General features: G+C 60.8%; 50 protein-coding genes and 1 tRNA gene. 23 read left to right on the top strand and 28 right to left on the bottom strand.

Annotated elements, in window-relative coordinates:
* Positions 1-65 precede the first annotated feature (65 nt).
* The 7 genes from ACR0KM_RS16185 to ACR0KM_RS16155 all read right to left on the bottom strand — a co-directional run bounded on the left by ACR0KM_RS16185 (position 66) and on the right by ACR0KM_RS16155 (position 6,884).
* Positions 66-755 carry a M48 family metallopeptidase gene (locus ACR0KM_RS16185; RefSeq protein ID WP_480819720.1) on the bottom strand — a complete coding sequence of 230 codons (690 nt, stop codon included), beginning with the start codon at positions 753-755 and terminating at the stop codon, positions 66-68.
* Between the two features lie 85 nt (positions 756-840).
* Complete coding sequence (locus tag ACR0KM_RS16180; protein WP_480857357.1) at positions 841-2,595, bottom strand: hypothetical protein; 1,755 nt, start codon at positions 2,593-2,595, stop codon at positions 841-843.
* A 159-nt stretch (positions 2,596-2,754) separates the two neighbouring features.
* Positions 2,755-3,939, bottom strand: coding sequence for a vWA domain-containing protein (locus tag ACR0KM_RS16175; protein WP_480857358.1), 1,185 nt, complete (start codon positions 3,937-3,939; stop codon positions 2,755-2,757).
* A 4-nt stretch (positions 3,940-3,943) separates the two neighbouring features.
* Positions 3,944-4,111 (bottom strand): hypothetical protein, encoded by a 168-nt coding sequence (locus tag ACR0KM_RS16170; protein ID WP_480819723.1) that lies wholly within the window; start codon positions 4,109-4,111, stop codon positions 3,944-3,946.
* 6 nt (positions 4,112-4,117) lie between these two features.
* A complete protein-coding gene (locus ACR0KM_RS16165) occupies positions 4,118-5,482 on the bottom strand; it encodes a DUF2927 domain-containing protein (RefSeq protein ID WP_480857360.1) in 1,365 nt (454 codons plus the stop codon).
* Positions 5,479-5,928 (bottom strand): N-acetyltransferase family protein, encoded by a 450-nt coding sequence (locus tag ACR0KM_RS16160; RefSeq protein ID WP_480857362.1) that lies wholly within the window; start codon positions 5,926-5,928, stop codon positions 5,479-5,481. The genes ACR0KM_RS16165 and ACR0KM_RS16160 overlap by 4 nt, the downstream gene beginning before the upstream one ends.
* A 110-nt stretch (positions 5,929-6,038) precedes the next feature.
* The gene (locus tag ACR0KM_RS16155; RefSeq protein ID WP_480857364.1) at positions 6,039-6,884 is read right to left on the bottom strand and encodes an AAA family ATPase; all 846 of its coding nucleotides are present in this window, start codon (positions 6,882-6,884) and stop codon (positions 6,039-6,041) included.
* A 371-nt stretch (positions 6,885-7,255) separates the two neighbouring features.
* On the opposite strand from ACR0KM_RS16155, the gene dksA reads away from it, so the two are divergent.
* Together dksA and ACR0KM_RS16145 are read left to right on the top strand one after the other, a co-directional pair.
* On the top strand, positions 7,256-7,678 hold the full coding sequence (gene dksA, locus ACR0KM_RS16150; RefSeq protein ID WP_170432517.1) for an RNA polymerase-binding protein DksA: 423 nt from the start codon (positions 7,256-7,258) through the stop codon (positions 7,676-7,678).
* A gap of 71 nt (positions 7,679-7,749) precedes the next feature.
* A complete protein-coding gene (locus tag ACR0KM_RS16145; protein ID WP_480857365.1) occupies positions 7,750-8,901 on the top strand; it encodes an FAD-dependent oxidoreductase in 1,152 nt (383 codons plus the stop codon).
* 4 nt (positions 8,902-8,905) lie between these two features.
* Here the strand turns inward: ACR0KM_RS16145 and xth are convergent, their stop codons facing one another.
* Positions 8,906-9,685 carry an exodeoxyribonuclease III gene (xth, locus tag ACR0KM_RS16140; RefSeq protein WP_480857367.1) on the bottom strand — a complete coding sequence of 260 codons (780 nt, stop codon included), beginning with the start codon at positions 9,683-9,685 and terminating at the stop codon, positions 8,906-8,908.
* Positions 9,686-9,971: 286 nt separating this feature from the next.
* Positions 9,972-10,295: a HesB/IscA family protein gene (locus ACR0KM_RS16135; RefSeq protein ID WP_480857368.1), complete on the bottom strand. Its 324-nt coding sequence runs from the start codon at positions 10,293-10,295 to the stop codon at positions 9,972-9,974.
* Positions 10,296-10,370: 75 nt separating this feature from the next.
* Here ACR0KM_RS16135 and ACR0KM_RS16130 point away from each other — a divergent pair, with 75 nt between their 5' ends.
* Positions 10,371-11,528: a deoxyguanosinetriphosphate triphosphohydrolase gene (locus ACR0KM_RS16130; RefSeq protein ID WP_480857370.1), complete on the top strand. Its 1,158-nt coding sequence runs from the start codon at positions 10,371-10,373 to the stop codon at positions 11,526-11,528.
* On the opposite strand, the gene ACR0KM_RS16125 is transcribed toward ACR0KM_RS16130, so the two are convergent.
* Positions 11,510-12,061, bottom strand: a complete 552-nt coding sequence (locus ACR0KM_RS16125; protein WP_480857373.1) for a putative pterin-binding protein — start codon at positions 12,059-12,061, stop codon at positions 11,510-11,512. The genes ACR0KM_RS16130 and ACR0KM_RS16125 overlap by 19 nt on opposite strands.
* Positions 12,062-12,193: 132 nt before the next feature.
* On the opposite strand from ACR0KM_RS16125, the gene argS reads away from it, so the two are divergent.
* The 6 genes from argS to ACR0KM_RS16095 all read left to right on the top strand — a co-directional run bounded on the left by argS (position 12,194) and on the right by ACR0KM_RS16095 (position 17,738).
* Positions 12,194-13,939, top strand: coding sequence for an arginine--tRNA ligase (argS, locus tag ACR0KM_RS16120; protein ID WP_480857377.1), 1,746 nt, complete (start codon positions 12,194-12,196; stop codon positions 13,937-13,939).
* 88 nt (positions 13,940-14,027) lie between these two features.
* On the top strand, positions 14,028-15,065 hold the full coding sequence (locus ACR0KM_RS16115; RefSeq protein ID WP_480857379.1) for an SPOR domain-containing protein: 1,038 nt from the start codon (positions 14,028-14,030) through the stop codon (positions 15,063-15,065).
* Entirely contained in the window at positions 15,062-16,069 is a 1,008-nt protein-coding gene (gene nagZ / locus ACR0KM_RS16110; protein WP_480857381.1) for a beta-N-acetylhexosaminidase, read from the top strand. Before ACR0KM_RS16115 ends, nagZ begins: the two co-directional genes overlap by 4 nt.
* Positions 16,059-16,853 (top strand): segregation and condensation protein A, encoded by a 795-nt coding sequence (locus tag ACR0KM_RS16105; protein ID WP_480529576.1) that lies wholly within the window; start codon positions 16,059-16,061, stop codon positions 16,851-16,853. Before nagZ ends, ACR0KM_RS16105 begins: the two co-directional genes overlap by 11 nt.
* Entirely contained in the window at positions 16,846-17,496 is a 651-nt protein-coding gene (scpB, locus tag ACR0KM_RS16100) for an SMC-Scp complex subunit ScpB (RefSeq protein ID WP_480857382.1), read from the top strand. Before ACR0KM_RS16105 ends, scpB begins: the two co-directional genes overlap by 8 nt.
* A 65-nt stretch (positions 17,497-17,561) precedes the next feature.
* Positions 17,562-17,738, top strand: coding sequence for a hypothetical protein (locus tag ACR0KM_RS16095; RefSeq protein ID WP_480857384.1), 177 nt, complete (start codon positions 17,562-17,564; stop codon positions 17,736-17,738).
* Between the two features lie 22 nt (positions 17,739-17,760).
* Here the strand turns inward: ACR0KM_RS16095 and ACR0KM_RS16090 are convergent, their stop codons facing one another.
* From ACR0KM_RS16090 to ACR0KM_RS16055, 8 genes are all read right to left on the bottom strand, one after another.
* Positions 17,761-18,840, bottom strand: a complete 1,080-nt coding sequence (locus tag ACR0KM_RS16090; protein WP_480857386.1) for a 2'-deoxycytidine 5'-triphosphate deaminase — start codon at positions 18,838-18,840, stop codon at positions 17,761-17,763.
* Positions 18,841-18,901: 61 nt separating this feature from the next.
* Positions 18,902-18,978 (bottom strand) — tRNA-Pro (locus ACR0KM_RS16085).
* Positions 18,979-19,039: 61 nt separating this feature from the next.
* On the bottom strand, positions 19,040-19,612 hold the full coding sequence (locus ACR0KM_RS16080; protein ID WP_480857388.1) for a MerR family transcriptional regulator: 573 nt from the start codon (positions 19,610-19,612) through the stop codon (positions 19,040-19,042).
* A gap of 18 nt (positions 19,613-19,630) precedes the next feature.
* On the bottom strand, positions 19,631-19,933 hold the full coding sequence (ihfA, locus tag ACR0KM_RS16075; protein WP_008755922.1) for an integration host factor subunit alpha: 303 nt from the start codon (positions 19,931-19,933) through the stop codon (positions 19,631-19,633).
* A 96-nt stretch (positions 19,934-20,029) separates the two neighbouring features.
* Positions 20,030-21,001 (bottom strand): beta-ketoacyl-ACP synthase III, encoded by a 972-nt coding sequence (locus ACR0KM_RS16070; protein ID WP_480857390.1) that lies wholly within the window; start codon positions 20,999-21,001, stop codon positions 20,030-20,032.
* A 24-nt stretch (positions 21,002-21,025) separates the two neighbouring features.
* Positions 21,026-22,111: a phosphate acyltransferase PlsX gene (gene plsX / locus ACR0KM_RS16065; RefSeq protein WP_480819739.1), complete on the bottom strand. Its 1,086-nt coding sequence runs from the start codon at positions 22,109-22,111 to the stop codon at positions 21,026-21,028.
* A 24-nt stretch (positions 22,112-22,135) separates the two neighbouring features.
* Positions 22,136-22,342: a 50S ribosomal protein L32 gene (rpmF, locus tag ACR0KM_RS16060; RefSeq protein WP_037316137.1), complete on the bottom strand. Its 207-nt coding sequence runs from the start codon at positions 22,340-22,342 to the stop codon at positions 22,136-22,138.
* 205 nt (positions 22,343-22,547) lie between these two features.
* Complete coding sequence (locus tag ACR0KM_RS16055) at positions 22,548-23,084, bottom strand: YceD family protein (protein WP_480819740.1); 537 nt, start codon at positions 23,082-23,084, stop codon at positions 22,548-22,550.
* Positions 23,085-23,169: 85 nt separating this feature from the next.
* Here ACR0KM_RS16055 and ACR0KM_RS16050 point away from each other — a divergent pair, with 85 nt between their 5' ends.
* From ACR0KM_RS16050 to ACR0KM_RS16040, 3 genes are all read left to right on the top strand, one after another.
* Positions 23,170-23,646, top strand: coding sequence for an outer membrane protein assembly factor BamE (locus tag ACR0KM_RS16050; RefSeq protein WP_480819741.1), 477 nt, complete (start codon positions 23,170-23,172; stop codon positions 23,644-23,646).
* Positions 23,647-23,741: 95 nt separating this feature from the next.
* The gene (locus ACR0KM_RS16045; RefSeq protein ID WP_480819742.1) at positions 23,742-24,476 is read left to right on the top strand and encodes a GNAT family N-acetyltransferase; all 735 of its coding nucleotides are present in this window, start codon (positions 23,742-23,744) and stop codon (positions 24,474-24,476) included.
* Positions 24,477-24,544: 68 nt separating this feature from the next.
* Positions 24,545-26,353, top strand: a complete 1,809-nt coding sequence (locus tag ACR0KM_RS16040; RefSeq protein ID WP_480857392.1) for an ABC-F family ATP-binding cassette domain-containing protein — start codon at positions 24,545-24,547, stop codon at positions 26,351-26,353.
* 44 nt (positions 26,354-26,397) lie between these two features.
* On the opposite strand, the gene ACR0KM_RS16035 is transcribed toward ACR0KM_RS16040, so the two are convergent.
* Entirely contained in the window at positions 26,398-26,949 is a 552-nt protein-coding gene (locus tag ACR0KM_RS16035; RefSeq protein ID WP_480819744.1) for a sugar O-acetyltransferase, read from the bottom strand.
* 10 nt (positions 26,950-26,959) lie between these two features.
* A complete protein-coding gene (locus ACR0KM_RS16030; RefSeq protein WP_480857394.1) occupies positions 26,960-27,715 on the bottom strand; it encodes a 3-hydroxyacyl-CoA dehydrogenase in 756 nt (251 codons plus the stop codon).
* A 171-nt stretch (positions 27,716-27,886) separates the two neighbouring features.
* On the opposite strand from ACR0KM_RS16030, the gene ACR0KM_RS16025 reads away from it, so the two are divergent.
* Positions 27,887-28,633 carry a hypothetical protein gene (locus ACR0KM_RS16025; RefSeq protein WP_480857396.1) on the top strand — a complete coding sequence of 249 codons (747 nt, stop codon included), beginning with the start codon at positions 27,887-27,889 and terminating at the stop codon, positions 28,631-28,633.
* An 84-nt stretch (positions 28,634-28,717) separates the two neighbouring features.
* Here the strand turns inward: ACR0KM_RS16025 and tyrS are convergent, their stop codons facing one another.
* Both tyrS and ACR0KM_RS16015 read right to left on the bottom strand, forming a co-directional pair.
* Entirely contained in the window at positions 28,718-29,962 is a 1,245-nt protein-coding gene (gene tyrS, locus ACR0KM_RS16020) for a tyrosine--tRNA ligase (protein WP_480857397.1), read from the bottom strand.
* Between the two features lie 81 nt (positions 29,963-30,043).
* Complete coding sequence (locus ACR0KM_RS16015; RefSeq protein ID WP_480857399.1) at positions 30,044-31,312, bottom strand: MFS transporter; 1,269 nt, start codon at positions 31,310-31,312, stop codon at positions 30,044-30,046.
* Positions 31,313-31,567: 255 nt separating this feature from the next.
* Between ACR0KM_RS16015 and ACR0KM_RS16010 the strand changes: the two genes are divergently transcribed.
* Positions 31,568-32,695 (top strand): anhydro-N-acetylmuramic acid kinase, encoded by a 1,128-nt coding sequence (locus ACR0KM_RS16010; RefSeq protein WP_480857400.1) that lies wholly within the window; start codon positions 31,568-31,570, stop codon positions 32,693-32,695.
* Positions 32,696-32,758: 63 nt separating this feature from the next.
* On the opposite strand, the gene ACR0KM_RS16005 is transcribed toward ACR0KM_RS16010, so the two are convergent.
* Both ACR0KM_RS16005 and ACR0KM_RS16000 read right to left on the bottom strand, forming a co-directional pair.
* Complete coding sequence (locus tag ACR0KM_RS16005) at positions 32,759-33,649, bottom strand: fatty acid desaturase (RefSeq protein WP_480857402.1); 891 nt, start codon at positions 33,647-33,649, stop codon at positions 32,759-32,761.
* A gap of 4 nt (positions 33,650-33,653) precedes the next feature.
* Positions 33,654-34,073, bottom strand: a complete 420-nt coding sequence (locus ACR0KM_RS16000) for a cupin domain-containing protein (RefSeq protein ID WP_480819751.1) — start codon at positions 34,071-34,073, stop codon at positions 33,654-33,656.
* A gap of 87 nt (positions 34,074-34,160) precedes the next feature.
* Between ACR0KM_RS16000 and ACR0KM_RS15995 the strand changes: the two genes are divergently transcribed.
* Positions 34,161-35,579, top strand: coding sequence for a protein adenylyltransferase SelO (locus ACR0KM_RS15995; protein ID WP_480857404.1), 1,419 nt, complete (start codon positions 34,161-34,163; stop codon positions 35,577-35,579).
* 77 nt (positions 35,580-35,656) lie between these two features.
* Here the strand turns inward: ACR0KM_RS15995 and ACR0KM_RS15990 are convergent, their stop codons facing one another.
* Entirely contained in the window at positions 35,657-36,100 is a 444-nt protein-coding gene (locus tag ACR0KM_RS15990) for a hypothetical protein (RefSeq protein ID WP_480857406.1), read from the bottom strand.
* Positions 36,101-36,284: 184 nt separating this feature from the next.
* On the opposite strand from ACR0KM_RS15990, the gene ACR0KM_RS15985 reads away from it, so the two are divergent.
* The 6 genes from ACR0KM_RS15985 to ACR0KM_RS15960 all read left to right on the top strand — a co-directional run bounded on the left by ACR0KM_RS15985 (position 36,285) and on the right by ACR0KM_RS15960 (position 40,623).
* A complete protein-coding gene (locus ACR0KM_RS15985) occupies positions 36,285-36,989 on the top strand; it encodes an endonuclease/exonuclease/phosphatase family protein (RefSeq protein ID WP_480819754.1) in 705 nt (234 codons plus the stop codon).
* 71 nt (positions 36,990-37,060) lie between these two features.
* Positions 37,061-37,474: a Fur family transcriptional regulator gene (locus ACR0KM_RS15980; RefSeq protein WP_480819755.1), complete on the top strand. Its 414-nt coding sequence runs from the start codon at positions 37,061-37,063 to the stop codon at positions 37,472-37,474.
* A 135-nt stretch (positions 37,475-37,609) separates the two neighbouring features.
* Entirely contained in the window at positions 37,610-38,488 is an 879-nt protein-coding gene (locus ACR0KM_RS15975) for a DMT family transporter (protein WP_480857407.1), read from the top strand.
* 137 nt (positions 38,489-38,625) lie between these two features.
* Positions 38,626-39,903 (top strand): phosphopyruvate hydratase, encoded by a 1,278-nt coding sequence (gene eno, locus ACR0KM_RS15970; RefSeq protein ID WP_480857409.1) that lies wholly within the window; start codon positions 38,626-38,628, stop codon positions 39,901-39,903.
* Positions 39,904-40,035: 132 nt separating this feature from the next.
* Entirely contained in the window at positions 40,036-40,353 is a 318-nt protein-coding gene (locus ACR0KM_RS15965; protein WP_480819758.1) for a hypothetical protein, read from the top strand.
* Between the two features lie 102 nt (positions 40,354-40,455).
* Positions 40,456-40,623: a hypothetical protein gene (locus ACR0KM_RS15960; RefSeq protein ID WP_480819759.1), complete on the top strand. Its 168-nt coding sequence runs from the start codon at positions 40,456-40,458 to the stop codon at positions 40,621-40,623.
* Here the strand turns inward: ACR0KM_RS15960 and ACR0KM_RS15955 are convergent.
* The 3 genes from ACR0KM_RS15955 to mazG all read right to left on the bottom strand — a co-directional run bounded on the left by ACR0KM_RS15955 (position 40,620) and on the right by mazG (position 42,929).
* Positions 40,620-41,069 carry a GNAT family N-acetyltransferase gene (locus tag ACR0KM_RS15955; RefSeq protein ID WP_480819760.1) on the bottom strand — a complete coding sequence of 150 codons (450 nt, stop codon included), beginning with the start codon at positions 41,067-41,069 and terminating at the stop codon, positions 40,620-40,622. The genes ACR0KM_RS15960 and ACR0KM_RS15955 overlap by 4 nt on opposite strands.
* Positions 41,066-42,004, bottom strand: a complete 939-nt coding sequence (locus ACR0KM_RS15950) for a nucleoside hydrolase (RefSeq protein WP_480857412.1) — start codon at positions 42,002-42,004, stop codon at positions 41,066-41,068. The genes ACR0KM_RS15955 and ACR0KM_RS15950 overlap by 4 nt, the downstream gene beginning before the upstream one ends.
* A gap of 67 nt (positions 42,005-42,071) precedes the next feature.
* Entirely contained in the window at positions 42,072-42,929 is an 858-nt protein-coding gene (gene mazG, locus ACR0KM_RS15945; RefSeq protein ID WP_480857639.1) for a nucleoside triphosphate pyrophosphohydrolase, read from the bottom strand.
* A 66-nt stretch (positions 42,930-42,995) separates the two neighbouring features.
* Here mazG and ACR0KM_RS15940 point away from each other — a divergent pair, with 66 nt between their 5' ends.
* Positions 42,996-44,159: a M20 aminoacylase family protein gene (locus ACR0KM_RS15940; protein ID WP_480857414.1), complete on the top strand. Its 1,164-nt coding sequence runs from the start codon at positions 42,996-42,998 to the stop codon at positions 44,157-44,159.
* 12 nt (positions 44,160-44,171) lie between these two features.
* On the top strand, positions 44,172-45,140 hold the full coding sequence (speB, locus tag ACR0KM_RS15935; protein WP_480857415.1) for an agmatinase: 969 nt from the start codon (positions 44,172-44,174) through the stop codon (positions 45,138-45,140).
* Positions 45,141-45,160: the final 20 nt, after the last annotated feature.

Here is a 45,160-nt window from a genome sequence, read left to right as displayed (position 1 = left end):
TCCCCCCTTCAAGTGCCAAAAAATATCCCGGGGAGCGCGAGGGGCACCCCCCCTTGCACCCAAACCTATCCGCCCGCCCCCCAGCGCTGCTCCAATGCCTCCAACGCCGCGATCCGCTCATCCGTCTTGGGATGGCTCATCAACCAAGCCGGAACCACCCCGGCGCGCTGCTCCGTCAATTCTTCCAGCTTATGAAACAGCGATTTCTGAGGCCCGATCCCGATCCCGGCCTTGGTCAGCAACGCGGCGGCATATTCATCCGCCTCATATTCATCCCCCCGCGACAGGCGCGAGGCCAGAAGATGGGTCAGCATGTTTGCGATCCACGCGCCGATGAAGGGAATGAACCGGTTCAGCAACATCATCAGCGCGGCCCGCATCGCGTTCTGGCCGGAAAAATCGATCATCCGTCGCCGTGCATGCCCCAAAGCGACATGACCCAATTCATGCGCAATCACGCTGGCCATTTCCTCGGCCGAGACCTCTCCGTTGCGGAATTTGCGATAGAACCCGCGGGTTATGAAAATCCGCCCATCCGGAGCGGCCAGCCCGTTCACCGGATCGATCTCGTAGATGTAGACCGGCACCCGATCAATCTCCAACGCGGCTGCCAATCGGTCTGTCATGCGCTTGAGCGCGGGATCGGCCAGTTCCGTCGATTTGGCATCCAGTTCACGATGGGTGCGCCAGACGGAAATCCGGTACATCACGACAGCATAGGCGATGGCCAACAGGATCGGGGTCAGACGAAGCATGCTTTAGATATGGGCGGCCTGCCCTACAGAGGCAAGCCGCTATCGCCGACTTATACCCGATCAGAGGGTGTTGGGAAGGCCAACACTAACGGCCAGGCGACGGCAGTTGAAGGTTCGAGTGAAACTCTGAGAGAGACTGCTTGGTCAAAACCGCTCCCTTTGAAGCCTCAAAAAACGCATGTTCGGCTTCTTTCTCTGCAACTAAGGTGTCTGTTCTCAAATCCCGCACATCCGCCCGCAGATCGTCACGCGCCTCCTCATAAGTCTCCGCATCGCGCAGTTCGCGCTCAAGCGCGCTGAGGTCGTCATCGTAATTCGGGTCTGTGGGATCGAGCGCGGCAATATCATCGGTGATGTCTACGCTGCTACGGCCATCATAGCTCTCATTCAGATCACGCAGGTCCCGGCGTGCCTCATATAGGTCTCCGCGCAGGTCATAATAGGTTTCCGCCGCAGCCCGATAGGTCGCGATCTTGCCGACATTGCTGTTAGGTGAGGCGTTGCGGAACGCCGGGGCCGCGGCCTTGGACGCATTCAGATTGCGCAGCTTGTCCGAGCCATAGGGGTCGGTGATCGCCGCTACAAGCGGATCGCGGTAATAGCGGTAGCGGTCCTGCTTTCGGTCGGAATACCGATCGCCATAGCGCAGCCGGTAATCGGTTTCTTTGTAGTTCTTCTTGTCGTCCGAATAGTCGTAGGCACCGGGCTCGTACGGCACAGGCTGGATGGTCGCCCCGTCCTTGTGCCGATAGCCCGGCTGCGGCAGATCGAGATATCCATGGAGCTCTCCCAGAGTGCCCTTGGTCAACGTCCGTCCCTTCGACGCGTCAAAGAATGCGGTCTCTGCATCCTGCAAAGCATCACGGGTTTCGTATCTCAAATCCCGCACATCCGCCCGCAGATCGTCACGCGCCTCCTCATAAGTCTCTGCATCGCGCAGTTCGCGCTCAAGCGCACTGAGGTCGTCATCGTAATTCGGGTCTGTGGGATCGAGCGCGGCAATATCATCGGTGATGTCTACGCTGCTGCGGCCATCATAGCTCTCATTCAGATCACGCAGCTCCCGGCGTGCCTCATATAGGTCTCCGCGCAGGTCATAATAGGTTTCCGCCGCAGCCTGATAGGTCGCGATCTTGCCGACATTGCTGTTGGGTGAGGCGTTGCGGAACGCCGGTGCCGCCGCCTTGGACGCATTCAGATTGCGCAACTTGTCCGAGCCATAGGGGGCGGTGATCGCCGCAACAAGCGGATCGCGGTACCGACGTTTGTCAGATTTCTTACCATTATGGGGTTTATACTCATAATCCTTGCGGGCAACCGGACGTGGAGAGTACTCGACCGGAGCAACGGACGCCTTGCGGTGCGTTTTCTTTGTATACTTCGCACCTGATGTGGATTTTGCTCGCACGCGTTTGCCAAAGAGTTGCTCGACATCGCGTTTGAATTCACGCCCAAACCCGGCGAGTGTGGTTCTTTGAACCTTGCCGTTCTGGCCTTTGTTTTTGGCCGATCGCTGAGGCTTGGCTTTCTGCTTCTTATGCTTCTTGCTAAAGCCAAGTGCTTTGTTCGAGCCTGCGGTTCCTGATTTGGCCTTACCAGTATCTTTCCCCGCGCTTTTGTCGCCCTGACCTTTGCCGGATTTTCCCTTGTCGCCGCCTTTATTGCCTTTTCCCGAGTTACCCTTGCCGCCGCGTCCCTTGCCGTTCCCGTTGCTTTTGTCGCTCTTCGCATAGGCAGCGTCTGGTGCCAGTGCGATAGTTGCGACAGCGCCAGATGCAAGAACCAACACGGTAATGGTCAATACGGATGTCAGAATCTTCAGCAGTTTAGAATTGGTCATTTCAGCCCCCCAGCCTCAACCATTTTCGTTTATATCACGAATTCGCGAGGGGCAGAGAGTTTTCAATGATTGTCTCTGATGCGAGCAATGTAGGGGGTGAATCGCCGACATATTGATCGATTGTTTCCAGTATCGGACCAATTCGGTGTCCAGAACGGCTTAACGCGTCAGTTCTCGCATGCCTTGTTCCAGTCCGGCCAGCGTCATGGGCACCATGCGATCCTCAAAAATCTCGCGGATCATGCCTATGGAATGCGTATATTCCCAATACTTCTCGGGGACCGGATTGATCCACAGGTTCGAGGTCCACTGTTCGCGCGCCCGCTGCAGCCAGACCTGACCGGCCTCCTGGTTCCAGTGCTCGTTCGCACCGCCGGGATAGGCGATCTCGTAGGGGCTCATAGAAGCGTCGCCAACGAAGATGCACTTGTAGTCCGGGCCGTAGGTGCGCAGAACCTCGTGGGTCGGCGTCTGCTGGTCCCAGCGACGGCGGTTGTCGCGCCAGACACCTTCATAGAGGCAATTGTGGAAGTAGTAATATTCCAGATGCTTGAACTCGCTTCGTGCGGCCGAGAACAACTCCTCGACCACTTTGATATGCGGGTCCATTGATCCGCCCACGTCCAGAAACAGCAGAACCTTGACCGCGTTGTGACGCTCGGGGCGTGTTTTGACGTCCAGATAGCCATGCTCGGCGGTGGCGCGGATGGTGCCGTCCAGATCCAGTTCTTCGGCAGCACCCTCGCGGGCCCAGCGGCGCAGGCGTTTCAGGGCGACCTTGATGTTGCGGGTGCCCAGTTCCACGGTGTCATCCAGATTGCGAAACTCGCGCTTGTCCCAGACCTTCACAGCGCGCTGGTGGCGGCTTTCCTTCTGGCCAATGCGCACGCCTTCGGGGTTATAGCCGTAGGCCCCGAACGGGCTGGTCCCGGCGGTGCCGATCCACTTGTTGCCACCCTGATGGCGACCCTGTTGATCCTTGAGGCGTTCGCGCAGCGTCTCCATCAGCTTGTCAAAGCCACCCAACGCCTCGATCTCGGCCTTTTCTTCGGCGCTGAGGTGCTTTTCGGCCATCTTCTCAAGCCAGTCTGCCGGGATATCCACCGCCTCCAGCACCTGATCAAAGCTGATCTCGTTCAGCCCCTCGAAGCTGGCGGCAAAGGCGCGGTCGAACTTGTCGATATTGCGTTCGTCCTTCACCATCGAGACGCGGGCGAGGTAGTAGAACGCCTCGACATCGTAGGTCGCCAGACCCTTTTTCATACCCTCCAGAAAGGTCAGGTATTCGCGCAGGGATACGGGAATGCCAGCTTTGCGGAGGTTTTCGAAGAAGGGCAAGAACATGGGATCAGATCATTCGAACAAGGACCAGCGAGATGATCAGGCCCAGAAGGGCGAAGGCAATGCCGTAACCGGCGGCGTACTGCGCCATATCCGCGCCGCTGCCATTGCGTTTGCGCGCGGTACGAACGCCCAGAAGAGCACCCAGAATCGCCATGCCCAGAACCACTACCATCCGCTGTTACCCGCCCGTGTTTGAAGTGGGCGCCTGTGCAAGACCCTCAGACACCGAGCGCACCACCAATTCCGAGCCGAAGCCGTAGCGCGCCCACCCGATGCTGTCCAGCCTGACGGTGCGTGCCTGATCAATCTGCCCGGATTGCCGCAATGCTTCGGATTTCAGCAGCAGAAGGGTGGCCAGAAGGGCGGCGTTCTCGGCCTGTGTCATGACCTTGATGGCCTCATTCAATTCGGGCAGCGCATCTGCGCCGCGTCCCCGCGCCAGCGCAAACGCCGAGGTCTGCGCCGTGACATGAGCGCGTTGCACCTCTGTCCCCGGTGTCGCGTCGAGGTATCTCAGCGCCAGCGCATATTGCTGTTGTGCCGCTTCTGGATCGTCGAATTGTCCCATCCGACCCAGCAGATAGTGCGGATAGGCGCGGCGGTGGTCGGTCCAGCCCTGCTGCGCGCCAATGCGCGCGGCCTCTTGCGCGGCCCGCACCCGCTTGACCGACCCCGAGCCGGACCCCAAAGCCCGCTGCACCGCATTGATCCATGCGCGGGGTGTTTCGGACACCGGTTGCGGGGCGATCCGGTCACCGCGTGGATTCAGACGGCTAAGTACGCTCGGCAGCACGGCGGCCACCTGTTCGCGCGTCATCCCGCTTTGCAGTTCTGGCGCATAGGCGGTGCGCAGGATCAGCATGTCAAAGCCGGTTAGCACCGTGTGGAAATTGTCGTCGTTGAACACGGAATCCGGCAGACGATAAAGATCGTTCAAGGGGCCAAGCGCCTGTGCCAGTTCTTCATGCAGACAGTCGCGTACCTCTTGCGGGCTGGCGTCGTAGGGGATGAAAATGCCGATCCGCTCGCGGCTGCGCAGCTGCGTCCAGTTGCTTTTGGCCTTGCGGCGGTCCTGGCGGTATTCCTCAAGACTGGAAGAGTTGGGGACAACGAAACAAGCCGCCTGTGGCAGGATGCGGTGGATCTGTCGCTGGCTGACGGCTTCGATGGTGATATTCGCCTCACCCTCAGAGATCTGACGGATGTCGATCCGGGCCTCGCGCTGCAAACGGCTGAGCAGACGGCTAAGGTCGGTTTGCATCGACGGTGCAGGGGTGCCGGTCAGGCGCACTGTGACCGGGCCTTCGAACCGGGTGAACACAGGCAACTCGGCACCGCTTTCCAGCGCGAAATGCAGCGACAGGAAATCCGCCGCGATGTTGGCGTTGGAACGGGCCGGGGCACTGGGCCGGGCGGTGCCGAAACTTTTCGACGGTGGCAGCGCGTCTTCGATCACCTTGATGCGCGTCGGCAGCTCGGTTCGGTCGACCGATGTGCAGGCAGACAGTGTCGCCAGCAAGAGGGCTGCACCCAGACGCATCATGGGCGCTGATACTTCAGAAACGGCGTTAACTTGCCGATGCGGTCATAAAGCTGGCGCGCGGTGTGATTGAACTCCTGCGTTAGCCAGTAGACGGCGGGGGCGTCTTGCCGGTCCGCCTCGTCATAAACGGCCTGAATCAGCGCGCGTCCCACACCGGTGCCGCGCGCCTGCGGGCGGGCGTAGAGGTCTTGCAGATAGCAGACGCGTTCCACCTTCCACGCATGGCGGTGAAACAGGTAGTGGGTCAGTCCAACAAGGGCACCATCCTGTTCGGCCACAAAGCAGGAAAAGTCTTGCGGATCATCACCTAAGAGGCGCGCGAATGTGCTGTCATAGACCTCGTTCGCGACTTCGGATTCATAGAATGCCAAATAGTCGCGCCACATCTCGGCCCACGCCGCCCGGTCATCGGGGCGCAAAGGGCGGATGGTGAGGTCGGTCGGCATGTTCGGGTTTCCTGCTCTGCGGGGCCCGTTTCAGCGTCGGGCTTTTGTGGCTGCAATGCTGACATCCGGCCCCGCAGAAGGCAAGCCGTGATCGCCGGATGTTCAGGGGATCAGCGTTTGCTGCGTGCCATAAAGGCAAGCCGTTCGAACAGATGCACGTCCTGTTCGTTCTTCAGCAGCGCACCGTGCAGCTTGGGCAGGGCATTGGCCCCGTCGCGTTTGAGGTCCTCGGACGTCAGGTCCTCGGCCAGCAGCAGCTTGAGCCAGTCCAGCACTTCCGAGGTGGATGGCTTTTTCTTCAGCCCCTGCGTCTCGCGGATTTCATAGAACTGGGTCAGCGCGGTGGTCAGCAGCGCATCCTTGATGCCGGGATGGTGCACTTCGACGATGCGGCGCATGGTGGCTTCGTCCGGAAAGCGGATGTAGTGGAAGAAACAGCGGCGCAGGAAAGCGTCGGGCAGTTCCTTTTCATTGTTTGAGGTGATGATGACGATAGGGCGGTGCTTGGCCCTGATCGTCTCGCCGGTCTCGTAAACGTGGAACTCCATCTTATCGAGTTCCTGCAGCAGATCGTTGGGAAACTCGATATCGGCCTTGTCGATCTCGTCAATCAGCAGAACAACCTTTTCGTCGGCTTCAAACGCCTGCCACAGCTTGCCCTTGCGGATGTAGTTGGACACGTCATGGACACGCTCGTCCCCCAGCTGGCTGTCGCGCAGGCGGCTGACCGCATCATATTCGTACAGACCCTGTTGCGCGCGGGTCGTGGATTTCACGTTCCACTCGATCATTGTCAGCCCCAGCGCGCCTGCCACCTGCTTGGCCAGTTCGGTCTTGCCGGTGCCGGGCTCGCCCTTGACCAGCAGCGGGCGTTCCAGCGTCACAGCAGCGTTCACGGCAATGGTCAGATCGTCGGTGGCGACATATTCAGCGGTGCCTTGGAAGCGTGCGGTCATGGAACCCTCATGTGCGTTGGTCGGTTGCAACCCGGGGTTACAGAGAGGCAGCATTTTTGACAAGCCGGATCGCTGCGTCGTGACGCCCGCGCTTTGCTGTGACCGAGGGCCTTGTGGCGTGATTCGTTGACGTCAGACTATGCCATGGGTTGCAGTGTGCCCGAAAATTGCCCGCTTAATTCCACAAAGAAAAAAGGTTTTGCTGTTATTGGTCTCATGTTTAGACATAGCCAGAGCAGCAGCGCCGGGGCGGGACAAGTTTGCATAGTGACATTCCCCGCGCGGTCGGATACACGCTCGACAGAAGGGGGTGCCGAATGTCTGGTGACACACATGCAACCGACGTTTCAGCCCATACTGAGGGAGCAGAAATGAAGCAGGAAGTTTTTCTGCCGGAGGATTACCGCCCGGCCGAAGATGAGCCGTTCATGAATGATCGTCAGCTTGAGTATTTTCGTCGCAAGCTGCTGGATTGGAAAAACGAACTTTTGGCAGGCAGCCGCGATACGATCGAAGGGCTGCAGGATAATACCCGCAACATTCCGGACGTTGCCGACCGCGCAAGCGAGGAAACGGACCGCGCGCTGGAACTGCGCACCCGCGATCGTCAGCGCAAGCTGGTGGCCAAGATCGACTCGGCCCTGCGCCGGATCGACGAAGGGGAATATGGGTATTGCGAAAAGACCGGCGATCCGATCTCGTTGAAACGTCTGGATGCGCGTCCGATCGCAACCATGACGCTGGAAGCGCAAGAGCGTCATGAGCGGCGCGAAAAGGTCCACCGCGACGATTGATCGCTGGACATCGACAGAAACATCAAACGCCGGGGTCTTCCACTCCGGCGTTTTTGCGTTATGGCGGTGGCATGAACATCAAGGGTTTGAAATTCTGCATCATCGGTGGTGGCATCGGCGGGTTGTCTGCCGCGCTTGCGCTGCGCCAGCGCGGAGCGCAGGTGACTGTGCTGGAACAGGCCCCCGAACTGTCCGAGGTCGGGGCCGGCCTTCAGATCAGCGCCAACGGCATGGTGGTTCTGCGCGCGCTGGGCGTGGTCGGTGAGGTGCCTGAGGGCGGTCAGCGCTCGGCCGGGACCGTATTGCGGGACTATCGCAAAGGGCGTGTGATCAGCCGGGTTGCCGGGCCTGAGGCGGGGACTACCTATTATTATCACCGGGCCGATTTGCTGGATCTGCTGCATCGCGCTGCTGAGCAGGCAGGGGTGAACATCCGCTTGGGTGCGCGCGTTGCAGAGGTCCGCAAACATCCCGGAGAGGCTGAGGTTGTTCTGGACTCAGGCGAACGGTTACGCGCCGAATGCGCAATCGCCGCTGATGGCGGTCGCAGCGCAATCCGCCCGCTGCTGAACGGTCCTGAAGCTCCGGAATTCACCCATCAGATCGCATGGCGCGCGACGGTTCCATGGTCAGATCGCTCGGACACACCGCGTGCCTCGCTGACGATGGGGCCGGGGCGCCACGTGGTCAGCTATCCGCTGCGCGAGCGAAGCCTGATGAACATCGTCGCCGTCGAGGAACGCTCGGACTGGCGCGAGGAGGGCTGGCGACGTCAAGGCGACCCCGACGATCTGCGCGCCCGCTTTGCAGATTTCGGAGGCCCGGTTGGCGATCTTCTCGGCCGCGTTGAGCGGGTCCATATTTGGGCGCTGTTCCTGCGTCCGGTGGCCGAATGCTGGCAGAACGGCCGTCTCGCCCTGTTGGGTGACGCGGCGCACCCAACGCTGCCGTTCATGGCGCAAGGCGCGTGTCTGGCGCTGGAAGACGCATGGGGTCTGATCCGCGCTTTCGAGGATCAGTCAGGTGTGAAACAAGCCCTTTCGGCATATGAGGCCAAGCGTCGTCCACGGGCCGAACAGGTGGTGGCTGCCGCAAATTCGAATGCACGGAATTTCCATCTGCGCGGCCCAATGCGTCTGGCGGCCCAAGCGGCCCTGACCGTGATCGGGCCGCGATTGTCGCGCAAATACGACTGGATTTACAGCTACGACGCGACCACGTGACCGATCAGAGATCCAGGTCCACCCAGACCGGCACATGATCCGAGGGTTTCTCCTGCCCGCGCACCTCTGCATCAATCCGACAATCCCTCATCAGATCTGCGGCTTGCGGCGTCAGCAGGAAGTGGTCGATCCGAATGCCGTCATTACGGTTCCAGGCTCCGGCCTGATAGTCCCAGAAAGAATAGTGACCTGGGCCTTGTGTGCGGGCGCGAAATGCCTCGGTGAAGCCAAGATTCAGGATTTTCCGAAATGCTGCGCGACTTTCTGGGCGAAACAAAGCATCCTCGCGCCACGCCTCGGGCCGTTTGGCATCCTCGGCCTGCGGGATAATGTTGTAGTCACCCGCCATCAGCGCAGGTTCTTCCGAAGCCAAGAGCTCGCGCGCGCGGTCATACAGGCGCTCCATCCAAGAAAGCTTATAGTCGTATTTCGGTCCCGGTACCGGGTTTCCGTTCGGCAGATAAAGGCCACATATCCTGAGCGCCTGCTTGCCGACCACAGTCGCCTCGATCCAGCGCGCCTGCTCGTCCTCATCATCGCCGGGCAGCCCGCGCGTCACATCTTCCAGAGGCAGTTTTGACAGGATCGCCACACCATTGAAGCTCTTCTGCCCGTGTGTTTCGACGTTGTAACCGCGTTCTTCGAATATCTCGTGCGGGAAGTTGTCGTCCACCGATTTGATTTCCTGCAGCAGCACGACATCGGGATGCGCATCATCGAGCCAACGTGGCAGAGCCTCGGCCCGCGCTTTGATGCCGTTTATGTTGAACGTGGCGATTTTCATGCGCGATCCTCCGAGAGCCTTATGGCAACCTATCGCGCAGAACCGTGCCGACGGCAAGTCGAGAGGCTGGAAGCGAGGGGCCAGCCCCTCGCGCTCCCCGGGATATTTTTGGCCAGATGAAGCAACGGATTCTTAATAAATTTCCCCGATTGTGTTCGAGCGGTACAGGCGGGGACGCCGATGACCGCGCCAGGTGAAGTTCTCTGGCCTTCGGGTCAGAGAGCGGATCCCTCTTCATCTGGCTGAAAATATCCTGGGGGTGTGGGGGCAAAGCCCCCACGTGCATTCACATCGAAAACGATGTGCCACAGCCGCAGGATGAGGTGGCGTTCGGGTTTTCGATCACAAACCGAGCTCCGATCAGTTCCTGCGTGAAATCGATTACCGCATTTTCCAGAAACGGCAACGAGATTGCGTCGACGATCACCTTTTCGCCTTTGCCCTCAAGGATCAGGTCGTCCTCTTTTGGCGTATCCAATGCGATTTCGTATTGAAAACCAGAGCATCCGCCACCTTCCACGGCAACACGCAGGGCCTGACCTTGATCCGAAGCGCCGATTTCAGCCAAACGGTCGAAGGCGCGATCTGTGACGGTTGGGGGCAGATTCATGCCGGTCTCCAAAGGTTTATTTCCTCAGCGCAGTGCAATATATGCAACCTTAAGACAGGCGACAAGGACAAGACATTGGAGCGAGCGGGTTTTGCCTCGGATCCGGGCCGCGCAAGGGGGCGGCTGGTGCCCGAGGAAGAGAGCAGTTTCCGGTCATGCTTTCAGCGCGACCGCGACAGGATCATCCATGCAAGCGCGTTTCGGCGGCTCAAGCACAAAACGCAGGTGTTTGTTGAGCATGAGGGTGACAGCTATCGCACGCGACTGACCCATTCCATCGAAGTGGCGCAGGTGGCACGGACGATCGCGGGTGCGCTGGGTCTGAACGCAGAGCTGACCGAGGCGGTGGCGTTGGCGCATGATCTGGGGCACACACCCTTCGGGCATACCGGCGAAGATGCGCTGCATGCCCTGATGGAGCCTTATGGCGGTTTCGACCATAATGCGCAGGCCATACGCATCGTGACCAAGCTGGAACGTCATTATGCCGAGTTCGATGGCTGCAACCTGACCTGGGAATGTCTGGAAGGCATCGCCAAGCACAATGGCCCCGTGGTCGGGGCATTGCCCTGGGCGTTGGCCGAGTGCAATCAGAGCTTTGATCTGGAGCTTCATACCCATGCCAGCGCCGAGGCACAGGTGGCCGCGCTGTCGGACGATATCGCTTACAATAACCATGACCTGTTCGACGGCTTGCGCGCAGGGTTGTTCAGCGACGCGGACATTCAGCAATTGCCGATCATTGATGCCTGTTTTGCCGCAGTGGACGCGAAGTATCCGGGGCTCGACCCGTATCGCAGGCGGCATGAGGCACTGCGGCGCGTCTTTGGTGTTATGGTCTCGGACGTGATTGACACGTCCCGCGACCTGATCGCCGCCTCAGGCGCGCGTTCGGTCGAGGATATAAGGCATCTGGGCTATCCGGTCATACAGTTCTCGGGCGGGCTTTGGGCGCAGCTCAAGGAAATCCGTGCTTTTCTGTTCTCACGTATGTATCGCGCACCCAGCGTGATGCAGGTGCGTGCCAAGGTCAGCAAGGTGGTCGAGGACCTGTTCCCGATTTACATGGGTGATCCCAAGCAAATGCCCGGTCACTGGCATGACGACATCGAAGCCGCCAGAGATGAGACAGCGCTGGCCAGGATCGTGTCAGACTATATCGCGGGCATGACCGACAGGTTTGCACTGCAGGATCATGCCCGGCTTACCGGGGATCACTCGATCGCGATATAGGCGATGGCCCAGACTTGTTGGCCAGCCTGTGTCTGAGCGAGATCCGCGTCCGCGGTGGGGGGAAAAACGATCATCGTAGGGCCATAGCCACCGATGCCCATCGGCGCACCATCCGCGTGGGTGGCGACGATGGGTTGGTGGGTCTCGATGCTCTGCCACGGGATCTCGGCCTGATAGCCGTCCAGCGCCATGGGCAGGGCCGATTTGCCTTCGGCCCCGGCCATGGCCATCACCGCAGACAGCAACGGGCCCGAGAAAGCATAGTCGCGTTGCTTGTCGGGTGGGCCGTATGGAATGGTGATCTCGATCTGTGGGAGCCCGTCGAGCATGGCAGCGTCAAAGCCTGCCGCACCGTCATGCGTGACTTCGAGATAGCCCAGCAACCCGCCATCATCCGCGCCGCGCGCGGGCAGGTTGGTTTCACCGACAGCACCGCCCAGCGTCAGGATGACATGGCCTTCGGGGGCGGGCATTTCGGCCCAGGCGGGCAGGGCGGTGCTGAGAAGCAGGGCAAGGGGCAGGGCGCGGCGCATGGCGGTCTCCGGTTGGTGCGGTTTGGCCCGAGACTATCCGGACTGCGCGCCAAACCAAGCGCAAATATTAGGCGTCCATTGACCTTGGCGCTTTGCGTGGTAAACCCCGCGGCAAGCAAAAGGACATTCGAAATGAACCTGTTTTCCGAGATCCGCGGTCTGGTGCTGGACGCGCTGGCGCAGATGCAATCCGAAGGCGCGCTGCCCGAAGGATTGAGTTTTGACAACGTGGCGGTTGAGCCGCCGCGCGATGCCGCGCATGGCGACATGGCGACCAATGCGGCGATGGTGCTGGCGAAGCCGGCGAAGATGAAGCCGCGCGACATCGCGGACGCGCTGGCCGGGAAACTGGCGGCGGATGAGCGTATCACCAGCGCCGAGGTCGCCGGGCCGGGATTCCTGAACCTGCGTCTTGCGCCGTCTGTCTGGCAGGGTGTTCTGGCAGCGGTGCTGGAGAAGGGCACCGACTATGGCCGCTCGACCATGGGTCATGGGCAGAAGGTCAACGTGGAATATGTCTCGGCCAACCCGACCGGCCCTCTGCATGTGGGCCATACGCGGGGCGCGGTGTTTGGGGACGCTCTGGCGAGTTTGCTGGCCTATTCCGGCCATGACGTGACGCGCGAATACTACATCAACGACGGTGGCGCACAGGTGGATGTGCTGGCGCGGTCCGCTTATGAGCGGTATCGCGAGGCCAACGGGCTGAGCCCAGAGATTGCCGAAGGTCTCTATCCCGGCGACTACCTGATCCCGATCGGCGAGGCGCTGAAAGAGAAATACGGCGACAGCCTGATCGACAAACCCGAAAGCGAATGGCTGGAAGACCTCCGCAACTTCGCCACCGACGCGATGATGGACCTGATCCGCGCCGACCTGAAGGCGCTGGGCGTCGAGATGGATGTGTTCTTCTCGGAAAAATCGCTCTATGGCACGGGCCGGATTGAGGCTGCGCTGCAGTCGCTGACCGACAAGGGCCTGATCTATGAAGGCGTGCTGGAGCCGCCCAAAGGCAAGAAGCCCGAGGATTGGGAGCCGCGCGAGCAGACCCTTTTCAAATCGACCGAGCATGGAGATGACGTCGATCGCCCGGTCAAGAAATCGGATGGCGCCTGGACCTATTTCGCCCCGGATATCGCCTATCACTATGACAAGGTGAGCCGTGGCTTTGATGCGCTGATCGACGTGTTTGGCGCGGACCATGGCGGCTATGTCAAACGGATGAAAGCCGCCGTTTCGGCGCTGTCGGATGGCAAGGTGTCGCTGGATATCAAGCTGACCCAGTTGGTGAAGCTGTGGAAGAACGGCGAGCCGTTCAAGATGTCCAAACGGGCCGGCAACTTTGTCACCCTGCGCGATGTGGTTGATCAGGTTGGCCCTGATGTGACCCGCTTCGTCATGCTGACGCGCAAGAACGACGCGCCGCTGGATTTCGATTTCGACAAGGTGCTTGAACAAAGCCGCGAGAACCCCGTGTTCTACGTCCAATACGCCCATGCCCGCGTCATGAGTGTGCTGCGCCGCGCGGCCGAGGCTGGGATCGCCGCCGACGACGCAGCGCTTGGCAAGGCTGATCTGAGCAAGAACGACCATGCCTCAGAGCTGACCGTGGCCAAGAAACTGGCCGAATGGCCACGTCTGGTTGAGATCGCGGCCCGCACCAACGAACCGCACCGCGTTGCCTTTTATCTCTATGAATTGGCAGGGGATTTCCATGCGCTGTGGAACAAGGGCAACGACGAAACCCAGTTGCGTTTCATCCAGGATGGCGATGTTGCCACAAGCCAATCGAAAATCGCATTGGCCCGCGCTGTTTCTGTTGTGATTTCAGCGGGCTTGGGTATTCTTGGCGTTACTCCGGCGCAGGAGATGCGGTAAGAAATATCGCCCGAACCGCCGGTCCGAGGTAGGCAAGAAATGACCCGCGCGCCAATTTTTAAGGCGCGAAACGGGCGGTGAGGCGAATATGGCACGTTACGATTACTCGGGGCAGGCAAGTCCCGAGCAGATGCATTATCCGAATCATGCGCAGGATGCGTATGACTACCCTGATGACAGCGATTACTATGAACAGCCGCCGCGCGCGGGTGGTGGGCTGGGCCGTGCTCTCAACGTTCTTGGGGCCGTTGCCTCTTTGGCGCTGGTCGCGGGCGTCGGCATCTGGGGCTATAAGCTGGTGATGCGGGATGTCAGTGGTGTTCCGGTTGTGCGTGCCGCCGAAGGACCGATGCGGATTCAGCCCGAGAATCCGGGTGGAACGCCTGCGGATCATCAGGGTCTTGCAGTTAACGCGGTGGCGGCGGTTGGCACAGCGGCCCCCCCGGCGGATCGCCTCATTCTTGCACCGCGCCCGGTATCGCTGACCGATGAAGATACGCCGATGGCTGCGCTTGAGCCAAGCAATGCGGTGCAGGTGACCCAAGCGCCCGCTACCGATCAGGCCATTGTAACCGCTCTGGCCGAGGGGCTTGCCGCCGAGAACGCCCCGGAGCAAGGGCAGGAAGAGGGTATTCAGCTTGCGGCGCTGGTCACACCGGAAGAAGAGCCTGCGATTGATCCTGCTGACTATGCGGCTCAGCAACCTGACCCAAAAATAGCGGCATTGCCCGGCGTGCGCCGGTCGCTGCGTCCAAATGTGCGCCCGGCGCGTGCGACGCCCAGTTCGATCTCGTCAAGCAGCGCGACTGAGGCGGCCATCAACGCTGCCGTGAAGGCTGCCGTTGGTCTGGATGTGGATCCAAATGCGCTGCCCAAAGGGACGCGGCTGGCGCAGCTGGGGGCCTATGAAAGCTCTGACGTGGCCCAAGCGGAATGGGCGCGCCTGAATGGCCGATTTGGTGAGTATATGAATGGAAAACAGCGTGTTATCCAGAAAACCTCAAGCGGAGGCCGGACCTTTTATCGCCTGCGTGTTATGGGGTTTGATGATCTGAGCGACTCGCGCCAGTTCTGTGCTGCGCTGGTGGCCCAGGGCGCTGACTGTATCCCGGTCGCCGTCCGGTGAGCTTTGGCGCGGTCATCACAGATGCCGAAGGGCTGCGCCTGACGCCAGATGAGAAAGCCCTGTTCAAAGAGATGAACCCGTTCGGGTTCATTTTGTTTGCCCGCAACATCGAAACCGCCGATCAGACCCGCGCCCTGTGCGAGGATTTTCGCGAGGCTGTGGGGCGTAGGTGCCTGATCACTGTCGATCAGGAAGGGGGCCGGGTACAGCGTCTGCGAGCGCCTTTGGCCCGCGAGTGGATGCCGCCGCTGGATCATGTCGCCCGCGCCGGGGATCAGGCGGAACGAGCGATGTATCTACGCTATCGCCTGATCGCGCATGAATTGCTGGGGTTGGGGATCGACAGCAACTGTGCTCCCATGGTCGATCTGGCCCGCGACGATACCCATGCGTTTCTGAAGAACCGCTGCTATGGATCTGATCCGAAACAGGTTTCCGCGATTGGACGCGCCGTTGCGCAAGGTCATCTTGACGGAGGCCTGCTGCCGGTTGTCAAACACATGCCCGGCCACGGCCTGTCGACACTCGACAGTCATCACGACCTGCCGCGTGTGGATTTGCCGTTGGAAACGCTGGACGAGGCGGATTTTGCCCCGTTTCGTGCGCTGAATGATCTGCCGATGGGGATGACGGCGCATCTGGTCTACGATCAGATTGACCGGCAACCCGCAACGATTTCGACCGCGATGATGGCGCTGATCCGCGAGCGTATTGGCTTTGATGGGTTGATCATGACCGACGATATCTCGATGAAGGCGCTCAGCGGGACGCCTGCCGACCTAACCCGTCAGGCGTTGGCTGCCGGCTGTGACGTGGTTTTGCACTGCAATGGCACCTTCGCGGACCGCGCTCGGGTGCTGGATGCCGCCGGTCAGATGTCTGATGCGGCACAAGCCCGCGCAGATCGCGCGCTGGCGATGCGTCAGCCACCGCAGGAACTTGACATCCAGGCCGCCGAGGCGGAACTATCTGCCCTAATGGGCGGGCAGGTATATGCAGGATAACCTTTTCAGCGAAGATCCGGTCTCGGTCGCGGATCGGCTTGCCGCCGAGGCGTTGATCGTCGATGTGGACGGGTTCGAAGGCCCGCTGGACGTGCTGCTGACCCTGTCGCGGACGCAGAAGGTAGACCTGCGCAAGATCTCGGTGCTGGCGCTGGCGCAGCAATACCTGACCTTTGTCGAAAAGGCGCGGCAACTACGGATTGAGCTGGCCGCCGACTATCTGGTCATGGCGGCGTGGCTGGCCTTTCTCAAGTCCCGCCTGTTGCTGCCGCCCGACCCCGATGACGAAGGCCCCTCGGGCGAGGAACTGGCGGCGCATCTCGCGTTCCAGCTGGAACGCCTGCAGGCCATGCGCGATGCCGCTGCACGACTGATGGCACGCGATCAGCTGGGTCGTGATTTCTTCAAACGCGGGCAGGGCGAAGATGTCACCCGCATCCGCACCGTGACCTATTCCGCGACCCTGCTGGACCTGATGCAGGGCTATGCGCGCATCCGCACGCGCGACGAATTCCGCCCCTTTGTGATGGACCGCGACGCCGTTTTCACGATGGAACAGGCGCTGGAGCGAATGCGGCCTTTGATCGGGTTTGCCGGCGCTTGGACGGATATGGAAACCTATCTGCCCGACGGCTGGGACGCCGATCCGGTGCGGCGCAGGTCCGCCACGGCGGCGACCTTTGCGGCCTCGCTGGAACTGGTGAAAGAAGGACATATGGAGATCAAGCAGAGCGAGACCTTTGCCCCGATCCATCTGCGCAAGAGGACCGAAACCCGTGACTGACGCCCCCGAAGAAACCGGCACCCTGTTCGAAGCGCCTCCATTGGCCGAGCAAGAGCGTATGGTCGAAGCGGTCCTCTTCGCCAGCGCAGAGCCAGTGACGATCGCCGATCTTGAGGCGCGGATGCCGCATGGTAGCACGGCTGCGCAAGCTGTTGAATCGCTTCAGAAACGATACGAAGGACGCGGTGTGCGTGTGGTGCGCGTGGGCGAGGCCTGGGCGATCCGCACGGCTCCTGATCTGGGCTTTCTGATGCAGAAGGAAACCGTCGAGACCCGCAAGCTGAGCCGGGCCGCGATCGAGACGCTCGCCATCGTCGCCTATCATCAGCCCTGCACCCGAGCCGAGATTGAGGAAATTCGCGGCGTGTCCGTCTCACGCGGGACCATCGACCAGTTGCTTGAGATGGAGTGGATCCGGCTGGGCCGCCGTCGCATGACGCCGGGCCGTCCGGTGACTTTCGTCGTCACGCCTGAGTTTCTGGATCATTTCGGGTTGGAAAACGCCCGCGACCTGCCGGGTTTGAAAGAGTTGCGTGCGGCCGGGCTGTTGGAAAATAGGCCTCCGCCCGGAGCGGTGCCGCTGGGGGAAGGGCAAGAGGACACCGAGGATGATGATCAGACAGAGCTGTTCGAGGAAGAGTGATCGAACGGCCCTTTTGTTAACGCTTAAAGACGCTATTTTGAGGTCTGCAGTATGGAGTCTAAGGAATGAACGTAAACCGTATCATTGATATGATCGTCCGGCAGGTCATGCGCCGTATCGTCAATCACGGCGTGAACAAAGGCTTTGACGCGGCCGGTCAGTTGGGGCGCAAAGCCAGCGGTGGCCGTGCTGCAAAAGCGTCATCGCAGATGGCGCACGATCGGGATCGCGACCGGAAATAGGATATCCGGCGAATCCGCCAGATCAGCCTATCGCCTTGAAATGCTTCGAAAGTTTCAGGCCCTGACCCTGATAGTTCGAGGCAATGCCAGCGCCATATAGCTGCGTTGGCATCTCGGCCATTTTTTCATAGACCAAGCGCCCGACGACCTGTCCGTGCTCTAGCACGAAGGGCGCTTCGTGACAGCGTACTTCCAGCACGCCGCGTGAACCGGCTCCACCGGCCTCGGCATGACCGAAGCCGGGGTCAAAGAAACCAGCATAGTGCACCCGGAACTCGCCTACCATAGCCAGATAGGGGGCCATTTCGGCGGCATACATAGGCGGGATGTGGACCGCTTCGCGGCTGACGAGAATGTAAAACGCGCCGGGATCCAGAATGATGCGTCCGTCCTTCGTGTGCACCTCTTCCCAGTATTCCTGCGGATCGTATTCCCCGATCCGGTCCAGATCGATCACGCCGGTGTGGGGCTTGGCGCGATAGCCGACCAGATCGGTGTCCGGCAGTTGCAGGTCAACCGAAAAGCCCAACCCGTCCTGAATGACGGCCGGCCCGTCTACCAAAGGTGTCTGGCCATGCAGCGCGGTCAGTTCTGTGTCACTCAGCACCGCCTGACCCTTGCGGAAACGGATCTGGTTCAGGCGCATCCCCGGACGCACCAGAACCGAAAACGACCGCGGGCAAATCTCAGCGTAAAGCGGGCCGGTATAGCCTGCGGGGACGCGGTCGAACTCGGTCCCGCCATCGGTGATGGTGCGGGTCAGCAGGTCCAGCCGCCCGGTCGAGCTTTTGGCATTGGCCACCGCGCTCACGTCATCGGGCAGGGCCAGTGATTCCATCAGCGGCACCAGATAGACGCAGCCTTTTTCCAGAACCGCGCCGTCGGTGATGTCGATGCGGTGCATCTCAAACTCGGCCAGACGGTCGGAAACCGAGCGCCCTTCACCCGCCAGAAACGAGGCGCGCACGCGATAAGCCACTGTTCCCAAACGCAGATCAAGACTGGCCGGTTGCACCTGAGCGGGGATCACATCCGGGCTGGCGGTGATCTCGCCACGCGCAATCATCGCCTCAAGCTGCTGGTTTGGGCAAACACCTGTCATCTCGATCCCCTCTGCTGCCAGAGCGGGATCTGGCCTATGTGCCATAAACGTCGGTGTGATTTGGTCGGGCTAGCAGGACTCGAACCTGCGACCTTCCGTCCCCCAGACGGACGCGCTACCAGGCTGCGCCATAGCCCGACGTTGAGGTGTTCATAAAGACTTTCCCGGCAGGGGCAAGAGGAAATCATCGCCTTTTTTGCTATCCTGCCGCGTGGTGTTCGACCCGGTCCAGCCACCGGCGCAAGTCCTTGGCGATGGGTGCGATCTGATGCAGCAGGGCATCGTCATACTCGTCCCGATTCCAGGCCAGAGAGGCGATTCCCCCCATCAACGGGGCCGCATCAACCTCATCCAGTTGCCGCGGCGGTTCCGGGGAAGTTGCAACAGGGGACTGGACGGGCTCGCCCAGATCCATGTTGATCTGATCCGCGGGCTCTGCCGGCTTGGCGGTGAAGGGGACAACGGTGCTGTCGGCGACAGTCTCGGGCGTGTCGTCGTCCAGCGCAGGGGACAGCGACGCCACATGCGCCACGCCTTGCTCGCGCAGGATGCGCTGAACACCTTTGATGGTGATCCCGTCTTCGTGCAGCAATTTCTTGATGCCGCCCAGCAGGCGCATGTCGTTGGGGCGGTAATACCGCCGCCCTCCGGCCCGTTTGACGGGCTTCACCTGCGTGAACTTGCTTTCCCAGAATCGCAGCACATGAGCCTGCACTCCGAGCCAATCCGCAACTTCACTGATGGTGCGAAATGCGTCGGGGGACTTACTCATAACACGGACGTCCTGAACTTACTTGCGGTTCCCGGCTGCGACGCGATCCTTCATCAGGTGCGACGGGCGGAAGGTCAGCACGCGGCGCGGCTGAATCGGTACTTCTTCGCCGGTTTTGGGGTTGCGACCGATACGGGCGGTTTTGTCCCGAACGCTGAAGGTCCCGAAAGACGAAATCTTGACCTGCTCGCCACGCACCAGCGCGTCGGACATATGGTTCAATACGCTTTCGACCAATTGCGCGCTTTCATTGCGTGACAGGCCAACCTCGCGGAAGACAGCCTCGCTCAGATCCATTCGGGTCAGTGTTTTGTCGCCCATGCTTTTTCCCCTGTTGATGGGCAAGCATATGGCGATGCAAAATTCGCTGTCAATATCAATGAATTGCGGGCGGCTTTGTAAGCCGGATTGTGCCGGTTACCAGCGTAGGGCAACCGCGCCCCAGGCCAGACCTCCGCCGATTGCCTCGGTCACGATCAGGTCGCCTTGCTTGATCTGCCCGCGCTCTTTGCCAACGGACAGGGCCAGTGGGATCGACGCAGCCGAAGTGTTGCCGTGGTCCTGAACGGTGACGACGACGTTGTCCATCGGCAGGCCCATCTTCTTGGCGGTGCCCTGAATGATGCGGATATTAGCCTGATGCGGCACGATCCAGTCGACATCATCGCAGGTCAGCCCGGCGCGTTCCAGCGCGACCTCGGCGGTGCGGGCCAGCTTCTCGACCGCGTGGCGGAAGACCTGATTGCCCTGCATCCGCAGGTGCCCGGTGGATTGGGTCGAAACCCCGCCATCCACATAGAGCAGATCCTTGTAGCGCCCGTCCGAGTTCAGATCGGTCGCCAGAATGCCGCGATCGTCGGGCGTGCCTTTGCCGTCCTGTTCTTCCAACACTAACGCGCCCGCGCCATCGCCAAACAGCACACAGGTTGACCGGTCGGTCCAGTCCATGATTCGCGAGAATGTCTCGGCCCCGATCACCAGCACGCGCTTGGCCTGACCTGACAGGATTAGCGCGTTGGCGTTGCTGAGCGCAAAGACGAACCCGGCGCAGACGGCCTGCACATCGAAGGCAAAGCCTTTCGTCATGCCCAGTCGGGCCTGCACCATGGTTGCGGCAGAGGGGAAGGTCAGGTCGGCGGTCGAGGTCGCCAGCACGATGGCGTCGATATCATCAGCGGTCAGCCCGGCGTCGGCCAATGCGGCTTCGGCTGCCTTGGTGGCCAGATCGGATGTGGTTTCATCCTCAGCGGCGAAGTGGCGACGCTCGATTCCGGATCGGCTGCGAATCCACTCGTCCGTGGTATCCAGCGTTTTTTCGAATTCCGCGTTCGGCACAACGCGTTCCGGTAAATAATGCCCGACACCTACAACAACTGAACGGCCTGCCATACTGGGGTACTGCCTTTTTTGTTATTATTCCGATTGAGACACGGAATGGGCCGCATCTTGTGCAAGCGCGGCTGTTGATGCAACCCGTGCTGCCAATTTTTCCGAGAAACCGGATTCGGCCAGCGTAAAGGCCAGTTTGACCGCTGCCGAAACGCCGGTCGCGTCGGCGCCGCCATGGGATTTGACCACGGTGCCGTTGAGACCCAGAAAGACGCCGCCGTTGACCTGACGCGGATCGATCCGTTTCTTCAGACGGTTCAGCGATGTGATCGCAAGGACCGAGGCCAGACGCGAGAGCGGAGAATACTTGAATGCCTGGCGCAGAAGGTCTCCGATCAGGTTGGCGGTGCCTTCGCCGGTTTTGATCGCGACATTGCCGGTGAAACCGTCCGTGACGATCACATCGGCCTTATCGCCGGGAATGTCGCTGCCTTCGACAAAGCCCACAAATTCGAAATTCGCCTGATCGGCGAAGTCCGAGATCATGGCATGGGCCTCTTTCAACTCGGCCCGGCCTTTGTGTTCCTCGGTGCCGACATTCAGCAACCCGATGCGCGGACGGCCAAGCGCCATACCGTTGCGCGCATAAGAGGCCCCCATCAGCGCGTATTGCAGCAGGTCCTTGGCGTCGGCGCGCACGTCTGCACCCACGTCCAGCATTACGTTGAACCCCTGCGGATTGCGCGAGGGCCACAGGATCGCAATTGCAGGGCGGTTGACGCCGGGCAGCTTGCGCAGCCGCAGCATCGACATCGCCATCAACGCGCCCGTATTGCCGCACGACACCGCGCCGTGGGCTTCACCCGCGCGTACCGCTTCCAGCGCCGACCACATCGAGGTGTTCTTGCCGCTGCGCACCACCTGGCTGGGTTTGTCATCCATCGTGACCACGTCGGGGCAATCACGAAAAACGACGCGCCCGTCAAGGACACGCCGTTTGGCAACCAGCTTGCGCAATTCCTGTTCCTGACCGTGCAGGATGAACCCGATATTGGGGTTCTTGTCCGCAGATTTGGCAATGCCCGCCACAACGACGGCAGGGCCCGAATCTCCGCCCATAGCGTCAACCGAGATGGTGATCCGTCCGGTCTGCGTGGGCTGATCCGTCATGCCTTGGCCTGCGTCCAATCAGGCTTAGGCCGCGTCTTCGTCCAGGTCGATTTCGTCGGCCTGAGCGACGACTTCACGGTCATCATAGTGGCCGCAGGACGCGCAGACGTGGTGCGGGCGCTTCAGCTCACCGCAGTTTGCGCATTCGTTCGGGTTTGCAGCAACCAGAGCGTCATGTGCGCGGCGATTGTTGCGGCGCGACTTGGAAACTTTGTTCTGTTGGACGGCCATGGTCTCAACCTTTGTCTGATATGGGCCAGCAGATTCGCCGCCAGCCGGGTTACGTTCTTCGTTTTCTCGTGGTTTGACGCGCGTTTAAGGGGCTTGCCCCGCAATGTCCAACCCAAAATCCAATGAGCGCGCGAAAATACTGCGATTCTCGGCATGTTCAAGCGGTTTTTCTGGCCGCCTGCTATGACAGGAAATCAGCCCCCTGTCACTCGTCTTTTTTCAGCGCATCGCGCAGTCCGGCCAGACCGGCGAAGGGCTTCACATCCTCGTCCGTCAGGGCCTGTTTGCCCGGCTCGGTATAGTCCGCCTGACCCAGTTCGGCCCCGTCCTTGCGGGGGTATTGGGGCAGGGCCAGCGACAGCGCCTCGGCCATGATCTGCGCGGGGTCGATCTCGGCGCCCAAAGGCTCGGTCTCGTCGCCTTCGGGGATTTCGAACTCGGGTTCGTCCGGGTCGGTCCAGTCGGCGAGAAACACACGGGTCACAGGGGTGTCGATGCGTGTGGTGACCGGTTCCAGCGTGACAACGCAGGGTTGGATCACCGTCGCGCCCAGTTTGGCGTCCAGCACCCAGTCACGTTTGCCTTGTGCCCGCAACGCCCCCACAAAGCTCAGTTTGCGCAGGCCGAGCAGGCCAAGTTCCAGTTTGATCGCCTCGAGCGCCTCGCCGGTCGGGCGCAGTTCAAAGGGCGTCGGCGCGTTTTGCGGCAGGTCGGCGACGCGCAAAGATGTCGGGTTGCTCATTCGTGAGTCTTTCCTGTGTTGAACCGGGGCTGCGGTTTGATGTAATCGGATAGGGTCCGCAACGGACCAACGCAAGAGGGTGCGCATGTTGAAGGGTGTGAACAGGTTGAAACCAGCGTCGAAAACGCTTGTCTTTGTGGCCTGTCTGGCAGTCGCAGGCGCATGTTCGCCGATCTTCAAGAATCACGGCTATGTGCCGCCGCCAGAGGATCTGGCCAAGATCACGGTCGGTGTCGACACCCGCGAAACCGTCGAAGAGACCATCGGAGCACCCAGTTCTGCCGGTGTGGTCCGGGATTCAGGCTATTACTATGTCGCCTCGCGCATCCGCACCTCTGGCCCCAGACGGCCCGAGGTCGTCTCACGCGAATTGGTGGCCATCAGTTTTGATCAGCGAGGGGTCGTGCGCAATATCGAACGGTTCGGGCTGGAAGACGGATATGTCGTCGTGCTGGATCGTCGCGTGACGGATTCGAACGTCGAAGACAAAGGGTTCCTGCGCCAGCTGCTTGGAAACATTGGCAACTTCAACCCGGCAAACCTGCCGGGACTTGGCGGCTAAATCGTTCGGCGCGCTTGCATTGGTCACGCCTCAGTTACACGTATTGTGTTAGAGGCAACGCGAACGTGAACCCATCAGCAAGCGCGGGGGCGGCGATGACAGATTTACTGAACAAAGGCCGCTATCGCGCCCGGCTGGCCGCGAGCGAACAGGATGTGGCGTCCGCACAGGCGCTGCGGACGCTGTCCTTTGGCACGAACCAGCCGGATCGCGATGCCCATGACGTGCACTGCGCGCATGTGCTGGTCGAAGATATTCAGGCGGCGGGTCGGTTGGTTTGCTGCTTTCGGATGCTGACAATGCAGGATGGTGCCGAGATCGGGCGTAGCTATTCAGCGCAGTTCTACGATCTTTCGTCATTGCAGGGCTTTCCGGGCCGCATGGTCGAGATGGGCCGCTTCTGCGTCCATCCCGAGTTGAGCGATCCGGATATTCTGCGCGTCGCATGGGGTGCGATGACGGCCTATGTGGACCAGAACGAGATCGAGATGTTGTTTGGCTGTTCGTCCTTCGCAGGGACCGAGACGGATGAGTATCTGGATGCCTTTGCCGTTCTCAAGCACCGCCATCTGGCCCCCAAACGCTGGTTGCCGCGGGTGAAGGCGCCGGATGTGTTCCGTTTTGCGGCACGGCTGCGCCGTCGCCCGGACGTGAAAAAAGCGATGCTGCGGATGCCGCCGCTGCTGCGAACCTATCTGTTGATGGGTGGCTGGGTCAGCGATCATGCGGTTGTGGATCGGCATATGAACACGCTGCATGTGTTTACCGGGCTTGAGATCGGGGCGATTCCCGCCGAACGCAAACGTCTGTTGCGGGCGGTGGCCGGATGATTTGAGTATTTATGAAAAGGTGAAGCAGGGGCGTTGACGCCTTGTGTCCACCGGTTTAGCTGGCGGGCATGGCGAGAATTCCTTTGTTGCAGATGTCCGGCATTTCCCTGACCTTCGGGGGCGATCCGGTGTTTTCCGATCTTGATCTGGTGGTTCAACCCGGCGACCGCGTGGCGCTGGTGGGGCGGAACGGATCGGGCAAGTCGACCCTGATGAAAGTGATGGCTGGTCTGGTCGAGGCCGATCAGGGGGATATCGTGATCCCGCCTGGAAAATCAGTCGGTTACATGGAGCAGGACCCGGGAATGGAGGGGTTCGCGACGCTGGGTGACTATGCCTCAAGCGGATTGGATCCGGGGGAACTGTATAAGGTCGAGCGCGCCGGCGAGGGGTTGAAATTCGACCCCGAACGCGCGGTCGAAACCGCCTCGGGCGGCGAGCGACGGCGCGCGGCGTTGGCCAAACTGATGGCCGAAGCACCGGATCTGATGCTGTTGGATGAACCGACCAACCACCTGGATATCGAAGCGATTGCGTGGTTGGAGCGCGAGTTGGGCGCGACGCGGGCGGCTTATGTTCTGATTTCGCACGACCGGGCTTTTTTGCGCGCGCTGACGCGGGCGACCTTGTGGATCGATCGCGGCACCGTGCGGCGGCAGGAGCAGGGGTTCGAGGCCTTTGAGGGTTGGCGCGACAAGGTCTGGGAGGACGAAGATCAGCAACGCCACAAGCTGAACCGTCTGATCAAGTCCGAGGCGCGGTGGGCCGTCGAAGGCATCAGTGCGCGGCGCAAGCGCAATCAGGGCCGGGTGCGCGCCCTGCAGGCGCTGAGGGCCGAGAAGGCGGCACAGATCAAACGTCAGGGTTCGGCTGCTATGACGTTGGAGTCCGGACCAAAATCTGGACGTAAGGTGATTGAGGCCAAGGGTGTGACCAAGGCGTTTGACGCGCAGCAGATCGTCAGGAATTTCGATCTGCTGGTTCAGCGCGGGGATCGTGTGGCCTTTGTCGGGCCTAACGGGGTGGGCAAAACCACGTTGCTGAAAATGCTGCTGGGTCAGGTGGAGCCGGATGAGGGCAGCGTCTCGCTGGGCACCAACCTTGAAATTGCGGTGTTCGATCAGGCGCGCGCGCAGTTGGACCCGGAAATGACGTTGTGGGACAGCCTGACAGGCGATCCCGAAATGCGGGTTTCGGGCAAGGCCGATCAGGTGATGGTCGGCGGTCAGCCCAAGCATGTAGTGGGGTATCTCAAGGAGTTTCTGTTCGACGATGCGCAAGCAAGGGCGGCTGTTAAGTCCTTGTCTGGTGGGGAAAAAGCGCGATTGCTGTTGGCGAAGCTGATGGCGAAGTCATCGAACCTGTTGGTGCTGGACGAACCGACAAACGATCTGGATGTCGAAACGCTGGACCTGCTGCAGGAATTGCTGGACGACTATGACGGGACCGTTCTGCTTGTCAGCCATGACAGGGATTTTTTGGACCGTGTGGCCACGACGACCATCGCGATGGAGGGCAACGGGCGCGCCACCGTTTATGCCGGAGGCTGGTCCGATTATGTCGCCCAGCGTGGCGATGTTTCTGAGAAAAAAGAAGATAAAACAAAGCTTTCAAAGCCGAAGGTGAAGCAAGAGACGAAGCCCAAAACGGGGCTGTCATTCTCGGAAAAACACCGGCTTGAGAAACTGCCAGCCGAGATTGCGCGGCTTGAGGCCGAGATTGCCAAGCTGGAAGACCTAATGTCCGATCCCCAGCTCTTCACGCGCGAACCGATTAAGTTCCAGAAGGCCACTGAAGCTTTGGTTGAGCGGCAGGAAAAACTGTCGGCGGCGGAGGAGGAATGGCTGATGCTGGAAGAGAAAGCCGAAGCAGAATAACGCGATGTATAAGGCTTTTGCGCTGAAATGACCTCAAACCGGTCTTAACGCGGTTCGATCGAACGGGCTGGATTGCCAACGACCAGTTCACCGGGGGGCACTGGTTTCGTCACAACGCTACCTGCACCTATGATTGCGCGGTCGCCGATGGAAACACCCGGCAGGACGATGGCGCCACCTCCGATCCAGACGTTTTCGCCTATGCTCACCGGGCGGGCGATTTCGAGGCCTTGGGCGCGCTGCGTCGGGTCCTTGGCGTGCTCGGCGCAGTAGATTTGCACGTTGGGGCCCAGCATCGTACCGCTCCCGATCCATACCGGGGCACTGTCCAAAATGGTGCAGCCTGCGTTGAGGTAGACCCGGTCGCCCAATGAGAGATTAATGCCATAGGCGCAGTGAAACGGGGCTTCGATGAAACAGTCTTGCCCGAGCGCGGCGAACAGTGTGGCCAATTCGGGCGCAACGCCGCCGCGTTCATCCGGGGGACAGGTGTTATGGGCATGAACAGCGCGGCGCGCGGTTTGGCGCATGCGTTCCAGTTCCGGGTCAAGGCAGGTGTACCACGCCCCATCCGCCATTTTCTGTCGTTCGCTCATGCCTGCAGAATTAGCGCATCCGCAGGGCGCCGTCGATGCGGATGACCTCTCCGTTCAGATAGCCCATCTCGACGATGAACCCGGCCAGCCGTCCGTATTCGCGCGGGTCACCCAGACGGGGTGGGTTGGGGACGTCAGCGGCCAGTTGCGCCCGTACCTCGTCCGGCAGGCCGGCCAGCATCGGGGTCATGAAGATGCCCGGGGCGATGGTCATCACGCGGATGCCCGTCGATGCCAGGTCGCGAGCCATCGGTAGCGTCATTCCAACAACACCGCCTTTCGAGGCCGCATAAGCCGCCTGGCCTTTTTGCCCATCGAAGGCCGCAATGGATGCGGTATTGATGATCACACCCCGCGCGCCATCGGGTTCGGGATCGTTCTTGGCCATCTCAGCGGCGGCAAGGCGTGCGACGTTGAAACTGCCAACCAGATTAATGTCGATGGTACGTTGAAAAGCGTCGAGGGGGTGCGGGCCGTCACGGCCAACTGTCTTGGCTCCTATGGCGATACCGGCGCAGTTCACGGCGGCGGTGATTTTGCCCATCGACTGGACAGCCTGCTGGATGGCTGCCGCAACAGACGCCTCGTCTGTGACATCGGTTTGCACGAAATGCCCGCCGATTTCGGCTGCGATTTGCGGGCCGCGCACGGTATCGCGGTCGAAGATCGTCACCCGCGCACCTTGTTCGGCGAAATGTCGGGCGGTGGCCTCGCCCAGACCCGATGCGCCGCCGGTGATCACGGCGGCGGTGGTGGATAGCTGCATCGTCGGTACCTCCCGGGTATATGAACAGATGTTCAATAACCGGATCGAACGGCGGATGTCTACTGTTTTAAGCCTGCGAAAAGGCTCGGACTGAGAGTTCACGCATGGGTCTCTGTTTCGTGAATGAACAGTTTACCCAAGCACCGTGTTTGACATTCAGGAGGTACCGATATGGTTTTGTTAACGAATGTGAAGCACGCACTGGGTGCGATGGTGGCGGCTCCGGTTTTGGGGGTTATGATGAGTGGCAGCGCGATGGCCGCGCCAGAGATTTGCGACGGACGAACGGCGCGGGATCTGGCAAATGCCGGGAACTACGCGGGGCTTTGCGACTGTGCGCAGGTGACACCGAGTTTTCTCAAGCGTCTTCAACGGCGGTCGGATTTTGAAACGGTTCTGGGCTTCGCAGGGGCACAGTGTCCGGGTTTGGCCGGGCTGCTGACGGATTTGCCGACTGCGAGCATTGTGCGGGCCACGCCTGCACGCGGTGAGGACCGGAACTCTGACGGGAATGGCGGCGCTGGCGGCGGCGGTGGCGCTGGTGCTGGTGGCGGCGGTGGTGCTGGTGGCGGCGGTGGTGCTGGCGGTGGCGGCGGTGCTGGTGGCGGCGGTGGTGCCGGTGGCGGCGGTGATGCTGGCGGCGGCGGCGGTGCTGGCGGCGGCGGTGGAGCTGGTGGCGGCGGCGGTGCTGGCGGCGGCGGTGGTGCTGGTGGCGGCGGTGATGCTGGCGGCGGTGGTGACAACGCCAAGGGGAACGGCAATGACAGGGCCGAGGCTGCCCGTTCCCGGGCTGACGCGGCGCGGTCAAAAGCCAGCGCCAAAGCCGAGGCTGCGCGCGCCCGGGCGGATGCCGCAAGATCGGGTGGTAAGTCCAAAGGCAAAAGCAAAGGCGGCAAAGGCAAGGGTAAGAGCAAGTAAATGCGCTGATCCGGCCATGATGCCTTGGCAGAATTGGAAACGGCCACCGATCACGGTGGCCGTTTCCAATTCTGCGGTCTGGGTTTAGCCCAGCTGTACCAGCGCGTGCCGCTTCTTGCCGGCGCTCAGCTTAATCGGTGAGGACAGTGCGCCCGCGTCGATCATCAGGCCGGCATCGGTCAGGGGGGCGTCGTCCAGCTTGGCTCCGTTCTCGGCGATCAGGCGTTTGGCCTCTTTGCCCGATTTGGCGAGGCCGGATTTGACGATGATCTGCACAATCGAGGCGGGCAGGTCTTTGGCATTCAGCGTCAAGGTCGGGAGGTCCTCGCCCACGCCGCCTTTTTCGAACACCTCGCGGGCGGTGGCCTCAGCCGTGGCTGCGGCCTCGGTCCCGTGCAGCAGGGTGGTAACTTCATTGGCGAGGCGAATTTTGGCCTCGTTGATCTCGGACCCTTGCAGCGCGGCCAGACGGTCGCACTCGTCGACGGGAAGCTCGGTGAAGATTTTCAGGAACCGGCCTACGTCCGCATCGGTGGTGTTGCGCCAGAACTGCCAGAACTCATAGGCACTCAGCATATCGCCGTTCAGCCAGACGGCTCCGCCTTGGGATTTGCCCATCTTGCGGCCATCGCTGGTGGTCAGCAGTGGCGTGGTCAGGCCATAGATTTCCTGATCCAGCACGCGGCGGGTCAGGTCGATGCCGTTGACGATATTGCCCCACTGATCCGAGCCGCCCATCTGCAGAACGCAGCTATAGCGGCGGTTCAGTTCCAGGAAATCATAGGCCTGCAGGATCATGTAGTTGAATTCGAGGAAGCTGAGCGATTGCTCGCGGTCCAGCCGGGATTTCACTGACTCGAAGGACAGCATCCGGTTGACCGAGAAATGCCGCCCGATATCGCGCAGGAAATCGAGGTAGTTCAGGCTGTCGAGCCATTCGGCATTGTTCAGCATCAGCGCGCCGATGTCGCTGTCATCGTAGGACAGGTATTTGGCGAACACCTGCTTCATGCCCGCGATATTGGCGCCGATCTGTTCGGGGCCCAGCAGGGGGCGCTCGTCCGAGCGGAACGAGGGGTCGCCCACCTTGGTCGTGCCGCCACCCATCAGGGTGATCGGTTTATGGCCGGTTTTTTGCAGCCAGCGCAGCACCATGATGTTCATCAGGTGCCCCACATGAAGCGACTGCGCGGTGGCGTCATAACCGATATAGGCCGTCTGCACCCCGCTGATCAGCGCCTCATCAAGGCCCTGATAATCGGTGCAGTCGGCGAGAAAGCCGCGCTCGATCATCGTGGCGATGAAATCCGATTTGGGGTGGTAGGTCATAGCGTGCCCTTTGGGTTGATATTGCGGGGCACTGTATAGGCGGCGGGATGGGTGAGGGAAAGATGCGTTTTTCAGCCGCTGTCAGGGCTTTTTCTGTGCGGTCGTCGCGGGCAGGCCCATGGCATAGGCCATGGCTGCCAGGTTGAGCGCCGCGAGCGCAAAGATCGGCGTTATCGGATCGTGCAGATGCGCCACCGCGCCGAGGATGGCGGCAAAGACGATCCCCACCAGCCCGGCACTGACATCGCCGAGGGCGACGAGGTAGGGGCGCTCTTTTTCATCCGTCATCTCAATGACGTAGAGGTAGCGGCCATAGATCACTCCGTTACCGCCCAGCGATAGAAGACCGATCACCAATGCATAAAGCTGGACGTTCTGGGCATAGCCCATCAGCGTGAAGGCCAGCGCCATCAGCGCCGAGGCGGCCGAGATCAGGCAGCCCATCCACATCACCGGTTTGACCGAGATGCGGCTGCTGAGCCAGCCCCAGACCAGCGATCCGATCACCATTCCGGCGCTGGCGGCGATGACGAAATAGCTGAGCGAGTGTTTGGTGCCCACGTGATAGGTTGCTGCGTGGATGGTGTAGAACGGCATCGCCAGTTCGACCGAGATGAAGATCAGCCGCGCCAGCAGGAACTTGCGATACCACGGGTAGGCCATGCCGGTTTTGAACCCGGTGGCCAGTTCCGCCAGCGGTTTTGGCTTGGCGGTGGGTTTGGGGGCAGGTCGGTCGTCTTCGAAGATGCGCACCCCGGCAAAGCTGATCCCGGCGGCGAACATGGCGAAGACGCCGCACCACATCACGACGATATGGCGCTGCATGGGCTGGTCCGAGACCAGAAGGTCCTTGGTCAGCCACACCACCGCGATAGCCAGCGCGCCCGAGATCGTGGCCTGCGCAAATACCATGCGGTTGCGTTTGTGGTCGGGAATCGAAACGCCATAAATCTGGCTGGTGCCGAGGCTGGTGATGCCCTGACACAGGCCCATCACAATCGCCGTGGTCAGAAACAGCAGCACCACCAACAGTTGCGGAAGTCCGGTCGCGAACAGCGCCACGACGGACAGGATCAGCGCGGTCAGCAGGTTGGGGATATAGACCGCCAGCTTGGCGCGGGTGACGCGGTTGACGAAGGGTGAGACGAAGATCTCCGCGATCAGCCGCGCTGCGGTGACGAAGGGCAGCAGCAGGCTGGCGACGAATGTGGGGGCCCCCAGCGCCAGATAGAGGAAGGGCAGGACAAGGCGGGGATTGACCAGTTGCCCTCCGATCGTGGAGAGCGCGCCGGACCAGAAGATCAGCTGATAGTTGCGGTTTTCCACCGGGGCTGTGGTGTTCTTTTCCATGTCTCGGCGCTGTGTTCTGTCAGATGCATCAGGGGTTTCTTGCGTCATATTACATAAGTTCAGAAATTGGCTTGCGAAAATCTTGCCTATGGGCGTGCCTTTGCAGAGTCTGTGACCGAAAAATACCGGCTTTGCGGTGAATGCGTCTTGTCAGGGACTGGGGTCTGGGGGCAGTTTGAAACTTGTGCAGCGTCTGGTTGAGTGGCCTTTGCGGGCCGTCGCGGATGGACGCGCGGGATTGAGCAGGAGAGAGGCGTGAGCCGGAGCAACGGAAAAACCGGGCCAATCCGGGCGCTGGGGGCGATGTCGGGGACCTCGCTGGATGGTGTGGATGCTGCTGTGGTCGAAACCGACGGGCAGCGGATTTTTGGCTTTGGCGAGAGCCGCTATCGCGCCTATTCCGAGGCCGAGCGCGCGGTTCTGCGGGCGGCGTTGGGCCAGTGGCACGGGGCCGAGGTTGAGGCGGCAGGCGAACTGGTGACGCTGGCCCATGCCGAGGCTTTGGCCGAGTTTGAAGAGGTCGACATGATCGGCTTTCATGGCCAGACCTTGGCGCATGAGCCGCGCGGACGCGGGACGTTGCAGGTGGGCGATGGGATCGGCCTGTCGCAGGCTTTGGGGCTGCCAGTGGTCTGGGATTTCCGCAGCGATGATGTAGCCTTGGGCGGAGAGGGGGCGCCGCTTGCGCCGTTCTTTCACTTCGCTTGCGCCAAGTGGATTGGCGCGGATGCGCCGTTGTGTTTTCTGAATTTGGGTGGGGTTGGCAATCTGACCTATGTGGACCCGTCGTTTGAGGGGCCGGAAGCGTCTGGGGCGTTGCTGGCGTTTGACACCGGGCCCGCGAATGCGCCGGTGGATGATCTGATGCAGGCGCGGCTGGGTCTGCCGATGGACCGGGATGGGGCGCTGGCGCGCGGCGGGACGGTCGAAACCGGCGCGCTGGAGCTGTTTCTGGCCGAGCCGTTTTTCAACCGAATGCCGCCGAAGTCTTTGGACCGAAATGACTTTGCCGAGATGATCGGGTTGGTGCAGGAACTGAGCGATGCGGATGCGGTGGCGACCCTGACGGGCATGTGTGCGGCGGGTGTGGTGCAGGGGATGGAGCATTGCCCCAAGCCGCCAGCGCGGTTGCTTGTCACGGGCGGAGGACGGCGTAATCCGGTCTTGATGGAGATGCTGCGTGCTGCCTTGGACTGCCCGGTGGAGCCTGTCGAGTCTGTGGGTCTGGATGGTGACATGCTGGAGGCGCAGGCCTTTGCCTATCTCGCCGTGCGGGTGGCGCGGGGGATGCCGACCTCTTGCCCCGGAACAACCGGGGTTGGTGCGCTTGTCGGGGGCGGGGTTGTGTCGTCTCCGGCGCGGGAGGTTGTGGCGCGCGGGTAGGGGGCTCTGCCCCCGTCGCTGCGCGACTCCCCCGGGATATTTTTGGCCAGATGAAGAGTGGATCTAATCTCTCAGTGTTCGGGCGTAGTCGGTCGCGAACTCGGTATAGCTGTTTGACACGGATTTCAGGTGGGCTTGAGTCCATTGGTGGAAGACTGGCAGCTGGTGGAACGGCACGTTTGGAAAGGCGTGGTGTTCTGCGTGATAGGGCATGTTCCAGGCGATGAACCGGATCAAACGGTTGGTGAAGGTGGTGCGGGAGTTTTCCAGCATATTCGCCACAGGCGGGCAGAGGCCGTGCTCGGCCAGGAGATAGAGGCGCAGGACGGGTTGACCGATCAGTGCCGGCAGAAGCCAGAGCCAGAAGAGGATCGGCGTGAAGAACAGGCTGAGTGCGCAGAGGGCGTAAAGAGCGATGAGCAGGCGGGCCTCGGTTCCGATCGCGCGGTGTTGGCGGGATGGCAGGTAGGCGGCATCGATCCGCCCGGTGGCGTTCTGGAACAGGACCCGCGCCATGGCGATCCAGTAGGGGCCGCCGCTGAGGTAGAGCATCAGGCTGGGCCAATTGTCAGGGCGGGGTTTGCCCGCCAGTTCCGGGTCTCTTTCCGGGTGGTTGGTCCATTTGTGGTGGGCCATGTGGAAGTAGCGGAACCATGTAAACGGCAGAGCGATGGGGATCGAGGCCATGTGCCCGACGGTCTCGTTGATCCAGCACGTGCGGAATGGTGTTTTATGGGTGCACTCGTGGCTGAGGGTGAAGAGGAAGACCAGCAGGATGCCTTGTGTGACCAGCAGAACTGGCCACAGCGGGATTTGCAGCAGAATGCCTGACGACGTGAGGCAAAGCGCAGCGAGGTAGAGCGCAAGATGCGTCAGTCCGGCGCGGTTGGACCGTTGTTGGAGCTGGGATTTTGTCTGTGCAGGCAAGGTGGCTATGAGGCTGCGGTGGTCCATCTGGTCAGCTTCTGGGGATGTCGAAATCTGCGGCAGCAAGGGTGAAGCCGCTGAATTCGAAACCCGGCGAGACAGCGCAGCTGACCAGTGTGTAATCCCCGGTGGTGCGGGCGGCCTGCCAGTGATCTTCGGGCACGATCACCTGCGGTGCGCCATGGGTCAGGTCCGGGCTCAGCAGGTGATCGCTTGCCGGTCCGTGATCGGTCGCACTCAGCGACAGGATGAGCGGAGCACCGGCGTGGTAGAGCCAGATCTCGGTCGCATCGACACGGTGCCAGTGGCTGCTTTCGCCCTTGGCCAGCAAGAAATAGATGCAGGTGCCGGTGGCGCGGCCTGCGTTATCGGCGCGCCAGGTTTCGCGGAACCAGCCGCCTTCGGGGTGGCGTTGCAGGTTCAGGTGGTCGATGATCTCTTGCGCGGTCATGGCGGTCCCTTTGGGGTTTGCGGTGATTATGCACGCACGGGCGCGATCCGCTATGGCAATTGCGCCTCAAGGTCATATGTTTGCCGCATGACACTGACGATCCCCTTCGACAACAGCTATGCCCGGTTGCCCGACACCTTCTTTGCGCGACAGGCGCCGGTTCCGGTGCGTGCGCCGCGTCTGGTTGCCTTCAACGCGGATCTGGCGCGGTTGCTCAGGATCACTCCGGGCGAGGTTGAAGAGATGGCAGAGACCTTTGCGGGCAACGCGGTGCCCGAGGGGGCGCAGCCGTTGGCGCAGCTGTATTCCGGGCATCAGTTTGGGACCTACAATCCTCAGTTGGGTGATGGCCGGGCCGTGCTTTTGGGCGAAACCGTAGGTGAGGATGGTGTTCGCCGTGACATTCAGTTGAAAGGCTCGGGGCCGACGCCGTTTTCGCGGCGGGGCGACGGCCGGGCCTGGTTGGGCCCGGTGTTGCGGGAATATATCGTGTCCGAGGCGATGCACGCGCTGGGTATTCCGACCACGCGGGCGCTTGCCGCGGTCGAGACCGGAGAGCGTGTGTTGCGCGAGGGGCCGATGCCCGGTGCCGTGCTGACGCGCGTGGCACAGAGCCACCTGCGGGTTGGCTCGTTTCAGGTTTTTGCAGCACGCGGGCAATTAGACAACCTCAAGCGGTTAACGGATTATGCGATCCAGCGGCATTATCCCGATGCCGAGGGACCTATGGGGCTGTTGCGCGCCGTGCGCGATGCGCAGGCCCGACTGATTGCGCAATGGATGAGCGTGGGGTTCATTCACGGGGTGATGAATACCGACAATTGCTCAATCGCGGGGGAGACGATTGATTATGGGCCTTGTGCGTTCATGGACAGTTACCACCCCAATACGGTCTACAGTTCGATTGATCGGATGGGGCGCTACGCCTATTCCAACCAACCCGACATTGCGGTGTGGAATCTGGCGCAGCTGGCGACTGCGCTGATCCAGCAATATGAGGACAAAGAAGCAGCCGTTGAAGAGGCCACCGAGATTGTGCACGCCATGCCGGATCTGATGCAGGCAGAGTGGCTGCGGCGATTCCGGGCCAAGATCGGATTGGTGCAGGCAGAGGATGGAGATCTTGAGATGATCTCGGACCTGTTGACGCGGATGGCGCAAAACGCTGCTGACTTTACCAACACCTTCCGGGCGCTGGGCGATCAGGGCGCGCGCGATCAGTTCACTGATCCGGCGGCGTATGATCAATGGGCCGAAGGCTGGCGGGCGCGGGTGCAGCGCGAAAGGGATCCGGCGCAGGTGATGGCGGCGGCCAACCCGGCGTTTATTCCGCGAAATCATCGAGTTGAGCAGATGATCGAAGCGGCGGTGCGGGGGGATTACACGCTATTCCAGCGCCTGAACGTCGTGCTGTCCCGGCCTTTTGAGGATCAGCCGGATGCCGTCGATTTGATGCGACCTCCGGCTGAAAGCGAAGTTGTTCAGGCGACATTCTGCGGGACGTGATCCTGTCCGGTCGGGCTGTCAAGACAGCCTAAGCCGGCCGAGCCGGCGGCGCGCTGTCCGCGCCAATACAGCGAACCCTACCGATAGCAAGTTGTCTGGCCGCGGCCTTGTTCTAGCGGTGCGAATGTGGCGATGCTGGTTCGACCGTCCGAAAGCTCTCCTTGCGCTTCGATGGGGACGAGGAAATACCCTTTCTGAATTCTCTCGGTCCGGTATGTGCCCGTCACCATGTTCGAGCAGACGAAATCACCCGATATGCGTCGCGATGGTCCTGCCGAAAACTCGCCAGAGCAGACAAAATCATCCGCTTGCAGGCAGAACTCGCCTCGGGTCGAGCTTCTGCTGAACCAAGCGATGCCTTCGAACGGTGTGCCGTCTGAAAGCTTTCCGGAGATATTGTTGTAATGGCCCGAGTAGGGGACTGTTACTATTCTTCTGTCGCTCTGATCTGGGGTGTCGCATGCTGCGATCATCAGCGTACCCGCGCACAGGGCCGCAAGGGTGCGATAAATCTTCTTCATCAATAAGTTCCGGAATTGGTCGCTTTTTGGTCAAGCTGTTTCAATGGGTCGTGACTGGAGGCTAGGTGAGTTGCATTCGACGGCCAAGTCAAAACCGATAGTTGTGCGCGCCGTGTGCTAATTCGGTCACCAGCGCATTTTCTTGTATGACAGCTTTGCCCCGGTTGTGTAGGTTCGGGTCGTGATGAACATGCCCAGTACCCTGCGCCTTGCCAGCTATAACATCCAGAAATGCGTGGGGCTTGATTTCCGTCGGCAACCGCAGCGGATCATGCAGGTCATCGACAGTATGCAAGCCGATATCGTTGTGCTGCAGGAGGCGGACAAACGTCTGCCGCCGCGACCTGCCGCGCTGCCGCATTTCATGCTGGATGAGGCCGGTTGGCAAATCGTCGATCTGGGCGGGGCGGGCAGTTTGGGCTGGCACGGCAACGCCGTGATTTGGCGCGGCGATCATATCTCGGTCCGGCAGACGGGGCATCACGATTTGCCCGGGTTTGAACCTCGGGGGGCTGTGCGAGTCGAGTTTGATACTCAGATCGGCCCGTTGCGCGTGCTGGGGATGCATCTGGGGCTGCTGTCTGCGTCGCGTCGTCAGCAGATCACGCATATCCGGCGCTGTGATTCTGATCTGGACCAGATGCCCACTGTCTGGGCCGGGGATTTTAATGAATGGTCGCGCCAGCCGGTGCTGGATCATCTGGCCCCCGACATGCGGTTCCTGCCACCTGTGCCAAGCTTTCCTGCTGCTCAGCCCCTTGGTGCTTTGGACAGAATCGCGCTGGGGCAAGGGCTTGAGGCGACGTTGCATGGGGTGCATGACACGCGACCTGCGCATATCGCCTCGGATCATCTGCCGGTCTGGGCAGACCTGCGCCGTGCGGCCTGAGGCAAAATCGTCGGTGGCGCCGCGCGCGCAGACATATTAAGACGGAAATCCGAAGAGTTCCGGGGGTCACCATGTCCGACACCATTATCGCCCGTTGCGAGGCCAAGGGCCTGCGGATGACCGGTCAACGCCGGATCATCGCTCAGGTCTTGCAGCAAAGCGCCGATCACCCGGATGTGGAAGAACTCTATGCCCGTGCCTCGGCCGAGGATTCCGGTATTTCGATTGCCACGGTCTATCGCACAGTGAAGCTGTTCGAAGAGGCGGGTATTCTGGAGCGCTTGGAATTCGGCGATGGCCGGGCCCGCTACGAGGATGCCGAGCGCGATCACCATGATCATCTGATCGACATGCAGTCGGGCGAGGTCATCGAGTTTGTCGATCCCGAGATTGAGGCGTTGCAGGAAAAGATTGCCGCCAAACTCGGCTACAGGCTGAAAGGCCACCGGCTTGAGCTGTACGGCGTACCGCTCGACAAGGACTGACCTATCACGAAACGCGATCGCTGCGCGCACGGGAATTCATCAAAGAGGTCGCAATAAGACTTGCGGCGTCGCGCCTGTTACGGCTTTGCTGGTTGCAGGCCAGCCGGAATGCGGCCCAACCCAACGGAAGCACCGATGAATAATGTAAACGGCATCCTGCTGCTTGTCGGATCGATGGCGGCTTTTGCGATTGAGGATATGTTCATCAAGCACTTGTCGGCCACAGTGCCGACGGGGCAGATTCTGATTGCGCTGGGCATTGTCTGCGGCCTCGCCTTTGCTCTTTTGTCCGTGGTGACGCGCAAACGCATCTTTGAACCTGCCGCCTGGGGGCCCTTACCGCTGGCACGCGCCGCGTCCGAGGGGTTGGGGGCCGTATTGTTCGTGACCGCGCTGTCTTTGATTGACCTGTCCACTGTGGCTGCGGTGTTTCAGGCACTGCCGCTGGCTGTGACCATGGGAGCTGCATTGTTTCTGGGTGAAAACGTGGGCTGGCGTCGCTGGAGCGCGATTGGCGTTGGTTTTTTGGGTGTGCTGATGATCATCCGACCGGGCCTTGAGGGTTTTCAGCCTGAAACCCTGCTTGTCGTCGCCACGGTCTTTCTGATTGCCGCGCGCGACCTGATCACGCGCAAACTGGATGCGCGCGTGGCCTCCAGCGTGGTTGCGATGCAGGCTTACATCGCCGCGATCCTCGCCGGAGCCATTCTGATGATTTCCACCGGCCAGCCGTTGACTCCGGTGCAGGGCACCCAGGTCGGGCCCTATCTGGCCGCAGTGGTTTTCAGCATGCTGGGATATTATGGCATCGTCGCGGCGATGCGCGTGGGCGAGGCATCTGCCATGATGCCGTTTCGTTACACGCGTCTGGTGTTTTCTATGATTGCGGGCATGCTGATGTTCAATGAACGCCCAGATCTGATGACGTTGGCAGGGGCAACACTGATCATTGGATCTGGGCTGTATACCTTTGTCCGCGAGCGCCGGTTGGTGCGGCAGATGGCCGTCGCCTGATCCTTGCGCGTAAAAACTGTGGGAAGATTGGGGTCAAACGCGCAAGTTACCCATGTTAGCGATAACGGACCTGGTTTACTTTTTGCTGGTTGCTGCTATGACGCGATCAACTGAATGCAGCCACAGGGACGGGCCTCATGAGCACGATCATCGACATCCACGCACGCGAAATTCTGGACAGCCGGGGGAACCCGACGGTCGAGGTGGACGTGATTCTGGAAGACGGCACCATGGGCCACGCCGCCGTGCCTTCGGGTGCGTCGACCGGTGCCTACGAGGCGGTAGAAAAGCGCGACGGCGATAAATCCCGCTATATGGGCAAAGGCGTGCTGGAGGCAGTCGCCGCCGTCAACGGAGAGATCGCCGAGGAACTGGTGGGCTTCGACGCGACCGAGCAGGTGGCGATTGATCAGGCGATGATCGAACTGGACGGGACCGAGAACAAGGGCCGTCTGGGCGCAAACGCGATTCTGGGTGTCTCGCTGGCCACCGCGAAGGCGGCGGCGGATTTCACCACGCAACCTTTGTATCGCTATGTCGGCGGCACTTCTGCCCGTGTGCTGCCTGTTCCGATGATGAACATCATCAATGGCGGCGAACACGCCGACAACCCGATCGACATTCAGGAATTCATGATCATGCCGACCTCGGCCAGCAACATCCGCGAAGCGGTGCGCATGGGGTCCGAGGTGTTTCACACGCTGAAGAAAGAGCTGTCGGCGGCGGGTCTGGCCACCGGCGTGGGCGATGAGGGCGGTTTTGCACCTAATATCGCCAGCACTCGCGAGGCGCTGGATTTCATCCTCAAGTCCATCGAAAAGGCGGGTTACAAACCGGGCGAGGAAATCCACCTCGCCCTGGATTGCGCGGCGACCGAGTATTACAAAGATGGCAAATACGTCTTCGCGGGCGAGGGCACGACCCTGACCTCAGAGGAAAATGCGGCCTATCTGGCGGCATTGGTTGCAGATTACCCGATCATCTCGATCGAAGACGGCATGTCCGAGGATGACTGGGACGGCTGGAAAGCGCTGACCGATCTACTGGGCGACAAGGTGCAACTGGTGGGCGACGATCTGTTCGTGACCAACCCCGCGCGTCTGGCCGAGGGGATCGAGCGCGGCTGCGCGAACTCGATGCTGGTCAAGGTGAACCAGATCGGGTCGCTGACCGAAACCCTGCGCGCCGTCGATATGGCGCATCGGGCGCGCTATACCAACGTGATGTCCCACCGCTCGGGCGAGACCGAGGACGCCACGATTGCCGATCTGGCGGTGGCGACGAACTGTGGTCAGATCAAAACCGGCTCGCTGGCGCGCTCGGACCGGTTGGCCAAATACAATCAGCTGATCCGCATCGAGGAATCGCTCGGCGAGGTCGCAGAATACGCGGGCGCATCGATCCTGAAGCGCTGAACACCGCTCTTGGTTCAGGACTGATATGGCCCCGGCTTAACAGCCGGGGCTATTTTTTTGCTTTGTCCTGGCCTCGAACGGACTAAGCTGGCTGGAACGGGGCACGGTGTGGCGCAGGGGAAGGGAAGCATCATGGTTAAAGTCAAACTCGTCACTAGCGCTGCTGTGCTGTTCATATTGCCCCAGGTCGCATTAGCGGATCATCCGCCGTCCGCTGTCTGTCAGAAGATGATCGAAACCGATCCAACAGGGCAGATCACGATGGAAGAATGCCTGTGCACCTATAACGTCGCGGACACGGTTCTGGATGACGATATCAAGGCGCTGCTGTTCCAATCCTGGTACACGGGCGAGAATGTGACGGATCAGTTGAAGGCGTTACCGGAGCCCAAACGCGTGCAGAGGCAGTTCAAGACGATGGAGCGGACCTTCAAAAAGAACTGCCTTTGAGTTGCGCGAAAAGACGACATGAAAATCGTTATGTGTGAACTTGTTCCTATTGCCGTAACGTAAACCCCCTTAATCTGCCTGCATTGCAGAAAGGGGGACATCATGTCTGCTTCGAAAGTTTTTCTTGTTGTTTCAGTGCTTTGCACCACTGTTCTGGCCGCGTGCTCGGAACCTGGGACCTATCCGATCTCTGGTATGGAGGTCTCGCAAAACGATCCGGTGAAGGACATGCCTCATCCGGGCGTCATTTTCCGGGGCGAGTCGCGTTAAAGCGCTTTGCTCATCAGCATATAACGGTCGCGCGGTCTGAAGCCTGAGCGCAGATAGAGTTTCTGCGCGGTCTCGTTGCTGCGGTCGACTTCCAGATGCAGGGCAGTCAGCCCGGCCTCGGCCAGCGCCTTTGGCAGGTCCTGCAGCACTTCGGATGCGATGCCGCGGCCCCGGACTGCGGGGCGGATGTAGATTTCGTCGACGAACGCGTCCATGCCGCCGAACTCGACTGACCAGCCGAATGTGAGGATGACATAACCCAGCGGCGCGCGGCCCGGCCCAATCAGATACACGCACCCATGCGGTATGCCGTCCAGCAATGGGGTGAGCGCGTTGCGGCGTTTCTCGTCATCCTGAGCGATGCCGGATTCGGAATGAAACGCCGCAACCAGCGCCATCAGGCGGTCCAGATCGTCCGGGCGCGCAAGGCGAAGAGCGGCGGTCATAGGCGGGCCAGCCTTTCTGTCAGCAGGTCGAAGAAACCCTGAGCGTCGACGTCGCCCATGAACATGGCATTTGGTGCGCGGTCCGTGACCCGCCACCAGTCGGCGACGGTCATGCCCAGCGTCAGTTCGGACTGGGTTTCGATCTCGACATTGATGTGACGGCCCGAGAACAGGTCCGGCTGGATCAGATAGGCGGTGACGCAGGGATCGTGCAAGGGAGCCCCTTCAGAGCCGTATTTCTCTTTGTCGAAGCGTTCGAAAAAATCGGTCATCTCGGCGACGGCGTGTCCGACCTTACTGTCCAGTGCCCGGAAGGCATCGTTGCGATGGGGCGTGACCAGCGCGTCATGGGTGACGTCCAGCGGCATCACCACGATAGGAGCACCGGATTTAAACACGATTTCAGCGGCTTCGGGGTCGACGTAAATGTTGAATTCCGCCGCCGGGGTAATGTTGCCGACCTCGAAATACGCCCCGCCCATCAGCACGATTTCCTGCACTCGGTCAATGATATCGGGCGCCTTTTGGAATGCTGTGGCGATGTTGGTCAGTGGCCCAAGCGGGCAGAGGGTCACGGTGCCGGGCTCATGTGCGCGCAGCGTGTCGATGATGAAATCGACCGCGTGCCCCATGGCCAATTCCATCTGCGGATCGGGCAGAACGGGACCGTCGAGCCCGGTTTTGCCGTGCACATGCTCGGCCGTGACAAGGGGACGGTTCAGGGGCCGGTCGCATCCGGCATAGACTGGGATATCTGTATGCCCGGCCAGTTCGCAGACGATGCGGGCGTTTTTGGCCGTCAGCTCCAGCGGTACGTTCCCAGCGACGGCGGTGATGCCCAAAACCTCGATCTCTTCGGGGCTGGCAAGGGCCAGCAGAATAGCGACGGCGTCGTCCTGACCGGGGTCGGTGTCGATGATGATCTTGCGGGGCATTGGGGGTCTCCCGGAGGGGGTGTGAGGGCCGGACACTCGCAAGTGTCACGCGAATTGTCTAGTTGAATTACACGTCAGCGGAGGCGTCCACCGGCGGGAGTTTGCCATTGGCGCGGTGCTCCTCAAGTTTCACCTCATCCCAAAGTGCATCCATCTCGGCCAGATCGCTTTGGCTGGGCGTTTTGCCGCGTTCTGCCAGCCGGGCTTCGACCTTCTCAAAGCGGCGGGTGAACTTGGCGTTGGTGCGGCGCAGGGCGGCCTCGGGTTCGATCCCCAGATGGCGGCCGAGGTTGACCATCACAAACAGCAGATCGCCGAATTCGTCCTCAAGCGCGTCGGCATCCTTCGCGTTTCGCGCCTCTTCCAGTTCAGCGGCTTCTTCGGTGATCTTGGCCAGCACATGGCTGGCGTCGGGCCAGTCGAACCCCACCCGGGCGGCGCGTTTCTGCAGCTTGTGGGCGCGCAGCAGGGCGGGCAGGTTGGCGGCCACGCCGTCCAGCGCGCCTTTCTGTTCCTTGCCCGCGCGTTCAGCCGCTTTGATGGTTTCCCAATCGCGGGTTTGCTGGTCGGCGGACTTGTCGCGGGATTCATCGCCGAACACATGCGGATGGCGGGCGACCATCTTGTCAGACATGGTGCGAACCACGTCCTGAAAAGTGAAATGCCCAGCTTCTTCAGCCATTTGCGCGTGGAAGACCGATTGGAACAGCAGGTCGCCGAGTTCGCCTTTCAACTCGTCATAGGCCTGCCGTTCGATGGCGTCGGCGACTTCGTAGGCTTCCTCGATCGTATAGGGGGCGATGGTGGCGAAATCCTGTTCGATGTCCCACGGGCAGCCGGTTTGCGGGTCGCGCAGGCGGCGCATGATTTCCAGCAGACGTTCAATACCCGCGTCAGTGTCGTGGATCAGAGGATTTTCGGCCATTGCGAACCCTTTCGTTCCGGTGTCAGATGCATCCATCCCGCAGTCCCGATCAGGAGTCCACCCCAGATGCCCGTCGTCAACCGAATTGCCGATTACGCTGCCGATATGGCCGCATGGCGCCAGCACCTGCATACGATCCCCGAGCTGGAGTTCGAATGCTACGAGACCGCCGCTTTTGTTGCCGAGCGGCTACGCGAGTTCGGGGTGGATGAGCTGCACGAGGGTATCGCCAAGACGGGCATGGTGGCGATCATCAACGGGCAGGCGGACGGCCCAACCATCGGCCTGCGCGCGGATATGGACGCGCTGCCGATCACCGAGGAGACGGGGGTGTCTTATGCCTCGACCAAACCCGGCAAGATGCACGCCTGCGGCCATGACGGCCATACCACGATGCTGCTGGGGGCCGCGCGCTATCTGGCCGAGACACGGAATTTCGCGGGCCGCGTGGCACTGATCTTTCAGCCTGCCGAGGAAGAGGGCGGCGGCGCGGGTATCATGGTCGAAGAGGGCATCATGGAGCGGTTCGATATCTCTCAGGTCTATGGCATCCACAATGACCCCGGGAACCCCGAGGGCGCGTTTTACACAACGCCCGGGCCGATCATGGCTGCGGTGGATACGTTCGAGATTCATATTCAGGGGGTCGGCGGCCATGGGGCCATGCCGCATCAGACCAAGGACCCGGTGATGGCGGCCTGCGGGATTGCGCAGGCGATCCAGACGATTGTCAGTCGCAATCACTATGCGGTCGAGGACCTGGTGGTCTCGGTCACGCAGATCCACGCCGGGACGGTGAACAACGTGATCCCGGATACCGCTTTTCTGAACGGCACGGTGCGCACGTTTGACCCGTCGGTACAGAAGATGGTGATGGAGCGAATGGAGCAGATCGTGGCGGGGCAGGCGGCTTCCTACGGGGTTGAGGCGCGGCTGGACTATCAGGTGGGCTATCCGGCGACGATCAACGACGCCGAGAAGGCGGCGTTCGCGGCAGACGTCGCGCGCGAGGTGTCCGGCACAGAGCGTGTGGTTGATGATATGGGCCGCGATATGGGGGCCGAAGATTTCTCGTACATGCTGCAGGCCCGCCCCGGCGCGTATCTGTTCATGGGGCAGGGTGAGGGCGCGGGGCTGCACCATCCGAAATACAACTTCAATGACGATGTCGCGCCGGTTGGCGCCTCCTTCTTTGCGCGGATCGTCGAAAAGGCGCAGCCCCTGGGCTGATAAGGAAAAGACATGGCACTGGAAGATTCAAAGAACTACGTCGACGAGGCGTTCACCAACCCCGAGTTGAAGGGTGTCTCGTATGAAAACACCTTTGGCGGCGCAATGTCGTTCCTGCGGCGCCTTTATACCAAGGACTTGACGGGCGCAGATATCGCGGTAACCGGTATTCCGTTCGATCAGGCGGTGACCAACCGCCCTGGCACCCGGCTTGGCCCCCGCGCGATCCGCGAGGCAAGCGCGTTGCAATCGCCCGATGAACCCTACGGTTGGCCGTTCAAGGCGCTGAACGAGCTGGCAGTGGTCGATTATGGCGATCTGGCCTATGACTACGCCAATATCCCGGCCTTTCCCGACACGTTGACTGATCACATCCGTACCATTCTGAAGGCCAATGTCGCCTCGGTCGCGCTGGGAGGGGATCACTATATCAGCTTCCCGATCCTCAAGGCTTATGCCGAGAAATACGGGCCGATGTCGTTGCTGCAATTCGATGCGCATACGGATACGTGGGCCGATGACGATATGTCCCGCGTGGATCATGGGACGATGTTCTACAAGGCGGTGAAATCGGGGATCGTGGACCCGAAACGATCCGTGCAGGTCGGGATACGCACCACCAACGAAGATACGCTGGGCGTCAACATCATCGACGCACGTGAGGTGTATGAATCCGGCCCTGCCGCCGTGGCCCAGAAGATCAAGGGCATCCTCGGCGACAGCCCTGTGTACCTGAGCTTTGACATTGATGGTCTGGACCCTGCCTTTGCCCCCGGTACTGGCACGCCAGTCTGGGGTGGGCTGAGCTCCATTCAGGCGCAGATCATCCTGCGCGACATTGCCGGGATCAACATCAAGGGCGGTGACGTGGTGGAGGTGTCTCCGCCTTATGACACTTCGGGCGCGACGGCGATCGCGGGGGCCCATGTGGCGACGCAGATCATTTGCCTGTTGGGTTGGAACAAGCTGGTGAGGCCTTAACCTTTGGTTAGGCATAACTC

This window comes from Ruegeria sp. G10 (assembly GCF_056533645.1).
The sequence above is the reverse complement of the archived record's forward strand: the minus strand, read 5'-3'. Positions and strand labels throughout refer to the sequence as shown.

Excerpts from the sequence above, each read along its gene's own strand:
- ACR0KM_RS15995 (WP_480857404.1), top strand. The coding sequence starts at position 34,161 with ATGACACTGACGATCCCCTTCGACAACAGCTATGCCCGGTTGCCCGAC.
- ACR0KM_RS16185 (WP_480819720.1), bottom strand. The coding sequence starts at position 755 with ATGCTTCGTCTGACCCCGATCCTGTTGGCCATCGCCTATGCTGTCGTG.
- dksA (WP_170432517.1), top strand. The coding sequence starts at position 7,256 with ATGAAGCAGGAAGTTTTTCTGCCGGAGGATTACCGCCCGGCCGAAGAT.
- ACR0KM_RS16045 (WP_480819742.1), top strand. The coding sequence starts at position 23,742 with ATGACAGATTTACTGAACAAAGGCCGCTATCGCGCCCGGCTGGCCGCG.
- speB (WP_480857415.1), top strand. The coding sequence starts at position 44,172 with ATGGCACTGGAAGATTCAAAGAACTACGTCGACGAGGCGTTCACCAAC.
- ACR0KM_RS16080 (WP_480857388.1), bottom strand. The coding sequence starts at position 19,612 with ATGAGTAAGTCCCCCGACGCATTTCGCACCATCAGTGAAGTTGCGGAT.
- ACR0KM_RS16030 (WP_480857394.1), bottom strand. The coding sequence starts at position 27,715 with ATGCAGCTATCCACCACCGCCGCCGTGATCACCGGCGGCGCATCGGGT.
- ACR0KM_RS15980 (WP_480819755.1), top strand. The coding sequence starts at position 37,061 with ATGTCCGACACCATTATCGCCCGTTGCGAGGCCAAGGGCCTGCGGATG.
- ACR0KM_RS16000 (WP_480819751.1), bottom strand. The coding sequence starts at position 34,073 with ATGACCGCGCAAGAGATCATCGACCACCTGAACCTGCAACGCCACCCC.
- ACR0KM_RS16165 (WP_480857360.1), bottom strand. The coding sequence starts at position 5,482 with ATGATGCGTCTGGGTGCAGCCCTCTTGCTGGCGACACTGTCTGCCTGC.
- ACR0KM_RS16015 (WP_480857399.1), bottom strand. The coding sequence starts at position 31,312 with ATGGAAAAGAACACCACAGCCCCGGTGGAAAACCGCAACTATCAGCTG.
- ACR0KM_RS16095 (WP_480857384.1), top strand. The coding sequence starts at position 17,562 with ATGAACGTAAACCGTATCATTGATATGATCGTCCGGCAGGTCATGCGC.
- ACR0KM_RS16170 (WP_480819723.1), bottom strand. The coding sequence starts at position 4,111 with ATGGTAGTGGTTCTGGGCATGGCGATTCTGGGTGCTCTTCTGGGCGTT.
- ACR0KM_RS16050 (WP_480819741.1), top strand. The coding sequence starts at position 23,170 with ATGTTGAAGGGTGTGAACAGGTTGAAACCAGCGTCGAAAACGCTTGTC.
- ACR0KM_RS15950 (WP_480857412.1), bottom strand. The coding sequence starts at position 42,004 with ATGCCCCGCAAGATCATCATCGACACCGACCCCGGTCAGGACGACGCC.
- eno (WP_480857409.1), top strand. The coding sequence starts at position 38,626 with ATGAGCACGATCATCGACATCCACGCACGCGAAATTCTGGACAGCCGG.
- ACR0KM_RS16125 (WP_480857373.1), bottom strand. The coding sequence starts at position 12,061 with ATGCGCCGCGCCCTGCCCCTTGCCCTGCTTCTCAGCACCGCCCTGCCC.
- ACR0KM_RS16035 (WP_480819744.1), bottom strand. The coding sequence starts at position 26,949 with ATGAGCGAACGACAGAAAATGGCGGATGGGGCGTGGTACACCTGCCTT.
- ACR0KM_RS16025 (WP_480857396.1), top strand. The coding sequence starts at position 27,887 with ATGGTTTTGTTAACGAATGTGAAGCACGCACTGGGTGCGATGGTGGCG.
- ihfA (WP_008755922.1), bottom strand. The coding sequence starts at position 19,933 with ATGGGCGACAAAACACTGACCCGAATGGATCTGAGCGAGGCTGTCTTC.
- ACR0KM_RS16135 (WP_480857368.1), bottom strand. The coding sequence starts at position 10,295 with ATGAATCTGCCCCCAACCGTCACAGATCGCGCCTTCGACCGTTTGGCT.
- ACR0KM_RS16055 (WP_480819740.1), bottom strand. The coding sequence starts at position 23,084 with ATGAGCAACCCGACATCTTTGCGCGTCGCCGACCTGCCGCAAAACGCG.
- ACR0KM_RS16160 (WP_480857362.1), bottom strand. The coding sequence starts at position 5,928 with ATGCCGACCGACCTCACCATCCGCCCTTTGCGCCCCGATGACCGGGCG.
- ACR0KM_RS15985 (WP_480819754.1), top strand. The coding sequence starts at position 36,285 with ATGAACATGCCCAGTACCCTGCGCCTTGCCAGCTATAACATCCAGAAA.
- ACR0KM_RS16155 (WP_480857364.1), bottom strand. The coding sequence starts at position 6,884 with ATGACCGCACGCTTCCAAGGCACCGCTGAATATGTCGCCACCGACGAT.
- ACR0KM_RS16115 (WP_480857379.1), top strand. The coding sequence starts at position 14,028 with ATGGCACGTTACGATTACTCGGGGCAGGCAAGTCCCGAGCAGATGCAT.
- ACR0KM_RS16005 (WP_480857402.1), bottom strand. The coding sequence starts at position 33,649 with ATGGACCACCGCAGCCTCATAGCCACCTTGCCTGCACAGACAAAATCC.
- ACR0KM_RS16090 (WP_480857386.1), bottom strand. The coding sequence starts at position 18,840 with ATGACAGGTGTTTGCCCAAACCAGCAGCTTGAGGCGATGATTGCGCGT.
- tyrS (WP_480857397.1), bottom strand. The coding sequence starts at position 29,962 with ATGACCTACCACCCCAAATCGGATTTCATCGCCACGATGATCGAGCGC.
- ACR0KM_RS15965 (WP_480819758.1), top strand. The coding sequence starts at position 40,036 with ATGGTTAAAGTCAAACTCGTCACTAGCGCTGCTGTGCTGTTCATATTG.
- ACR0KM_RS15960 (WP_480819759.1), top strand. The coding sequence starts at position 40,456 with ATGTCTGCTTCGAAAGTTTTTCTTGTTGTTTCAGTGCTTTGCACCACT.
- ACR0KM_RS15990 (WP_480857406.1), bottom strand. The coding sequence starts at position 36,100 with ATGAAGAAGATTTATCGCACCCTTGCGGCCCTGTGCGCGGGTACGCTG.
- xth (WP_480857367.1), bottom strand. The coding sequence starts at position 9,685 with ATGAAAATCGCCACGTTCAACATAAACGGCATCAAAGCGCGGGCCGAG.
- ACR0KM_RS16145 (WP_480857365.1), top strand. The coding sequence starts at position 7,750 with ATGAACATCAAGGGTTTGAAATTCTGCATCATCGGTGGTGGCATCGGC.
- ACR0KM_RS15940 (WP_480857414.1), top strand. The coding sequence starts at position 42,996 with ATGCCCGTCGTCAACCGAATTGCCGATTACGCTGCCGATATGGCCGCA.
- mazG (WP_480857639.1), bottom strand. The coding sequence starts at position 42,929 with ATGGCCGAAAATCCTCTGATCCACGACACTGACGCGGGTATTGAACGT.
- ACR0KM_RS16175 (WP_480857358.1), bottom strand. The coding sequence starts at position 3,939 with ATGTTCTTGCCCTTCTTCGAAAACCTCCGCAAAGCTGGCATTCCCGTA.
- ACR0KM_RS15955 (WP_480819760.1), bottom strand. The coding sequence starts at position 41,069 with ATGACCGCCGCTCTTCGCCTTGCGCGCCCGGACGATCTGGACCGCCTG.
- ACR0KM_RS16105 (WP_480529576.1), top strand. The coding sequence starts at position 16,059 with ATGCAGGATAACCTTTTCAGCGAAGATCCGGTCTCGGTCGCGGATCGG.
- plsX (WP_480819739.1), bottom strand. The coding sequence starts at position 22,111 with ATGACGGATCAGCCCACGCAGACCGGACGGATCACCATCTCGGTTGAC.
- ACR0KM_RS15975 (WP_480857407.1), top strand. The coding sequence starts at position 37,610 with ATGAATAATGTAAACGGCATCCTGCTGCTTGTCGGATCGATGGCGGCT.
- ACR0KM_RS16040 (WP_480857392.1), top strand. The coding sequence starts at position 24,545 with ATGGCGAGAATTCCTTTGTTGCAGATGTCCGGCATTTCCCTGACCTTC.
- argS (WP_480857377.1), top strand. The coding sequence starts at position 12,194 with ATGAACCTGTTTTCCGAGATCCGCGGTCTGGTGCTGGACGCGCTGGCG.
- rpmF (WP_037316137.1), bottom strand. The coding sequence starts at position 22,342 with ATGGCCGTCCAACAGAACAAAGTTTCCAAGTCGCGCCGCAACAATCGC.
- ACR0KM_RS16180 (WP_480857357.1), bottom strand. The coding sequence starts at position 2,595 with ATGACCAATTCTAAACTGCTGAAGATTCTGACATCCGTATTGACCATT.
- ACR0KM_RS16070 (WP_480857390.1), bottom strand. The coding sequence starts at position 21,001 with ATGGCAGGCCGTTCAGTTGTTGTAGGTGTCGGGCATTATTTACCGGAA.